This window comes from Pseudomonas sp. PAMC 25886, assembly GCF_000242655.1.
In the GTDB taxonomy this organism is placed as follows: domain Bacteria; phylum Pseudomonadota; class Gammaproteobacteria; order Pseudomonadales; family Pseudomonadaceae; genus Aquipseudomonas.
In genome coordinates this window covers 1-57,671 of record NZ_AHHC01000084.1, presented here as the reverse complement: position 1 = coordinate 57,671, position 57,671 = coordinate 1, and the positions used below count along the sequence as shown (strand labels likewise).

The window sequence follows — 57,671 nt, the reverse complement described above, 5'->3', positions numbered from 1 at the left end:
CTGAAGCGCTTGTTGCCGATGCGGCTGATGGCGCGGGTGACAGGCCGCAGGATGCGCTGGACGATGCGCGTGCGCTGGATCAGGTTCAGCAGCCAGGATTGCGGCGCCGCGCCTTGGGAGGCGGTGGTTTCCATGCGGAACTTGTCGGCCCAGGCCACCAACGGGCGGAACAGGAACTGGTCATACATCAGGATGACCACGATCATCGCCAGGATCACGTAACCCACGGCGTGCAGGTCTTTCTGGGCAATCGCCAGGGCCAGGTACGAACCCACGCCCGGCAAGGTGATGGTCTTGTCGCCGACGGTAATGGCCTCGGAGGCGACCACGAAAAACCAGCCGCCGGACATGCTCATCATCATGTTCCACACCAGCCCCGGCATGGCGAAGGGCACGTCGAGCTTCCAGAACTTCTGCCAGCCGGACAGCCGCAGGTTGGTCGACACTTCCACCAGGTCATGGGGCAGCATGCGCAGCGACTGGTAGAAGCTGAACGTCATGTTCCAGGCCTGGCTGGTGAAAATCGCAAAGATGGCCGCGAACTCCGCGCCGAGCACGCGCCCGGGGAACAGCAGCAGGAAGAACGTCACGGTAAACGAGATGTAACCCAGCACCGGCACCGATTGCAGGATGTCGAGCACCGGCACCAGCAGTTTCTCGGCGCGCCGGCTTTTGGCGGCCAGGGTGCCGTACAACAGGGTGAACACCAGTGCTGCCACCATCGCCGCGAGCATGCGCATGGTGGTGCGCATCGCGTATTCCGGCAGGTTGGCCGGGTCAAGGGAGATGACTTCACTTTGCAAGGTGGCGATGGGCGCCCAGGTTTCCCGGGCAGTGATGGAGAAAAACAATAAAAAGCCGATCACCAGGGGCAGGGCGACCAGGTCCCAGCGGTTGGGCAACAAGCGCAATGTGGACGCAGGGATGTAGTGACGGAGCACTCTTTTCATAGGCAGTCATTCCTGCAGCGTTCAGGTTCAGGGCGTGATGGGAGTGAGCTTAGCTGCTGCACGAATGACCCACCGGGAACGAAGGGCGCTGTTTTCGCGAGTCAGGGGCAACGAGGCGTTGCAGGCGGGATTGTACGTTTCTGAATGTTACAAGCACATAAATTTGCTGTCAGTTTCCTGTACGAACTGCAGCTAGGGCGTTGGTGCCCCAGCCGTCGCTCGAGCGCTATTCAAACCGCAGGATCACCCGGCGGTTGTGTTTGCTCTTCTTCTCGATCTTTTCGCAGAACACCCGGCCGATTTCCTCGGTATTGGTCACATGGGTGCCGCCACAAGGCTGGATGTCGATTCCGGCAATTTCGATCACCCGTACCGAACCCTGGATCACCGGTGGTGCCACCGCCTGGGTGCGGGTGATCTGCAGCAGGGTGGAATACTCCGAGGCCGGCATGGACAGGGTTTTCACCGCGTGGGCCTGTTCGATCAAGGCATTGAGGTCGCGGGTGATGGTCTCTTTGTCGAGGGTCATTTCCGGCAGGTCGAAATCCAGGCGGCCCTTATCAAAGCCGATGCTGCAGCCGGTTACCGGCGCGTCGATGATCGAACACAGCAGGTGCAGGCAGGTGTGCATTTTCATGTGCTGGTAGCGGCGCTCCCAATCCAGGCTGGCGTCCACCTGCATCCCGGCGGCCAGTTGTTCAGGGCAGTGTTCCACCTGGTGCCAGATGATCGAGCGCAGCACCGGGTCGCGCACGGTGCCGGTGATGTCGACGCGGCTGCCATCGGGCAGGATGAAGTGGCCGGTGTCCCCCGGCTGCCCGCCGCCGGTGGGGTAGAACAGCGTGTGTTCCAGGGCGATTCCTTGTTCACTGACGGCAATCACCCGCGCACTGAAGGCATTCTGGTAAGGCGCGCTGTCGAACAGCGCGAGGGTTTCCATGGTGTGCACGGACATGTTCAACCTCCGACGATCAGTGGGCTGGCTTGCAGCAGGCGACGAACCATCGCGCTCAAGCCAGGGGGAGAGAGCAGGGTGATTTCAAATTCGGGCCCGGTCACTTTCAGGTTCAGTGGCAGGCGTGGCGGGTAGGCCGTTGTCTCGATATGGCGCAGGCGGAACTGCAGGTGGTGGCGTTCCTTGACCGTCGGCTCCAGCAGCAGGCCGGGCAGGGGATGAAAGTCGGCGTCCAGCACCGTGACCTTGTGGCTGGCGTTGACCTCGCCGACCACGTGCAGCCGCTCGTCGAGGGCAAACGCGCCGAGGTAGTTGCTGTGGTCCGACTCGTCGTTTTTCTGCAACTGGATCTGGTTGACCACCTTGACCTTGGTGCCGGCCGGCACGTCCTGGGTGATCACGCAGGAAGGGCTGATAAACACGTTGTCGCCGATCAGCACATAACCGAGCACCCGCGCGCCGGAACCGACTTCCACGTTGTTGCCCAGGCGCGGATGGCGCTTGCCGTCGGGGTTGTTGGCGATGCCCCGGGCGCCCAGGGTCACGCCACAGAGGATGTAGCAGTCGTTGCCGATCTCGCAGGTTTCACCGATGACCGTGCCGTAGCCGTGGTCCAGCACAAAGCGCCGGCCGATCCGCGCGGCGGGATGAATTTCGGCGCCTGACAAAATCTTGCCCTGGTTGCTCAGCTTCAGGGCGATGGCGCAAAACACGCCGTTGTTCTTGTCCGGGAAATTCCACACCAGGTGCGCCAGCCGGTAGTACAGCACCGCCTTGAACGAGGCGTAGGACTCCAGGATCAGCTCCCCGCGCCCGCGGGACGCCGGGTCGCGCCAGGCATAGGCGATCAGGTCTTCGGCCACCGCCTGGGCCGCCGCCTGGACCAGCGTGCCAAGGTGCTCTTCCAGTTGCTTCAACTGCGTTGGCGTCAGCGTGGTGATGAGGTGGGTGAGCAACTCATCGTGCAGTTGTTGCATGTCGATAAAGCCCCCCATGGAGGCACCCCCGCAATAGTTGTTATTCAAAACAGGGCAAATAACCGTCGGCACTGTCGTAGACCATGGTCAGCACAACGGTGTCGGTAGGCAGCTCCGGCGCCAGCTTGGCGATGGCCACCATGTTGGCGGCCGAGGACAACCCGAGGCTGATGGCGTCGGTGCGCATGATGCGTTTGATCATGTCGATGCATTCCTGGCGCGACACCTTGAGCATCCCGTCAATGATCGCGACGTTGAGAATGCTCGGGATCAGGCCAATGGAGAGGCCCTGGATATGGTGGGGGGCGTGGCGGTCGCTGAGCAGGTCGCACTCCTCCGGCTCCACGCCCATCACGCGGATCGCCGGCCAGGTGGCCTTGAGGGTTTCGCCGATGCCGGTGATATGGCCGCCGGTGCCGATGCCGCTGACGAAGTAGTCCACCCGCTGCTCGCCGAAGGCTCGGATGATTTCCCGGGCGGTGGTGTCGCGGTGGGTTTGCGGGTTGGCGCCGTTGCGCTGCTGGTTGAGCATCACGTAGCTGGGGTTTTCCAGCTGCAGTTCCATGCACTTTTCACCGTGGGAATTGTTGCCCAGGCGGCTGTCCGACAGCACCACCCGGGCGCCATAGAGGCGCAGCAGTTTCTGCTTCTCGGGGCTGTAGTTGTCGGGGATCACCAGCACCACTTTGTAGCCCAGCACGTTGCCGGCCATCACCAGGCCGATGCCGGTGTTGCCACCGCTGGGCTCGATAATGGTTTGCCCTGAGCCACGGATCAGAATGCCCCGGCGCTCGGCGTCGAGGATCATGCCCAGGGCGATGCGCGCCTTGTGGCTGCCGCCGGGGTTGAGGGACTCCAGCTTCGCGTAGACCTCAATGCCGAGGTCTTCGGAAAACTGTTCCAGGCGCACGATGGGCGTTTGGCCAATCGCGTCGAGTATCGAGTTATGCAACATCAAGTAAGAACCCATGGCCGCTGATCAGTACAAAGGCATGTCGGGTTCGACGTCGCGAACCCAGTGTTTCATGCCACCTTGCAGTACTTTGGTGTTGGCGAATCCGGCTGCCAGCAGGGTAGTGGCGGCTTGTTCCGCGCGCGTTCCGGCGTAGCAGATCAGGTAGTGCGTGTTGTCACGGCTGAGGGTGGCGAGTTGCCCGTCGAGTTCGGCCAGCGGGATGTGCACCACGCCTGGCAACTTGCACACTTCCAGTTCGCTGGCATCGCGCACGTCCAGCAACACGTCGGCCTTGCTGTGTTGTTCGAGCAGTTGCTTGAGCACCCGTGGCTTGATGTAGCGCTCTTCGGCCAACGACGGCTGGCTCGGCACGGCATCCGCACACACGGCAGGTGCGACGGATTGGCTGTGGCGCAGTTCCGAGCAGCAAGGGCAGTCGGCGCGGCGCTTGAAGCGGATCTCGCTGAATTTCATCGCCAGTGCATCAAAACGCATCAGCCGGCCCGACAACGGTTCGCCAATGCCGATCAACAGCTTGATCGCCTCGGTGGCCTGGATCATCCCGACTACGCCGGGCAATACGCCGATGACGCCGCCGGCGCTGCAATTGGGTGCCAGTTCCGCCGGCGGGGCCTGGGGAAACAGGCAGCGGTAGCACGGCCCGCCTTTATAGTTGAGCACGCTGATCTGCCCGTCGAAACGGTAGATGGCGCCGTACACCAACGGTTTGCCCAGTTGCACGCAGGCATCGTTGACGAGATAGCGGGTTTCGAAATTGTCGGTGCCGTCGATCACCAGGTCATAGGCGCCCACCAGTTCCAGGGCGTTGTCGGTGTTGAAGGCGGTGTCGTAGGTGTTGATCTGGATGTGGCTGTTCAGGTCCTGCAAGCGCCGCCTGGCGGACTCGACCTTGGGCAGGCCCAGGGTGCTGTTGCCGTGGACGATCTGGCGTTGCAGGTTGCTGCTTTCCACCACGTCGAAATCCACCAGCCCCAGGGTGCCGATGCCGGCGGCCGCCAGGTACAGGCTGATGGGCGAACCGAGGCCGCCGGTGCCGATGATCAGCACGCGGGCTTTCTTCAGGTTCAGTTGGCCTTCGCGGCCGACGCCGGGCAGGGTGATGTGGCGCACGTAGCGCTGCACTTCTTCGTTGCTCAGTGAGTCGACGTCCATGCCGCCGGACGTGGCCAGCAGCACTTCGATTTTCGCTTTCTCGGGCAACGTGTCGTTGGCGTCGATCAGCGCTTCCTCGGCGGTGAACAGGAAGTGTTCCTTGAGCTGGTTGTTCTCGTAGAGCAGGTGCGCCCGTAACTGCGGGTGCTCGGTGCACAGGTTTTCAATGACTTCGCGCAATGTCGATCCGGCACCCTCAAGGGTCGATGCTGGCAGCTTGGCCACGCGGACCAGGATGTCGGGGAAAGAGACAGCGTTCATGCACAACTCCGTTTGCAGGTCGTTGAAGGGGTTTTGGGCGAAGCGCTTGCCATCCCAGGCAAACAGCTTGGAACCTTGGGTCTTGCCCTGGCGAACATCCACCACCAGGTAGCTCACGGGGTAGATCGGCTCGCCCATGAAGAGGGCCTTGTCCTGGTCTTCGTCGCTGAAATACGCGCCGACGTCAGGGTGGGAGTGGTAGATCACCACCACCGGGTTATCACTGCGAAACGCCTTGTTCATCATCAGCGTGTCGGCCACCGAAAAGGTGTAGCCGTTGGCAGCGCTGCGTGAATACATCTCGGGGTTCTTGCGGTGCAGTTCGTTCTGGATATTGCTGCCCAGGTACACGCTGCCATCGGCGAAAACGAAACCGCAGCATTCCTCGGGGTAGCTGCGGTCGGCGTGGGCGTAAATCTGCTCCAGGGCGCTCGGGCTCAGGACCTTCATCTCAGTTTTTCTTCGCCAGGAGCTTTTCGATGGGCAGCTTGGTAATTGCAAAACCGGCCAGCAGGATCGCCGAATACATCATCAGGTCCCTGGAAATCTGCACGCCTTCGTACCAGGCACCGATGATCACCGCGAACACCGGGAAGATGATGAACACGAAGGACAAAATGATCGGGCTCAGGCGCTTGAGCAGCATGAAATACACGATAAAACCGCCCACCGAGGCCACCAGGCCGAGGTAGAACAGCGCACTCCAGGAGCGCAGGGTGATGTCTTCGAAGGTCGGGGTTTCAAACCACAGGCCGGCGACAAACAGCATCATCCCGGCGATGCCGATGGGCAGGGTGTTGTAGGTAATCACGCTGATGGCGCTGCCTTGTTTCTTGGTAATCACGTAGCACAGGGCATGCATGATCGCGGCGGTCAGAATCGCCAGCACCCCGAAGAACTCGGCATGGTCCAGGTGCAGGCCCTGGCTCTTGATGATCATGTACAGGCTGCCGAAACCGATGGCGATACCGACCACCTGGGAAAAGTAGATGCGTTCACGCAGGAACAGCGCAGAGAAAATCAGGATAAACACCGGCATGCAGCTGAACAGCAGGGCGGTGAGGCCGGACGAGACATGCATCTCGCCGTAGTTGAGCAGGTAATACGGCACGCTGAAGTAGGACAGCGTCACAAATACGAAGAACCAGCGGCTTTCCCGGGGAAACAGGATCGGCTCGCGGCGCACCCAGGCAAAACACAGGAACAGCGGAAAGGCGATCAGAAAGCGCAGCCCGGCGGAGGTCAGCGGCGGCACGCTTTCCACGGCGATCTTGATGCCCAGCCAGGTGGTGCCCCAGCTCAGGCACACGATCAGGAACATCACACTGGTAATCAGCCCAGCCAACCACTGCTTGTGAGTTTTTGTTTTTTCAGCGTTTTCGAGAACGGCGGACATTGGCATCGTGACATTGCTTCCATGAGACCGAATTGACCTCTATATTGAGTGCCTTGATTCGGTGATTGAACCCGTAAAAGCACACTATTAGGGCGAATGATGGCTGTCAAAACAAATATTGACATGGTGTCAATTATGCGAGAAGGACTCTCCAGCGGGCAGGGCGTGAAGTACAAACGCCTGTCCGATGTCATGGAGCGGGGCATTCTTGAAGGCTTGATTGAACCGGGAAGAAAACTGCCGCCTCATCGGGTGCTTTCCGACAATCTGGGGGTGACCATTGGCACCATCAGTCGCGCCTACGGTGAGCTGGAACGGCTGGGGTTAGTGGTGGCGCGGGTGGGTGACGGCACCTTCGTGCGCAAGCGTGGGATGGAGCGCCAAAGGGATGAAGGCTTTCGCAACTTCAGCGACGAGCCGCGGCAGTATTTTGATATGAGCCGCAACATGCATATCCCCGGGCAGGAGACCACGTTCCTGGCCCAAAGCTTCCAGACACTGGCCACCAACGCCAAGTTTTTGCAGGACATCAGCGCCTACACCCCGGACGCCGGGTTGCCGCGCTACCGTGCGGCGGGCGCGCAGTGGCTGGTGCAGCGGGATTTCCATCCGATTCCCGAGCAGGTGATTTGCGTGAACGGCGGCCAGCACGGGCTGCTGTGCGCATTGATGGCGCTGTTGCGGGCCGGCGACACGGTGGTCACCGAACAGTTGACCTACCCGGGGCTGATCACCGCCGCGCGCATGCTGGGGATACGCCTGATCGGCCTGGAAATGGACGAAGAAGGGCTGTTGCCGGGGGCGCTGGATGAGGTGTGCCGCAATCACCGGGTTTCAGCGTTGTACTGCACGCCGACCATCCAGAATCCTACGACGGCGGTGCTGTCGGTCGCGCGCCGTGAGGCGCTGGTCAAGGTCTGCCGTGAACACAACCTGCTGATTCTCGAGGACGAGGCCCACGGCGTGTTGGTGGAAGATCGTCCGCCGCCCCTGAGCCATTTCGCGCCGGAACGTACAATTCTGATCAGCAGCCTGAGCAAGGCAGTGTCGGCGGGGTTGCGTGTGGGGTACGTGCATGCGCCACCGGCGCTGGTCAGCCGGATTTCCGCGGCGCTGCGCTCAACCTGCTGGATGGCCACGCCGGTGACCCTGGAACTGGCCACCCAATGGATCGAAAACGGCACGGCGGAGCACCTGCTGCACCAGCAAATCCAGGAAATCAGCCGACGCAAGGCGTTGGTGGAAGGGCTGCTGATCGGCCTGGAATATCGCACCCATCTCAATAGCCCGCACTTCTGGATCGAAGTCCCGGAGCCTTGGCGCGCGTCGGAAATCGAGGCAGAGCTGAAGCAGAATAATTACCTGATTGCCACAGCCGAAGCGTTTGCGGTGGGCCAGACGGCGGTGCCGCAGTTTATCCGGGCGAGTATCTGCAACACGTCGGGGGATGATCAGTTGTTGCTGGCAGGGTTTGATGCGCTGGCGACGGCGCTGGGGCAGGGCGGGGGGAGATTCCACTTGTGAAAATAGACCCTTGTGGCGAGGGGGCTTGTCCCCCGTTGGGCGGCGCAGCAGCCCCAAACCTGCCGACGCCGTTCTGTCTGAGAGACTGCGGTGGCATTACTGGGGCCGCTTCGCAGCCCAACGGGGGACAAGCCCCCTCGCCACAGGGGATCAGTGGTGTCTGAACAACCGGTTACTTGAACCGCCGCTCCACCCCTTTCTCCACCAGAATCTTCGCCGAAATCTCTTCCACCGAAAAATGCGTGGAATTGATGTGCGCAATATTCTCCCGGCGGAACAGATTTTCTACTTCCCGCACTTCAAATTCGCACTGCGCATAGCTGGAGTATCGGCTATTGGGCTTGCGTTCATTACGAATCGCTGTCAGCCGGTCCGGGTCAATGGTCAGCCCGAACAGCTTGTGCTGGTGCGCGCGCAGGGCGGCAGGCAGTGTCAGGTGCTCCATGTCGTCTTCGGTCAGCGGGTAGTTGGCCGCGCGAATCCCGAATTGCATGGCCATATAAAGGCAGGTCGGCGTCTTGCCGCAGCGGGACACGCCCACCAGGATCAAATCAGCCTTGTCGTAGTAGTGGGTGCGGGCGCCGTCGTCGTTGTCGAGGGCAAAGTTCACCGCCTCGATCCGCTCCATATAGTTGGAGTTGTGGCCAATGGAGTGAGATTTTCCGACAGAGTATGACGAATGTTCACTTAACTCTTGTTCCAGCGGCGCCAGGAAGGTAGAGAAGATGTCGATCATGAAACCATTGGAGGTCGCGAGGATCTCACGAATGTCCTGATTGACGATGGTGTCGAAAATGATCGGACGAAATCCGTCTTTTTCGGCCGCCAGATTGATTTGTTGTACCATGGCTCGCGCTTTATCCACGCTATCGATATAGGGTCGCGTGAATTTGCTGAAGGTAATGTTTTCGAACTGCGCCAACAGGCTTTGACCCAGGGTTTCGGCTGTGATGCCGGTGCCGTCGGAGATAAAGAAAGCAGATCGTTTCATTTGAGCCTTGGGCCTTAAGCTGATGACGAATCTTGGATATGATAGGCGCGATTTTGCCGTCCCGCAGTGGGCCGCATTCTCACTTATTTTCCAGGTCCAGGCCACAAACGCCGGTAACCGCTCCTACTGAGCCGCCGGCGTCCTGAGCTTTTCCAATACAGAAAGTGGAGAGATCACCTTGGTAGAGTACGTAGTTTCCCTCGATAAGCTCGGCGTCCATGATGTAGAGCACGTAGGGGGCAAGAACGCATCCCTGGGCGAGATGATCAGTAATCTTGCGGGCGCCGGTGTATCGGTTCCAGGTGGTTTTGCCACCACCGCCCAGGCTTACCGTGATTTCCTCGAGTTGAGCGGCCTCAACGATCAGATCCATGCCGCCCTCGATGCGCTGGACGTCGATGACGTCAACGCCCTGGCCAAGACCGGCGCCCAGATCCGTCAATGGATCATGGAAGCCGAGTTCCCCGAGAAGCTCAACGCCGAGATCCGCACCGCGTTTGCCACGCTGTCGGCCGGTAACCCGGACATGGCCGTCGCCGTGCGCTCCTCGGCCACCGCCGAAGACCTGCCAGACGCCTCCTTCGCCGGTCAGCAAGAAACCTTCCTGAACATCCGCGGCGTGGAAAACGTGATCCGCGCGGCCAAGGAAGTGTTCGCCTCGCTGTTCAACGACCGCGCCATTTCCTACCGTGTACACCAGGGTTTCGACCACAAGCTGGTGGCCCTGTCTGCCGGTGTGCAGCGCATGGTGCGTTCGGAAACCGGCACGGCCGGCGTGATGTTCACCCTGGACACCGAGTCGGGCTTTCGCGACGTGGTCTTCATCACCGGCGCCTACGGCCTCGGCGAAACCGTCGTACAAGGTGCGGTGAACCCGGACGAATTCTACGTCCACAAACACACCCTTGAAGCCGGCCGTCCGGCCATCCTGCGCCGCAACCTGGGCAGCAAGGCGATCAAGATGATCTACGGCGACGAGGCCAAGGCCGGTCGCTCGGTAAAAACCGTTGATGTCGACAAGGCCGAACGTGCGCGTTTCTGCCTCACCGACGCCGAAGTCAGCGAATTGGCCAAACAAGCGATGATCATCGAAAAGCACTACAAGTGCCCGATGGACATCGAATGGGCCAAGGACGGTGACGACGGCAAGCTGTACATCGTTCAGGCCCGGCCTGAGACCGTGAAGAGCCGCACCTCGGCCAACGTCATGGAACGCTACCTGTTGAAAGAAACCGGCACCGTGCTGGTGGAAGGCCGTGCCATCGGCCAGCGCATCGGCGCCGGCAAGGTGCGGATCATCAAGGACGTGTCCGAGATGGACAAAGTCCAGCCAGGCGACGTGCTGGTCTCCGACATGACCGACCCGGACTGGGAACCGGTGATGAAACGCGCCAGCGCCATCGTCACCAACCGTGGCGGGCGTACCTGCCACGCGGCGATCATCGCCCGTGAGCTGGGGATCCCGGCAGTGGTCGGTTGCGGCAACGCCACCCAACTGTTGAAAGACGGCCAGGGCGTGACTGTGTCCTGCGCCGAAGGCGACACCGGCTTCATCTTCGAAGGTGAACTGGGCTTCGACATCAAGCAAAACTCCATCGACGCCATGCCCGACCTGCCGTTCAAGATCATGATGAACGTCGGCAACCCGGACCGCGCCTTCGACTTCGCGCAGTTGCCGAACGCCGGTGTGGGCCTGGCCCGCCTGGAGTTCATCATCAACCGCATGATCGGCGTGCACCCCAAGGCACTGTTGAACTACGACGGCCTGCCGCCGGACATCAAGGAAAGCGTCGACAAGCGCATCGCCGGCTACAACGACCCGGTGGGCTTCTACGTCGAGAAGCTGGTGGAAGGCATCAGCACCCTGGCGGCGGCGTTCTACCCGAAAAAGGTCATCGTGCGGCTGTCGGACTTCAAGTCCAACGAATACGCGAACCTGATCGGCGGCAAGCTCTACGAGCCGGAAGAAGAAAACCCGATGCTGGGCTTCCGGGGCGCCTCGCGTTACATCAGCGAAGCCTTCCGCGACTGCTTCGAGCTGGAATGCCGCGCCCTCAAGCGCGTGCGCAACGAGATGGGCCTGACCAACGTCGAAATCATGGTGCCATTCGTGCGCACCCTGGGCGAGGCGAGCCAGGTGGTGGACCTGCTGGCTGAAAACGGCCTGTCCCGTGGCGAGAACGGCCTGCGCGTCATCATGATGTGCGAGCTGCCGTCCAACGCCATCCTGGCTGAAGAGTTCCTGGAATTCTTCGACGGCTTCTCCATCGGCTCCAACGACCTGACCCAATTGACCCTGGGCCTGGACCGCGACTCGGGGATCATCGCCCACCTGTTCGACGAGCGTAACCCTGCGGTCAAGAAGCTGCTGGCCAACGCCATCCAGGCGTGCAACAAGGCTGGCAAGTACATCGGGATCTGCGGCCAAGGCCCTTCCGATCACCCCGACCTGGCCAAATGGCTGATGGAACAGGGCATCGAAAGCGTCTCGCTGAACCCCGATTCGGTACTGGAAACCTGGTTCTTCCTGGCTGAAGGTCAAGCTCAGGCGTAAGACGCAACCTCAAAAAGTGCTGGTCAATCGTTAGGGTTGGCCGGCATTTCTCATTCTGTACAGGGCGGAACTCCTTCCGGACGCCGCCCTTTTTTGTGCAAGAGCATTATGCAAAGCAGCAGCAACCTGTTTCCTGTCGCCTTGATCAGCGCTGAGCGTCGTGGCGACCTGAGTGAAGATGTGTATCGCCTCAAGCCCGGCAACAGCCCTGACGGCACCGTCGAGCTGGCCGTGACCCGCCTGGGCCTGGCCGATGTCCCGGAAAACCGGGGCGTGCCGGTGGTTTTGTTGCATGGCAGTTTCTCCAACCGACGCTTTTGGTATTCGCCCAAGGGGATCGGCCTGGGCGCTTACCTGGCGCGCGAGGGGTTCGACGTCTGGATCCCGGAAATGCGCGGCCACGGGCTGTCCCGACGTAACCACGACTACGCCAAAAACCGCGTTGCCGACTATGCTCGCTACGACTTGCCGGCCATTGCTGCCTTTGTGCGCGAGCAAAGTGGGCAGATTCCCCACTGGATCGGGCATTCCCTGGGTGGCACAACCCTGGCTGCGGCCCTGGGTGGGCAGCACCTTGGCGCGCCGGCAGTGGCCTCGGTGGCGCTGTTTGGCTGCCAGGTCAGCCGTACCCATTGGCCGTTGAAACTGCCACCGTTGGAATGGACCGGTCGCCTGCTCTTGAAGCGCTTTGGCCAATTGTCCGGTGCTCGGTGGAAACGCGGCCCGGAGGACGAACCGGCAGGTGTGCTGATTGAAGCCATGCGCTGGAATGGCCTGTTCGGCCGCTTTGGCGAAGGGAAGCAGGATTGGTGGAAAGGCCTGGCAGCGGTCGACGTGCCGCTATTGGCGGTGAGCGCTGCCGGCGATCACCAGGACCCGGACTGGGCCTGTCGCAAACTCTTCGAGCAAGTCGGCTCCGAGCATCGCCAGTACCTGTGCCTGGGGCGCCGGCAAGGGTTCAGCGGGGATTTCGGGCACGTCGAGATGCTCGTCAGCAAGGCTGCCCAGGCTGAAGTGTGGCCGTTGGTGAGGCGTTGGCTGAAAGATCCGCTTACACCTTTGGCGGGGGCGCAGTCGCAGGAACTTGCTGTGGTTTGAGCGCAAGGCTCTATCAGGGGCGTTTCGCTTGTTTGCCGTAGCGGCTAAGATATGACGCGTTGGGTGGTTCTGGTCATATTCAGTCGCGCAGTGGGTCTTGCGTTGCTGTCGGATGGGCCTGACTATTCGGCCCGGATTAAAGAACCTTCATGGCAAAGCGTTTCCAGATGTAAGTAAACAGTGGGATGTTTGACACCTTCTTTCACCTACAGGAGTTTCTCGATGAACCATTACCTTACCCCCGACCTGTGTGACGCCTACCCGGAGCTGGTGCAGGTGGTTGAGCCGATGTTCAGCAATTTCGGCGGCCGAGACTCCTTTGGTGGCGAGATCGTGACCATCAAGTGCTTTGAAGACAATTCCCTGGTCAAGGAACAAGCCGAACTCAATGGCGCCGGCAAGGTGCTGGTGGTCGACGGTGGTGGTTCCCTGCGCCGTGCGTTGCTGGGCGACATGATTGCCGAGAAAGCCGCGAAAAACGGCTGGGAAGGGCTGGTGATCTACGGCTGCATCCGCGATGTGGACGTGATTGCCCAGACCGATTTGGGTGTACAGGCCCTGGCCAGCCACCCGATGAAGACAGAAAAGCGCGGTATCGGCGATTTGAACGTGGCGGTGACCTTCGCTGGCGTGACCTTCCGCCCGGGTGAGTACGTGTACGCCGACAATAACGGTGTGATCGTCTCCCCCAGCCCGCTGAAAATGCCTGAATAAATAGCAGTAGCCGACAGGGGTGAGGATGTTCGAGGAAGAAAACGCGCAGTGGGGGCTGGTGCATGCCCTGGTGCTGGACGGTAAGGGTGGTGCGCGTTCGATTGCCCGGACAGAGCTTGATGAGCTGCAACTGCAGCCTCAGGAAAGCCTGTGGCTGCATTGGGACCGTAGCCATCCCCAGACCCAGACCTGGTTGCGCAAATCCAGCGGCTTGAGCGAGTTCGCGTGTGACCTGCTGCTGGAGGAAAACACCCGCCCACGCCTGTTGCCGCTGCCGGACGCCGAACTGCTGCTGTTTTTACGCGGTGTCAACCTGAACCCCGGCGCCGAACCGGAAGACATGGTCTCGGTGCGTATCTTTGCCTCGGCCGCGCGGGTGATTTCCCTGCGCTTGCGCCCGTTACGTGCAACGGATGAGCTGCTGGTGCAGTTGGCGGATGGCAAGGGGCCGAAAACGTCGTCGGAACTGGTCCTTTATATGGCGCAGTACCTGACCAACAAGGTCCAGGATCTGGTCAGTGATCTGTCTGAAATCGTCGATATCGAAGAAGAAAAACTGGATGCCGACGAACGGTATACCCCGGAGCATGGCAGCGTTTTGCAGATCCGTCGGCGCGCCGCCGGGCTGAAACGTTTCCTGTCGCCGCAGCGGGATATTTTCGCGCAGTTGACCCGGATCAAACTGCCCTGGTTCTGCGACGACGATGCTGACTACTGGAACGAATTGAACAACAGCCTGACCCGTTACCTGGAAGAGCTCGAATTGGCCCGGGAGCGCGTGGGGCTTGTGCTTGAGACCGAAGACCGGCGTTTGAGCCTGCGCATGAACCGCACCATGTACCGCTTCGGGATCATCACCGGGATCTTCCTGCCGATGAGTTTCCTGACCGGTTTGCTGGGGATCAATGTGGGGGGAATTCCGTTCTCTTCCAGCCCTTACGGGTTCCTGATTGCCTGCCTGATGATGGTCACGGTGGCGGTCGGGCAGTGGTGGTTGTTTCGACGTTTACGTTGGGTCTGACCTGAATGTGACCTGAACGTGGAAAGAGGTCATGTGACCCGAAGAATTTTACCCTCGTCTTTTAAATCACTTGCGAGAGGTTTTTATGCACGATCCGTTCGAACAGTCTTTGCGTGACATGCTGAATGCTTCGCCGTCCAACCGGGACGACGATGCTTGCCTGGGTCGCGTTTTGAAAACCGCCAACCGCCAGGTCGGGGCGGGGGACCTGTTCGGTCTGCTCGGCCGCTGGTTGCCGGCATTGATGATGGCCCTGAACAACGGTTCGGCCCATGTTTCACCGGTTTCCCGTCGTAAACCTCTTGCTCGCACTGCTGATAAGGCTGAATGAATATGGAACTCGATCTCTGGACCCAGAGTCTGGTAACTGCAATGACTGCGCTGTGGACCAAGGTGGCGAATTTCATTCCCAACCTGTTTGGTGCCCTGGTGGTGGTACTGCTGGGTTTTGTCGTGGCCAAGCTGCTCGACACCCTGCTCTCCAAATTGCTGGCTAAACTGGGTCTCGATCGACTGATGGGCGGTACCGGCCTGACCAAGATTCTGGGACGTGCCGGGCTGCAAGTGCCGATCTCGACATTGATCGGCAAGATCGTTTATTGGTTTGTTTTGCTGATTTTTCTGGTTTCTGCGGCTGAATCCCTTGGACTTGAGCGAGTTTCAGCTACGCTCGACATGCTGGCGTTGTATTTGCCGAAGGTATTCGGTGGCGCGCTGGTGCTGCTCGTAGGGGTTTTGCTGGCGCAACTGGCCAATGGCCTGGTGCGCGGCGCGGCTGAAGGGGTAGGGCTGGATTACGCCAGCGGCCTGGGGCGAATCGCTCAGGGCCTGGTGATTATCATCAGTATTTCGGTCGCGATCAGCCAGTTGGAGGTCAAGACTGACCTGCTGAACCATGTGATTGTGATTGTTTTGATTACCGTTGGTCTGGCCGTTGCGCTGGCCATGGGACTGGGAAGCCGGGAAATTGCCGGGCAGATTCTTGCGGGAATCTATGTGCGTGAGCTGTATCAGGTTGGGCAACAAGTGCGTGTGGGCGAGGTCGAAGGGCAGATCGAGGAGATCGGCACGGTTAAGACAACAGTGCTGACCGACGATGGCGAACTGGTGTCGCTTTCGAATCGGATCCTGCTGGAACAGCATGTGACTAGCCGCTAACCCGGCAAACCCTGCTAATGTACGCCGCCGCAAACCTGGGTATCCAGGCTGAGGCGGACATTGACCTGACTGTCGGCACGACTTGTTTTGAATAAAGCCCAAACGCTGTCCACGCGCTATGACCCCCGTGAGCTCTCTGATGAGGAGTTGGTCGCGCGCTCGCACACGGAGCTGTTTCACGTAACACGCGCGTACGAAGAATTGATGCGCAGGTATCAACGCACTCTGTTCAACGTTTGTTCAAGGTATTTAGGGAACGATAGAGATGCGGATGATGTCTGTCAGGAAGTGATGCTCAAGGTGCTATACGGCCTGAAGAACTTCGAGGGCAAATCGAAGTTCAAGACATGGCTTTATAGCATCACGTACAACGAGTGCATCACGCAGTATCGGAAGGAACGGCGAAAGCGTCGCTTGATGGACGCTTTGAGTCTGGACCCCCTTGAGGAAGCGTCTGAAGAGAAGGCGCCAACCCCGGAAGAAAAGGGCGGACTCGATCGCTGGTTGGTGCATGTGAACCCGATTGACCGGGAAATTCTGGTGCTACGATTTGTCGCAGAGCTGGAATTTCAGGAAATCGCTGACATCATGCATATGGGTTTGAGTGCTACAAAAATGCGTTACAAACGTGCTCTTGATAAATTACGTGAGAAATTTGCGGGCAGTACTGAAACTTAGTGCGTGGCAAATATCTCTTACGTGTAGGCAAGTTCTGTTAGACTTGTCGCCGAGTTGTCCCCCGGTATGTGGGACTGCTTTACAATCACCAGATGGGGATTTAACGGATGAAACTGAAAAACACCTTGGGCTTGGCCATTGGTACTCTTATTGCTGCTACTTCCTTCGGCGCTCTGGCACAAGGTCAAGGCGCAGTTGAAGGCCAGCTGTTCTACAAAAAGCAGTTCAACGATAGCGTCAAGCATATCGAAGACGGCTACAATCCTGGCGCAAGCATCGGTTACTTCCTGACCGACGACGTGTCGATCAACCTGAACTACGACACTACCAACCACACCCGTTCGAACGACGGTACCGGTAGCCAGAAGATCAAGGGTGATACCGGCAGCGTTACTGCCCAGTACCACTTCGGTCAAGCTGGTGTCGACTCCCTGCGTCCATACGTAGAGGGCGGTTTCGGCCACCAGAGCCGTACCAACGTAGAAGCTGATGGTCACAAAGGTCGCGATCAATCGACCCTGGCTATCGCTGGCGCTGGTGTGAAGTACTACTTCACCGACAACCTGTTCGCACGTGCTGGTGTTGAAGCTGACTACGCACTGGACAACGGCAAGTGGGACTACTCCGCACTGGTTGGTCTGGGCGTAAACTTCGGCGGCAACGCTGGTAAAACTGCTCCAGCTCCTACCCCGGCACCAGCTCCAGAGCCAGTTCCAGAGCCAGAAGCTCCGGTTGCTCAGGTTGTTCGTGTTGAGCTGGACGTGAAGTTCGACTTCGACAAGTCGGTTGTTAAGCCTAACAGCTACGGCGACGTGAAAAACCTCGCTGACTTCATGAAACAGTACCCACAAACCACCACCGTTGTTGAAGGTCACACTGACTCCGTCGGTCCTGACGCTTACAACCAGAAGCTGTCCCAGCGTCGTGCTGACGCTGTTAAGCAAGTCCTGGTCAAAGACGGTATTGCTCCTAACCGTGTAAGCTCGGTTGGTTATGGCAAATCCCGCCCAGTTGCTGACAACGCAACTGAAGCTGGCCGTGCTATCAACCGTCGCGTAGAAGCCTCGGTAGAAGCACAAGCAGCTCAGTAATTACTGAGTTGTAGAAAAAAGCCCGGCTTAGGCCGGGCTTTTTTTCGCCTGAAATTTGCCTCAGGCAGTCGCGCTGGCCAGAGCCTCAACCGCCTGTGCCGGCTGGACAACCTGGCCAATCACCAGGATTGCCGGGCTCTTGAGCGAAAATTCGTGCGCATCGTCCTGCATCCGGGCAAGGCTGCTGCGGCACTCACGCTGCTGTGGCAACGAGGCGTTTTCGATCATCGCCACCGGCATGTCATCGCTCATGCCACCCTCCAGTAACTGCTGTCGAATCTCCCCCAGCTTCGCCACGCCCATATAGATCACCAGCGTCGTGCCGCCCTCGGCCAGTGCTCGCCAATTGAGGCTGCTGTCGTCTTGCGTGTGGGCCGTGACCAGCGTGACGCCACGGCTGACTCCGCGCAACGTGAGCGGAATATCACAGTGAGTGGCCCCGGCCAGTCCCGCCGTAATGCCGTTGACCAACTCCACCTCCACCCCTTGTTGCCGGAGCCATGCCGCCTCTTCGCCGCCACGACCAAATATGCACGGGTCGCCACCCTTGAGCCGCACCACGCATTTGCCTTGGCGGGCATAGCGCAACATCAGGCGGTGGATAAATGCCTGGGGTGTGGAACGGCAGCCGCCGCGTTTACCCACGGTGATCAGCCGTGCAGCGGGGCAATGCTCCAGCAGCGCCGGGTTGACCAGATCATCGATCAGCACCACATCGGCTTCCCGCAGGGCTCTCACCGCCTTGAGTGTCAGCAGCTCCGGATCGCCGGGGCCTGCGCCCACCAGCCAGACTTTTGCGCTCATATGCTTTCCTCACACCGTGATTGCGATTGGCTGCGTGCCACTCGCCAACAGCCGTTTTATTTCCGGCACACAGGAGCCGCATTGCGTGCCGCAACCCAGCTCCTGTTTCAGCCCATTCAGGTCCAGGCCCCGGGCAATCCCGGCGCAGACCGCGCTTTCGCTGACGTTCTTGCAGTTGCACACCGTCTTGTGACGGGTCGAACCGCCCCCGGGTGGCGCACTCAATGGCGCCAGCAGCCAGCGGCGTAACGGGTCATCGGTGCGACCTTCCAGCCACAGGCTTTGCAACCAGTGGCGAGCCAGGGTTTCGCCGGCGAGGCGCATCGCGGTGATGCGGCCCTTTTCGATTTTTACCCGCTTGCCAATGGAGCGCCGCGGGTCGTCGTAGGCCATGACCGGGCCGTCATTGAGGCCCAGCAATTGGTCGATCTGCTTAAGCAGTTCAAGGGCGGGCGCCTCGTGATGTGCTGCACGAATCAGCAGGGCGGGCCGCTCACGGCCAGTCAGGCTCAGGCTGACGTAGGCAAAGCCCTCACACAGCGGGCGCAATGCTTCGAAGTGTCGCTGCACATCGCCTTCAATCAGCGCAAACAAATGCCAGGGCAGTTGCACCGCCTCCAGGCGTACGCCGCTGTGTTTGAGTTCCGGCTGTTTGGACAGCGGGTCGAACGCCGGCTGGGTGAGCGCATTCACACCGCCTTTGAGAAAGCGATCGCCCCAGTGCATTGGCAGAAACGCCTGGCCGGGACGTACGCTGTCATCGCTGTCGACGGCCACAATTACGCTGCCGCGCCGGCTTTTCAGGCTGATCAGGTCGCCTTCCTTCAAGCGATACCGGCGCAGTTCATCCGGGTGCAGGCTGACCAGCGCTTCACTGACATGCCCGAACAGCTGCGCAGCGGTGCCGGTGCGGCTCATGCCATGCCATTGGTCCCGCAGGCGTCCGGTGATCAGGGTCAGCGGGAAGCGCGCGTCACGCTGCTCTTTGGCGGCGCGATAAGGGTCGGCCACAAAGTGCGCGCGACCCGTCTCGGTTGGAAAAACACCGTCGGTATATAGCCGTGGGGTGCCGCTCACCGCGTTGGCTGGAAATGGCCATTGCTGCGGGCCGATCCGGTCGAGCAGGGCGTGACTGATGCCCGACAGGTCCAGGTCGCGTCCACGGGTCAGCAGTTTGAATTCATCAAAGATCTGCGCCGGCTGCTCAAAGGCAAAAAGACCCGGTTTTCCGGGACAAAGACGTCGCTCCAGGCGCTGGGCAAAATCCACTGTGATTGCCCAGTCCGGCCGAGCTTCCCCGGGTGGGGTAATGGCCCGTCGAACGTGGGAAATACGCCGCTCGGAGTTGGTGACCGTGCCTTCTTTCTCGCCCCAGCTCGCCGCCGGTAACAACAGGTCGGCGAAACGCGCCGTCTCGGTTGTACGAAAAGCTTCCTGCAGCACCACGAACGGACACGCCTCCAGGGCCTGGCGCACGCTGTTCTGGTCGGGCAGGGATTGGGCAGGGTTGGTGCAGGCAATCCACAGGGCCTTGATCTTGCCGACCTGTATCTGTTCAAACAGCTCGATGGCGGTCAGCCCGGTGCTGGCTGGCAGTTGCTCTACACCCCAATACGCGGCCACTTCTGCCCGATGTTCCGGGTTGGACGCCTCGCGATGGCCGGGCAGTAAATTCGACAAGCTGCCGGTTTCCCGCCCACCCATGGCATTCGGCTGACCGGTCAGGGAGAAGGGACCGCAGCCGGCGCGGCCAATGGTGCCGGTTGCCAGGTGCAGGTTAATCAAGGCGCTGTTCTTCGCGCTGCCCGCCGTGGACTGGTTAAGCCCCATGCACCACAACGACAGAAAACTCGCCGAGGTGCCGACCCACTCCGCGCACAGGCGCAGTTGCTCGACACTGATGCCGCACAGCTGCGTGACCATGTGTGGCGTGTAGTCGTGAACCAGGCGTTTGAGCTCGACCAGGCCGTCGGTGTGGGCCTGGATAAAGTCGCGGTCGATCCAGTCCTCCCACAGCAACAAGTGCAAGATCCCATGGAACAACGCGACATCCGTACCCGGCAAAATCGCCAGGTGCAGGTCCGCCAAGTCGCAGGTGTCGGTGCGCCGGGGATCAATCACCAGCACTTTCATCTGTGGCCGACGGGCTTTTGCTTCTTCCAGGCGTCGGAACAAAACCGGATGCGCGTAGGCCATGTTACTGCCGACGATCATCACGCAGTCGCTCGACTCCAGGTCCTCATAGCTGCACGGCGGCGCATCGGCGCCCAGGCTGCGCTTGTAGCCGACCACCGCTGAAGACATGCACAGCCGCGAGTTGCTATCGATGTTGTTGGTGCCCACCAGCGCCCGCGCCAGTTTGTTGAAGCTGTAGTAGTCCTCGGTCAGCAACTGCCCGGAGATATAGAACGCCACGCTGTCCGGCCCGTGTTCAGCGATAGTCTCGGCGAACACATTCGCCGCGTGTTCCAGGGCGGTGTCCCAATCGGTGCGGCTGCGCGCCAGGCCTTTGCCCAGCCGCAGTTCCGGGTACAACGCGCGGGCCGCGAGGTCGCCGGTCAGGTGCAAGCTCGACCCCTTGCTGCACAGCTTGCCAAAGTTGGCCGGGTGGCTCGGATCACCGCTGACGCCGAGGATCTGCGAGCCGTCATGTTCGATCAGCACGCCGCAGCCGACCCCGCAGTAGCAACAGGTCGAAGCGGTGGTCTGGCGGTTCATCAACCGGCGTCCCGCAGCGCCAACATCACCCGACCGTTTTCCACGCGGGCCGGATGATGATGGGCGCAACCAATGTCCGGTGCCTGGGCCTCACCGGACGCCAGGTCGATCTGCCAGTTATGCAGCGGGCAGGCCACGCGTTTGCCGTAGATCAGCCCTTGGGACAGTGGCCCGCCCTTGTGCGGGCAGCGGTCGTCGAGGGCGAACACTTCGTCGTCACTGGTACGAAAAATCGCGATGTCGCCTTTTGGCCCGGTGATGATGCGCGAGCCCAGGGCGTTGATTTCTTCGAGGGCGCAGATATCCAGCCAGTTCATGCCGGCACCTCCAGCAGTTTGACGGGGATGGTGTCGAATTCCTTTTTCAGCAGCGGCTGTTCCAGGCGTTCTTTCCACGGGTCCTGTTCGAACGACAGGGAGAATTGCAGGCGTTCATTGAGCGCCTGGCGCCGCGCCGGGTCTTCCAGCACGGCCTTCTTGATGTGCTCCATGCCCACCCTTTGCAGGTAGTGCACCGTGCGCTCCAGGTAGAAGGCTTCTTCCCGGTAAAGCTGTAGGAAAGCGCCGTTGTATTCGCGCACTTCTTCGGCGGTTTTCAACTTGACGAAGAACTCGGCGACCTCGGTCTTGATCCCGCCGTTACCGCCGATGTACATCTCCCAGCCCGAGTCGACGCCGATAATTCCCACGTCCTTGATCCCGGCTTCCGAGCAGTTGCGCGGGCAACCGGACACCGCCAGTTTGACCTTGTGGGGCGACCACATATTGAACAGGTCGTGCTCCAGCTCGATCCCCAGTTGCGTGGAGTTTTGCGTACCAAAGCGGCAGAACTCACTGCCCACGCAGGTCTTCACGGTGCGGATGGATTTGCCGTAGGCATGGCCGGACGGCATATCGAGGTCTTTCCACACACCGGGCAAATCCTGCTTCTTGATGCCCAGCAAGTCGATGCGCTGCCCGCCGGTGACCTTGACCATCGGCACGTTGTACTTGTCTGCCACATCGGCAATGCGCCGCAGCTCCGAGGGATTGGTCACACCGCCCCACATCCTCGGGACGACCGAGTAGGTGCCGTCTTTCTGAATATTGGCGTGGGCCCGTTCGTTGATCAGGCGCGATTGCGGGTCGTCTTTTGCCTCGCCGGGCCAGGTGGAAATCAGGTAATAGTTGAGTGCCGGGCGGCAAGTGGCACAGCCGTTCGGGGTGCGCCAGTTCAGGTAGCTCATGGTGCCGGCGATAGTCAGCAGGTGCTGGTCGCGGATGGCCTGGCGAATCTGCCCGTGGTTGAGGTCGCTGCAGCCGCAGATGGCTTTTTCGCTTTTTGGTTTGACGTCTGCCGCGCCGCCTACGGTGTTGATCAGGATCTGTTCCACCAACCCGGCGCAGGAGCCGCAGGAACTGGCGGCCTTGGTGTGCTTCTTCACGTCGTCGACGCTGAACAGCCCGTGTTCCTGAATCGCCTTGACGATGGTGCCCTTGCACACGCCGTTGCAGCCGCAGACTTCGGCGCTGTCGGCCATGCTCATGGCTTTGTCCTGGCCTTGATGGCCTACATCGCCGATGGCGTTTTCGCCAAACATCAGGTGATCGCGGATCTCGCCAATAGCGTGGTTCTCACGGATCTGTCGGAAATACCAGCCACCGTCAGCGGTGTCGCCGTACAGGCAGGCACCGACGAGGATGTCGTCCTTGATCACCAGCTTCTTGTAGACGCCGCCAATCGGATCGGAAAGGGTGATGGTCTCGGTGCCTTCGCCGCCCATGAAGTCGCCGGCGGAGAACAGGTCGATGCCGGTGACTTTCAGTTTGGTCGAGGTCACCGAGCCCTGGTAGCGTGCGAAGCCCAACTGCGCCAGGTGATTGGCGCAGACCTTGGCCTGCTCGAACAGGGGTGCCACCAGGCCGTAGGCGATACCGCGATGGCTGGCGCATTCGCCGATGGCATAGATGCGCGGATCGTAGGTTTGCAGGGTGTCGTTGACCAGAATCCCACGGTTGCACGGGATGCCGGATTTTTCTGCGAGTTCGGTGTTGGGGCGGATGCCGGCGGCCATTACCACCAGGTCCGCCGGTATCACGTCGCCATTTTTGAATTGCACCGAGCCGACGCGACCGTTGCCAGCGTCATGCAGCGCCTGGGTTTGTTCCTGCAGGCGGAACACCAGGCCACGGCTCTCCAGTTCGGTTTGCAGCAGTTGGCCGCTGGTCTTGTCCAGTTGCCGTTCCAACAGCCACTCGCCGATATGCACCACGGTCACGTGCATGCCGCGCAGCATCAGGCCGTTGGCGGCCTCCAGGCCCAGCAGGCCGCCGCCGATCACGACGGCGTGCTTGTGGGTCTTGGCGGTGTCGATCATGGCCTGGGTGTCGGCGATGTCGCGGTAGCCGATCACACCCTGCAACGTATTGCCGGGGATCGGCAGGATAAACGGCGTGGAGCCGGTGGCGATCAGCAGGCGATCGTACTCGGCCTCGCTGCCGTCTTCGGCGATGACTTTGCGTTTGACCCGGTCGATCTGCACCACTTTGCGGTTGAGCAGCAGCTTGATGTTGTTATCGAGGTACCAGCTCAAATCATTGAGCACGATCTCTTCGAAGGTCTGCTCACCGGCCAGCACCGGCGACAGCAGGATGCGGTTGTAATTGGTGTGGGGTTCAGCGCCGAAGACGGTGATGTCGTACAGGTCGCTGCTCAGCTTGAGCAATTCTTCAAGGGTGCGAACCCCGGCCATGCCGTTGCCGATCATCACCAGTTTGAGTTTCTTCATGTCGTTCTCCGCAGTGGCTCGACAAATCGTGCGCAACAAAAAAAGGCGTCCCCGCTACGCAAGTAGCGAGGACGCCTTTGTCCTGGTCCCGTTCTCTCGGGAAGCTCGACCTTCGACGTTGAAGGCGCGGCTATATGTGTGTTGATGGGAAAGCTAATGCAGTGGTTGTGCCAAGTGGCGGTTTGGCCTGATTTGTTGAGCCTGGCGTCCAAATATCGAGAAATTTCGCCTCTTAGTGGTGCAACAGCCAGTACAACAGCACCAGATTGATCAGCAACGACAGCACGGCCAAGGTTTGCCAGACCTTGAGCGGCTCGCGCTCCAGCAGCGGTTTTGGCCGCATGCTCAACTCGCGTCGGTCTGCCTGCTCCAGCACCCGCAACCACTCCTCGGCGGTTTCATAACGTTGTTCAGGCTGGGCGGCGACTGCGCGTTCCAGGCTCTGTTGCAACCAGTCGGGCAGGTCGGGGCGGTAACGGCTGGCGCTGACCGGCGTGGTGAACCTGGGGCGTTGGAATGCTTCGATTTCGCCGTAGGGATAATGCCCGGTCAGCAGGTAATACAAAGTCACGCCGACGCTATACAGATCCTGCTGCGGCGTAGGGCGTTCGCCATTGAAGGCTTCCGGCGCGATAAAGCTCGGCGTGCCCGGCAACAGGTGCGCGCGATCCTCGGAGAGCCCGGGGCAGTAGGCCAGGCCGAAGTCCAGCACGCGCAATTCGCCATCGTCACCCAGCAGCAGGTTTTCCGGCTTGATGTCGCGGTGCAGGATCTGCCTGCGGTGCAGCAGCCCGACCGCGCGCAACAGGCGCTCGGCCAGGGATTGCCACTGCGCCAGGGGTAATGGGCCCTGGTGTTTGAAGAGTTCGGCCAGGGTTTGCCCGGCGTATTCACGCATCACGTAGTACAAATGCTGACGGCCGCTGGCCTGATGGACTTCAGGAAATGCGCGGCCAGCGACCCGGCGCAGGAACCATTCCTCCGACAACAGGGCCTGGGCGGCGAACACGTCGTCGTCATGGCTGACCGGCAAGGTCTTCAGCAACCAGGCCTGTTGCTGGGCGTCGCGTACCCGATAGAGCAGGGACTGACGACTTTGCCCCAGCAGCGCTTCCACCTGCCAGCCTTCGAAGTGTTGCCCGATTTTGAGGGGCGGCGGCAGTGGCCATTGCTGCAACTGCACCAGTGCATCCCCGAGGGTGGCGGCGCCGAGCTGGTCAACCCGCACCAGCAAAGCGCTGGCATTGTCCTGGCTGCCCGCCAGGTGCGCGGCGCTGACCAGGGTGTTCACGGCCAGGTCCAGATTTGACTGCTCCCGCAGGATCGCGCCAATGGCGTGATCCCCCAGGGTCGCCCACACGCCGTCGCTGAGCAGCAGAAAACATTCGCCCGCCCGCAACTCGCCGTCGAGGAAATCCAGCACCAGGTGTTGATCCAGGCCCATGGCGCGCTTGAGCACATGCTGCATGCCCGGTTGTTCCCACACATGCTCTTCGCTGAGGCGTTGCAACTCGCCATCGAGCCAGCGATACACCCGGCAATCACCCACATGGGCCAGGGTGAAACGCTGCCCGCGAAACACCAGGGCACTGAGGGTGGTGAGCAGTGGCAGGCCGCCACCGTTGGCCTGCAACCAGCGATTCTGCGCCACCAGCAAGCGCTCCAGCGCCTGGGCCACGCCCCAGGTTTGCGGCGTGGCGTAATAGTCCAGGGCCAGGGCCTGCAAGGTCGAGCGCGCGGCCAGTCCGCCATCGGCACATTGGCTGACACCGTCGGCGATGGCACACAGATAACCTTTGCTGGCGGCCAACTCAGCGGCGGGAGTGACCAGGCGCACGGCGTCCTGGTTTTCCTGCCGTGGGCCGGTGGCGCTGGCCTGGGCGAAGCTCAGTTGCAGGGTCATCAGACGCGTGCAGCCGTCACCGCTGCCGAGCCCCAAGTGGTTCTCCAGCGACGTTTAACGCCATACAGGCCGAACCAGGCCAGCACGCCCAGGCTGGCGAACAACCACAGGGCCAACTGATAGCTGCCGGTGCTTTGCTTGATCGCGCCCATGCCCGCGGCCAGGGCGAAACCGCCGATACCGCCGGCCATGCCGATCAGGCCGGTCATTACGCCGATCTCCCGGTGAAAACGCTGGGGCACCAGCTGGAAGACTGCACCGTTACCGGCACCCAAACCGAGCATGGTGCACACGAAAAGCGCCAGTGCTGCGTAGGAGCTTGGCAGGTTGAACCCCACCGCCGCGATGCAGATCGCTGCCACGCCGTACATGCCCAGCAGGGTGCGAATCCCGCCAAAACGGTCAGCCAGCGCGCCGCCTAATGGCCGCATCAGGCTGCCACCAAACACACAGGCGGCGGTGTAGTACCCGGCAGTCACCGGGCTCAGCCCGTATTGGTCGTTGAAGTAACCGGGCAGCGCACTGGCCAGGCCGATAAAACCGCCGAAGGTCACGCTGTAGAAGAACATGAACCACCAGCTGTCGCGGTCGCCCAGGGCTTTGAAGTAGTCAGCCATGGATTTGGCCTTGGGCCGTTGCGGGGCATTGCGGGCGAGCCAGGCGAAGACGATCAGGGTCAGGACCAGCGGGATCAGCGCGAAGCCAAACACATTGCTCCAGCCAAACGCGGCGGCGAGCACCGGAGCCAGCAAGGCCGCAAACACCGTTCCGGAGTTGCCGGCGCCGGCGATGCCCATGGCCTTGCCTTGGTGCTCGGCGGGGTACCACTGGGACGCCAGGGGCAAGGCAACGGCGAACGAGGCACCCGCCATGCCGAGGAACATGCCCAGCAGCAGGGCTTGTTCGTAGCTGTGGATCCCCAGTTTCCAGGCGCCGAAGAGGGCGCAGATGACAATCACCTGGCCAATCAGGCCGGCGGTCTTGGGCGAGAGTTTGTCGGCCAGCATGCCCATCAGGAAGCGCAGCACGGCGCCGGCCAAAATGGGCGTGGCCACCACCAGGCCGCGTTGTTGGGTGGTGAGATGCAGGTCAGCGGCGATTTGCACCGCCAGGGGGCCCAGCAGGTACCAGACCATGAAGCTCAGGTCGAAATACAGGAACGCGGCAAACAGGGTCGGGGTATGACCGGATTTCCAGAAGCTTGATTTCATCACGCACCTCAGCGGTAAAGGGGTCTTATGAGAAGGCCTGGTGATGGAACGGCTGTGGCCGCCCCACCGGCCCCGGGCTATGGGGCCAAAACGAAAAAACGCCGCCACCGGGTTCGCGTGGGCAAACCGGATGTGCGACGTCTTTGTCGTGGATGGGGCAACCGCCGTTGGCTACCTGTGGGGATTCTTTAGCAAGAGGTGGGCCAACAGGGGTTGGGTTTTTTGGTTGTGTACATATCCGTTGCTGCGGTAACGGCGGCTTATGGTTCCGCTCCACCGTACCTGCTTGCGGCCATCGTGGTTAACGGGGCCCGGAGATCAAGATCAAAAGCAGATCAACAGCACGGCGGCCTGAAAGCCGACCTGAGTGTTAAAAGCCAGATCAAAAGCCAAGGCAAGTGCAGAGCTGCTTTTCTGTGGGAGCTGGCTTGCCTGCGATGCAGACAACTCGATACATCAGATACACCGAGGCGATGCCATCGCAGCGATGCGGCGACCCGATAAGCCAGCTCCCACATTTGGACCGTGCCCGCTGTAGATTTTGATCTTGATGTTGCCTTTGCTTCACACCACTCAAGCCGGCCTGTAGGCCGCTGTGTTCTTGATCTGCTTTTGATCTTGATCTTAGGCGCCCCGTTAAACCACGCTGGCCGAACGCAGGTGGTACGGAGCGGGTAAACCGGCAGGACGCCGGTTTAGCCGCGACGGGGCAGGGACGCCCCGTCGCGGCGGCCCGCGGAGTAGTACCGGCGTGAGGGCACACCGAGCCTGAGCGAGGTGCCGAGTGGTGGGGCAAGAGCGTTTTGCTTACTTTTGCGCTTTTCAAAAGTGAGCCGCTGTAAGAGCGGAACCAATAGTGGCCGTTACCTAAATAACGGATATACACCCCTCACCCCAGCAACTCACTCATCGCAATAATCTGCTCCGCCACCTGAATCAGCTTCTGCTGCCGACTCATCGCCTGACGCCGCATCAGCGTGTAGGCCTCTTCCTCATTACACCCCTTCATTTTCATCAACAGCCCCTTGGCCGTTTCGATCCGCTTACGCTCCGCCAACTGCTGATCCCTGGCCTGCAATTGCGCGCGCATCGCCTGGTCACTCTCAAACCGCGCCATCGCCACATCCAGGATCGGCTGCAACCGTTGCGCCTGAATCCCCTCGACAATATAGGCACTGACCCCGGCCTTGATCGCCTGTCGCATCACCCCCGGATCATGCTCGTCGGTAAACATCACAATCGGCCGCGGCTGATCCCGGCTCACCAGCACCACCTGCTCCATCACATCGCGCCCCGGCGACTCGGTATCGATCAAAATCACATCCGGGCGCACCGCTTCCACTCGCGCCGGCAGGTCGATCGTCAGCCCCGACTCATCGATTACTTCAAACCCGGCCTCGGTCAACGCGGCCTTGAGCCGCCCCACCTTGCGCGGCGTATCGTTGATCAACAGGATTCGCAACATAGGGTCCTCCTGTCAGCGCAAGGCTTGGCGGCTGACAACATCTGTCATGGCATGCAGGCGAAAGCTGCGGGCATACCCGGCCGGGTCCGAACCGTCCCAAACCTTTCCGTCGATCAACTGGCTGCTGCGCATGGCCTCGCCACCGGCCGGCACACCCACGGCGCTGGCCGCCTGGCGATAGATATCCAGTTGCTGCACGCGCCGGGCGACGCCGAGGTAATCCGGGTCTTCGCGTAGCAGGCCCCAGCGACGGAATTGGGTCATGAACCACATGCCATCCGACAGGTAGGGCAGGTTGACCGCGCCGTCGTCATAAAACCGCAGCGCATGGGGATCCTGCCAGTGGTTGCCGAGGCCGTCGTCATAGTTGCCCAGCAAGCGCGGTTCGATGCAGTCGAGCGGTGCGTCGAGGTAGTGCGGGGCGCTCAGCAATTGCGCGGTGGAGCGGCGGTTTTCTGTGCTTTCTTCGATAAACCGGCTGGCCTGCAGGATCGCCATCACCAGCACCCGGGCGGTATTGGGGTACTGCTCGACAAATGCCTGGGTGCAGCCGAGGACTTTTTCCGGGTGATCCGGCCAGATCGCCTGGGTGGTGGCCAGGGTGAAGCCCTGGTTTTGCTTCACCGCACTGGCGCACCAGGGCTCGCCCACACAAAAACCGTCGATACGTCCGGCCTGCAGGTGAGCCACCATTTGCGGCGGCGGCACCACCACGCTGTCGACATCCTGCAACGGATGGATGCCCTGGCTGGCCAGCCAGTAATACAACCACATGGCGTGGGTGCCTGTGGGAAAGGTCTGGGCGAAGGTGAGTTTTGTTCGGCTTTGGTGCACGTGGCGGTCCAGTGCCTCAGGACTGGTCACCCCCAACTGTTGCAGGCCACGGGACAGGTTGATGCTCTGGCCATTCTGGTTCAGGCCCATCAGCACCGCCATGTCGGTGGGCGCTACGCCGCCGATGCCCAGGTGCACGGCGTAGATCAGGCCATACAGGCTGTGGGCCGCGTCCAGTTCGCCGCTGACCAGGTTGTCCCGCAGGCTGGCCCATGACGACTGGCGTTTGAGGTTCAGCGTCAGGCCATAGGGCTGGGCGAAGCCCTGGGTGGCGGCGACTACCACCGAGGCGCAATCGCTCAGGGCCATGAAGCCCAGGTTGAGGCTGCTCTTTTCCGGGGCATCACTGCCGTTGACCCAAGCCAGGGGATCATTCATCTGTATGTACCTTTCATAAAAAAACGCCGCTCCGTCGGGCCACGCTCGGAGGAGGCCCGGGGTAACGACGTCTTTGTCCTGAACCCGTTCCGCCGTTGGCGCGGGCTGCGATAGGCAAGGCAAAGCAAGGCACATGCCACGCACCGGGTAAGCCCGGCAGGCCGTCAGCTTCCCGTCAGGATTGAAACCGGCCTGGCTCCCAGTATGGCCGCTCCTTGATCCCGGGCTTTGCAGGCATGTTCATCAACCGCCATTGTATTGCGAGTGTGTTTTTCTGGCTGTTGGTGCTGGGCAGTCCCCGGGTGCTCGGGGAGCCTTACGAGGCCCGCGACGAGAGCCTGCACACGTTTTTTACGGCGTTGTCCTTGCCGTTGGGGCAGCCGATCGTGGTCAGTCAGGCGGCGGCCCGCAAGCGCATCAGCGGGACGTTCGATTTCGATTCGGCCCAACCGCTCCTGGCATCGGTTGCCCGGCAGCACGGTTTGATCTGGTACAGCGACGGCCAGGTGCTTTACCTGTATGACGCCGACGAGGCGAAAAGCTCGGTGGTAACCCTGCGGCATATTTCGGTCGATATGTTGCGCGGGTTCATGCGCCGCTCCGGGCTCGACGAGGCGCGCTATCCGCTGCGTGCGAGTGCGGCGCGGGTGTTCTACGTGTCCGGGCCGCCGAACTACGTCGACCATGTGCTGCGCCTGGCACAGCTGATGGACCGCCAGCGTGCGGAGCTGCGCATGGGGCCGCAGCGGATCGGAGTGGTGCAGGTGCTCAACACCCACGTTGCCGACCGCGAGTACGACATGGGGGACAAAACCGTCACGGTGCCGGGCATGGCTTCCATGATCGAAAAACTGCTGGCCGTCGAGCAGAAGAGCGCATCCCCACGGCAACCCGGATCACTCGCCGACAAGACTATTTCGGTGTTGGCGTACCCGGACACCAACAGCTTGTTGATCAAGGGCAAGCCTGCGCAGGTGAGCTTTATCGAAAACCTGGTGGCGGAACTGGACGTGCCAAAGCGTGCGGTTGAGGTTTCATTGTGGCTGGTGGATGTGGACCGCGACGAGCTCAAGAAGGTGGGCGATGCCCTGCACAATGGGCCCGACAAGCCTCCGGCAACCCGCGTAATGGCACCCGTCGAGGACGATGCGTTCATGAAACGGATCACGGCACTGGAGCAGCGTCGACGAGCGAAGGTCACGGCGTTGCCGGTGATTCTGACCCAGGAGAATGTGCCGGCGGTTTTCAACGATAACCAGACGTTCTACCTGCCCCGGCCGGGTGAGAACAGTGATGAGTGGCAACCGGTGGTCTACGGCACACAGGTCAGTGTGCTGCCGCGCTTCGCCGAGGCGAATGAAATCGAGATGCAGCTCATCCTCGAAGATGGCCGCCAGATGGGCAAGGCCGGCAGTCGCGACAAACGCTCGGCGGCGGTGGAACGCATGGGGATCAGCACCGTAGTGCGTGTGGCTCCGGGCCGGCGGTTGCTGGTGGGGGATTTTCAGCGTGAAACCGGCGCGGCCTTGTCCGGGCGCTACTACGGGCCTATGGCCAATAGCGTGCGGCTGTTTGTCATCCAGGTTGCGCCGGTGGGTGGTGCCTCGCACACAGGTGGCGGACCGGGGCAGGCACCGCCGTTGACACCCTCCCAGCATGAGCGCGTGAAGCGGGCATTTACCCGCGTATCCGAGGGATAAACCATTGACCGTCCAATCAGGACTGGCGGTCTCGAAAAGTCTTACATAGCCCGTCTGAAAAATACCGTGCCTGTGGGCCTTTGCCTCTCCTACACGACGGGTGAGCTTTTTATAGTCGCGACCTTGCAGGAGGGCCCGTGTCGGAAATGGGGGGAGTCAGGTGCAGAGGTGTGAATGGCAGGGGTGATGGAGGGGGGAATGGCGGCGCCTATGGTCTTTGATCGGTGGACGTTGCACAGCGACGGCAGGCTGACCGGCGAAGACTCGGATATTCAACTGCCGCCCAAGGAGGGGCATGTGTTGCGCCTGTTGTTGGCGTCGGCCGGTGTGCTCGTGACCAAGGACCAGTTGCTGGAACGGGCATGGCCCCATAACGATGCCACCGAGGAGTCCCTGACCCGTTGCATCTGTTCACTGCGCAAGTATTTGAAGGAGGGCAGGGGGTTGATCAAGACGGTGTATGGCAAGGGGTATCGCGTGACCTGTTCGGTCAACGCGGCGAGCCAGGTCTGTTCCTCCTGCGGTCGGGGCCAGGCATGAAAGGCGTCTGGCGCAAGGGGCTGTTGCTGCTCACGGTCTGCTTTGGCCATGAAGCCCGGGCGTATTGCTGGGCAGAGGCCGCCAACCGATATGGCATCGAGCCGGAGCTGCTGCAGGCCATCGCTGCGGTGGAGTCGGGTTATCGCGCCGAGGCCATGAACCACGCCAACAACAACGGCACCCGTGATATCGGGTTGATGCAGATCAACAGCATTCACCTGCCGCGCCTGCTCAAGGAAGGCATTACCGAGCAACGCTTGCTGGATGAGCCTTGTTTATCGGTGGAGGTGGGTGCCTCGATCCTGGCCGAGTTTATCAAGCAGTTCGGTTACAACTGGACGGCGATCGGTTCCTACAATGTGGGGGGCGGCCCCGGGCCCCGGCGTGAAGAGCTGCGTCTTCGCTATGCGCAAAAGATTTGGGTTCGCTACGAGCAACTGATGGCGCACCGCAACTGACGATTGGACGGCACGCCTCGCATGCAGCCCGTCACCCCGGCTATAATCCCCGCCACCTTTCGCCGCCATCCGAGTCAATCCCGCCCATGTATACCCTGGCCCGCCAGCTGTTGTTCAAACTCTCTCCGGAAACCTCCCACGATCTGTCCCTGGATTTGATCGGGGCCGGTGGCCGCCTGGGGCTCAATGGGCTGGTGTGCAAGGCCCCGGCGAAAATGCCGGTGTCGGTGATGGGGCTCGATTTCCCCAACCCGGTGGGCCTGGCGGCGGGCCTGGACAAGAACGGTGCAGCCATCGACGGTTTTGCGCAGTTGGGTTTTGGCTTTGTCGAAATCGGCACGGTGACCCCACGGCCGCAACCGGGCAATCCCAAGCCGCGGATCTTCCGCCTGCCGGAAGCCGAGGCGATCATCAATCGCATGGGCTTCAACAACCTGGGTGTGGATAACCTGCTGTCGCGGGTCCAGGCGGCGAAGTACAAGGGCATCCTGGGGATCAACATCGGCAAGAACTTCGACACGCCGGTAGAACGTGCCGTGGATGACTACCTGATTTGCCTGGACAAGGTCTACGCCCACGCCAGCTACGTCACAGTCAACGTCAGCTCCCCGAACACCCCGGGCCTGCGCAGCCTGCAGTTTGGCGACTCCCTCAAGCAATTGCTCGAAGCCTTGCGCCTGCGCCAGGAAGACCTGGCTGTGCGCCACGGCAAGCGCGTGCCGTTGGCGATCAAGATTGCCCCGGACATGAGCGATGAAGAAACCGTGCTGGTGGCCCAGGCCCTGGTGGACTCGGGCATGGATGCGGTGATCGCCACCAACACCACCCTGAGCCGCGTCGGTGTCGAAGGCCTGGCCTTTGGTGACGAGGCGGGCGGCCTGTCCGGTGCGCCGGTACGCGACCAGAGCACCCACATCGTCAAGGTGCTGGCGGCCGAGCTGGGTGGGCGCTTGCCGATCATTGCGGTGGGTGGCATCACCGAGGGCAAGCACGCGGCCGAGAAAATCGCCGCGGGTGCCAGCCTGGTGCAGTTGTATTCCGGCTTTATCTACAAGGGCCCGGCGTTGATTCGCCAGTCTGTGGATGCAATCGCCGCACTGCCAAGAGGTTAATCGCCGCCCATTAAAAAGGGCTCCTTGAAGGAGCCCCTGGGCCGAAGCCCGCCGCCCGGATAGGGCGTGCGTGGTTAAGGTGTTGCGTATTCGTGGTGGTGTCGGAATTAAATGCCCTTGATTAGCCGACGGCGTGAAGTTCGTTGAGTCTGTGGATTCCCGCAGTGCCAGTCATACCGTCCCAGTTGTCGCCGCGTCCTTCTCGCCAGCCGTTGATCCAGGCTTGGCGTACCGACGGTAGAGTAAATGGGCAAAGCTCACGGGATTTGCCATGAACGCCATATTGATATCCGCGTAAAAATGCTCTTTCCAACGGATCACGCTTAAGTCTTCTCATAGGGTGTTTCCCTCACTTGTTGACTGTCTTGATATCCTTCGGCCTCGTCCGAGGCCGGGCAGAGTTTTTCTGCCGTTGGTGGGCTCGCTGCCGGCGTGGCGAGCCTATGTGTCGGCGTCGTTACGGCGCCAACCTGTGTTGAGTTCTAACCAATAGGTCACATGGATTCAATGATCGTTTTGTCATAAGCACGTAACGATAATGATGCTATAGCCATAAGCTGGGATGGCTTTTCGCCCCTTTTATTGGGCAAACCCAGCTATGATGTGCCCTTCAAAGAGGATGGGTTTAATCCTTTGGTGAGAATGCCCGTCTGTTGCAGTCGGTTATTATTCGACGAAGGGTCAGAATATTTCTTTTTGTTGCACCCAATACATGAACTGCCCCGTCAATAAAGGCCCATAAGGCCTGTAGCCGGGGTGGAACGGCACATTCGTGCCACACGAGCGCTCTTCAAGAAAAGCGCTTGATTGAAAACCGAACGCGCGATGCGTCGCCCGTTCACTTATTGCTGAAAAGCCTGGAATGCCCCATGTCGGACCGTTTTGAACTCTTCCTCACTTGCCCCAAGGGCCTCGAAGGCCTGCTGATCGAGGAAGCCGTCGGGCTTGGCCTTGAGGAAGCCCGCGAGCACACCTCGGCCGTGCGCGGCATGGCCGACATGGAGACCGCCTACCGCCTGTGCCTCTGGTCGCGCCTGGCCAACCGCGTGTTGCTGGTGCTCAAGCGCTTCCCGATGAAGGACGCCGAAGACCTCTACCACGGCGTGCTGGACATCGAGTGGGAAGACCACATGCTCGCCGACGGCACCCTGGCCGTTGAATTCAGCGGCCATGGCTCGGGCATCGACAACACCCACTTCGGCGCGCTGAAGGTCAAGGATGCGATTGTCGACAAGCTGCGCACCCCGACCGGCGAACGTCCGTCCATCGACAAGATCAACCCGGACCTGCGCATTCATCTGCGCCTGGACCGTGGCGAAGCGATCCTGTCCCTCGACCTGTCCGGCCACAGCCTGCACCAGCGCGGTTATCGCCTGCAGCAGGGCGCTGCGCCGTTGAAGGAAAACCTGGCGGCGGCGATCCTGATTCGTTCCGGCTGGCCGCGCATTGCTGCCGAAGGCGGCGCGCTGAGCGACCCGATGTGCGGCGTCGGTACCTTCCTGGTGGAAGGCGCGATGATCGCCGCCGACATGGCGCCCAACCTGAACCGCGAGCTGTGGGGCTTCACCGCCTGGCTCGGCCACGTTCCGGCGCTGTGGAAGAAACTGCATACAGAGGCCAGCGAACGCGCCGCTATCGGCATGGCCAAGCCACCGCTGTGGATCCGTGGTTACGAAGCGGACCCACGCCTGATCCAGCCGGCCCGTAACAACATCGAACGCGCAGGCCTCAGCCACTGGATCAAGATCTACCAGGGCGAAGTCGGCACCTTCGAGCCGCGCCCGGACCAGAACCAGAAAGGCCTGGTGATCTGCAACCCGCCGTACGGCGAGCGTCTGGGTGATGAAGCCAGCCTGTTGTACCTCTACCAGAACCTCGGCGAGCGTCTGCGCCAGGCGTGCCTGGGCTGGGAAGCGGCGGTGTTCACCGGCGCCCCGGACCTGGGCAAGCGCATGGGCATCCGCAGCCACAAACAGTATTCGTTCTGGAACGGCGCCTTGCCGTGCAAATTGCTGCTGATCAAGGTCACCCCGGACCAGTTCGTCACCGGCGAGCGTCGCACTCCGGAGCAGCGCCAGGCCGAACGCGAGCAGGCCGCCTACGATCAGGCGCCGACCGAGCCGCAAGAGCGTCAGTACAACAAGAACGGTAACCCGATCAAACCCGCCCCGGCCCCTGTGGTCGAGCAGGCGCGCTTGAGCGAAGGCGGGCAGATGTTTGCCAACCGCCTGCAAAAGAACCTGAAGCTGCTGGGCAAGTGGGCCAAGCGCGAAGGCGTCGATTGCTACCGTGTGTACGATGCCGACATGCCGGAATACTCCATGGCCATCGACCTGTACCACGATTGGGTTCACGTCCAGGAATACGTGGCGCCGAAGTCCATCGACCCGGAAAAAGCCTCGGCCCGCATGTTCGATGCCCTGGCGGCCATTCCCCAGGCGCTGGGCATCGACAAGAACCGTGTGGTGGTCAAGCGTCGTGAGCGTCAGAGCGGCACCAAGCAGTACGAGCGCCAGAGCGCCCAGGGCAAGTTCACCGAGGTCAGCGAAGGCGGCGTCAAGTTGCTGGTCAACCTGACCGATTACCTGGACACGGGCCTGTTCCTCGACCATCGCCCAATGCGCATGCGCATCCAGAAAGAGGCGGCCGGCAAGCGCTTCCTCAACCTGTATTGCTACACCGCCACTGCCAGTGTGCACGCCGCCAAGGGTGGCGCGCGCAGCACCACCAGCGTCGACCTGTCGAAAACCTACCTGGACTGGGCACGCCGCAACTTCTCCCTCAACGGTTTCTCCGACAAGAACCGTCTGGAGCAGGGCGACGTCATGGCCTGGCTGGAAGCCAGCCGCGATGAGTTCGACATGATCTTCATCGACCCGCCGACCTTCTCCAACTCCAAGCGCATGGAAGGCATCTTCGACGTGCAACGTGACCACGTGCAGTTGCTGGACCTGGCCATGGCGCGCCTGGCGCCGGGCGGCGTGTTGTACTTCTCGAACAACTTCCGCAAGTTCCAGCTGGAAGACAACCTCGTCGAGCGATATGCCGTCGAGGAGATCAGTGACAAGACCATCGACCCGGATTTTGCGCGCAACGCCAAGATCCATCGGGCGTGGAAAATCACCGCTCGCTGATCGCTGCCTGCCTGAAGCCGCAAGCTCGGATTATTCCGGCCTTGCGGCTTTTTTGCGCTGGTCAAACGCCAGTCCTGTGGCTATAACTTAAGGCCTGGCCAAAGTGACGCACCTGCACGCTGGCGTTTCGAGTCTTGTCTATGCCGCTGCACGCCGTCCGCCCGAAAATCCTAGGCTTTATCAGTGAGCAGGTGTCGGCGTGGCTGGTGGCGGTGGTGGTGTTTCTGACAGGAATCGCACTGACGGTCATCGTCGCCTGGACCGCCTCCGATCTCTATCAGCAGCAGCTGCGCCAGCGCTTCCAGTTGCTGGTCAACGAGCGTTACAGCCGCCTCCAGGAACGTTTCGAGGACCAGGAGCAACGCCTGGGCAGCCTGCGGCGGTTCTTCGTCAATTCCAATACGGTCTCCCGCACAGAGTTCGACGGTTTCGCGCAGCCTTTGCTGCTGCGTACCCGCGCCTATGCCTGGGCGCCCCGGGTGTTGCGTGACCAACGCAGTGCGTTTGAGCAAGAGGTGACGGCTGAGCGCCGCGCGAGCTTCTCCATTCGCGAATTGAACACGGCCGGTGAACTGACCCCGGCCAGCCAGCGCGATGAGTATGTGCCGGTGCTGTACAGCCAGACCCAGAGCCTGCTTGGCTCGCCGTTGGGGTTTGACCTGCTGGCCCAGCCATTGCGGCGCTCGGCGGTGGAGCGTGCGCAACAGTCAGGGAAAATGGCCGTGTCCCAGCCCATGCAACTGGTGGGTGTGGAGCCGGCCTACGCCATGGGCGTGCTGCTGGTGGCGCCGGTCAGCCGGGCACCGACGACACAAGTGCCCGTCAGCGAACCTTACGGTTACGTGATGGCGGTGATCAGCATGCGCCAACTGGTGGCCGATGGTTTGCCCAAGGCTGACCGGGACAACCTGGTGATACAAATCGTCGACACCTCCGACGCAGAAAAACGAGTGCTGTACGAATCCAGCAATGCCCTGGCAGACAGCGACCTGGTAGCCGCACGCCGGCTGACCCTGGGTGACCACATCTACGCCTTGAGCCTGCGCCCCAGCCAGGTGTTCCAGCAGGGCTATCATTCTTCGTTGATCAGTATCCTGGTCACGGGCAGCCTGCTGAGCCTGTTGCTCAGTGCGTTGCTCTATGTGTTGGTCAGTCAGCGCCAGCGCGCCTTGAAACTGGTGGAGCAGCGCACGGCCCAGTTGCGTCAACGTGAACAGGAGCTGCGGGGCACCCATGGCCAGTTGCGCAGCGTGCTCAATGCGGCGACCCAAGTGGCGATCATTGCCACTGACCTGCGCGGCGTGATCACTACTTTCAACGCCGGCGCCGAGCAGATGCTGGGCTTTGAGGCGGACGAGGTACTGGGCCACCTGACCCTCGAAAGCCTGCACCTGGCGCCCGAGCTGGAAGCCCGCGCTGTGCAGTTGAGCGCAGCGCTGGGCAAGCGCATTCCGCCCGGCCAGGCGATGCTGGTGGACAGCGCCGATACCGTTCACGAAGCCCGCGAGTGGACGCTGGTGCGCAAGGGGGGCAGCCAACTGACGGTGAACATGCTCGCCACTGTGTTGCTGGATGAGCACGGCCTGTGGGTCGGGCACCTGGCGATCTGCCTGGATGTCACCGAGCAGAAGCGCGCCTATGAGGCACTGGCCGCGCGGGATCGGTTGCTGAAGAAACTCAGTGCCCATGTGCCCGGCGGCATTTTCCAGTTCATTCTGGAGCCGAACGATGTCTCTCGTTTCATTTATGCCAGCGACGGCATTCGCGATATCTACGAAATCGAGCCGGCGCTGTTGCAGCAGGATGCGAGCAAGGTGTTCGAGCGAATTCATCCTCAGGACGTTGAACGGGTACGCGAGTCCATTCGGCTGTCTACCTTGCAACTGAGCCATTGGCGTGAAGAGTACCGGGTGCTGCTGCCCCAGCGCGGGCTGCGCTGGATTCGCGGTGAAGCGACCCCGGAAGAATTGCCCGGCGGTGGTACGTTATGGCATGGCTATGTATCGGACATTTCCGACCTCAAGCGGGTCGAGGAAGAGCTGCGGGCGTTGTCGATTACCGACTCGTTGACGGGGATTCACAACCGGCGTTATTTCCAGGACCGATTGAAGGCCGAGATGACCCGGGTCAAGCGCGCCTCGGGGGCATTGTCGGTGATCATGCTCGACATCGACCACTTCAAGCGCATCAACGACCAGCACGGCCACGCGGCGGGCGATGAGGTGCTCAAGCAATTGTGCCGGCGCATCAGCCAGCGGTTGCGACGCACGGATGTGTTTTGCCGGCTGGGGGGCGAGGAGTTTGTGGTGTTGTGCCCCAATACCGATGGCAGCCAGGCCTTCAGTGTTGCCCTGGAGTTGTGGCAAGCGTTGCGCAGCACGCCGATGGACGGTGTGGGGACGGTGACGGCGAGCTTCGGGGTGGCCAGTTGGCGCGTCGAGGAGGGCGTTGACGGCTTGTTGCTGCGGGCGGATTCGGGGGTGTATGCGGCGAAGCAGGCGGGCAGGGATAGGGTGGAGGCAGAACGGTTGCCGGCTTGAACGTTGTGGTGAGGGGACAAGCCCCCTCACCACAGTGAACGGCATTGAAAGCGCTAGAGGACCGGCGCAGCCGTCGCCAGCTTCGGCTGGCGGTACAGGTCCAGCAGCACCTGGTCCAGCACCGAAGACGCGCCCCACGGTTTCGGATCGTTGAGAATCGCCACCACCGCCCAGGTATTGCCATTGTTGTCGCGACTGAACCCGGCGATCGCCCGCACGGTGTTCAGGGTACCGGTCTTGACGTGGGCTTCACCGCGCATGGCGGTGGTCTTCAGGCGTTTGCGCATGGTGCCGTCGGTGCCGGCAATCGGCAGCGAGCTGATGTATTCCGCCGCGTACGGGCTTCTCCACGCCGCTTGCAGCATGGTCGCCATCTCACGGGCGCTGACTCGCTCGGCACGGGACAGGCCGGAGCCGTTCTCCATCACCAGGTGCGGCGCGGTGATGCCTTTTTTCGCCAGCCACTGTCGCACCACGCGTTGGGCTGCCTTGGCGTCGTCGCCGTCGGCATCGGTGCGGAACTGCGCGCCCAGGCTCAGGAACAGCTGCTGGGCCATGGTGTTGTTACTGTATTTGTTGATGTCGCGGATGATCTCTGCCAGGTCCGGCGAGAACGCCCGGGCCAGCACTTTGGCGTTCTTTGGTACCGGCGCCTGGATATCGCGGCCCTGGATGCTGCCGCCCAGTTCCTTCCAGATCGCCCGAACAGCACCGGCGGTGTAGGTGGCGTGGTCCAGCAACGACAGATAGGTCTGCGAGCTGCAGCCATCCGCCAACTGGCCGCTGACGGTCACGGTGACGCTGCCATCGGCGGCGGTCATCGGGCTGTAGCGCACATCGCCCGTGCATTGTTTGGCGTTGGAAACCTTGACCTGGTTGTCGATGCGGATGCTCGCAATCGGCGGCTCCACCGAGACCAGCACTTTGCCCGAGTCATTACGGGTGACGAAGCGCAGGGCCTTGAGGTTGACCATCAGGGCATCGGGCTTGACCAGGAACGGCTTGTTCTCGTCGTTGCCGTCGTCATTGAACTCCGGCAGTTGCGGCGGGATGAAGAAGCCGCGGTCCAGTACCAGGTCGCCGGTCACTTGCTGCACGCCATTGGCCCGCAGGTCGCGCATCAGCAGCCAGAGTTTTTCCATATTCAGCTTGGGGTCGCCGCCGCCCTTGAGGTACAGGTTGCCGTTGAGGATGCCGCCGCTCAGGGTACCGTCGGTGTAGAACTCGGTTTTCCACTGATGGTTGGGGCCGAGCATTTCCAGGGCCGCGTAGGTGGTGACCAGCTTCATGGTCGAGGCCGGGTTGACCGATACATCGGCATTGAACACGGTAGGCGTGCCCGGGCCATTGAGGGGAATCATCACCAGGGACAAGGCGTTGTTTTGCAACTTGGCTTTCTGGAGGGCTTCCTGGACCTTGGGCGGCAGGGAAGTGTTGATCGGTGCGGCGGTAACGGAAAAGGCCAGGGGGAGCAGAAAACCGGCCAGCAACAATGGACGCAAAGATTTGATCATAAGAATTAAAACCCTACTGCTGAGGGGTAAAAAGGCGAGGGGTATGTACGAAAAATCCCTCAATGGTCATGAAAGTGTCGGCATTATGCCCCAAGGCAGTTGCACTTGTGGCTGAACGATAGCTGCTATTCGCGGTTTTTTTTACGGGCACTCTGCCGCCCGTCCCAGAGAATCGGGCAAAGGCCGGCTTAAACTGCTAAAGTGCCGCCCGTTATTACTTAAGAGGATTGTTCCAATGGCGACTAACCGTTCCCGGCGTCTGCGCAAAAAACTGTGCGTTGATGAATTTCAAGAGCTGGGTTTCGAACTGAACCTGGACTTCAAAGAAGGTTTGGACGATGAAGCGGTTGACGCTTTCCTCGAAGCATTCCTGACCGAAGCGATGGACGGCAACGGCCTGGACTACGTCGGCGGTGATGACTTCGGTCTGGTTTGCAAAGCCACCCGTGGTTCGGTCAACGAAGAGCAGCGTGCCGCTGTTGAAGCGTGGCTGAAGGCTCGTCCAGAGCTGACCCGCGTTGAAGTCAGCGCCCTGTTGGACGCTTGGCATCCAGAAAAGCCGATCAACCCGGCAGTCTGATGTCATGAAAAAGCGACCCGCCCGGGTCGCTTTTTCGTTTCCGGGTCGTAAAAAGTCAGGCCTTGCGCCAGTTCAGAATCACCAGTGTCAACACCCCCGCCACAATCCCCCAGAACGCCGAACCGATGGAAAACAACGTCAGCCCTGACGCTGTGACCATAAAGGTGATCAGCGCGGCTTCCCGCTCCTTCGGCTCATTCATGGCGATGCTCAGGCCATTGATGATCGAGCCAAACAGCGCCAGTGCCGCAATCGACAGCACCAGTTCCTTGGGCAGGGCGGCGAACAGCGCGGCCAGCGTTGCGCCAAACACCCCGGCAACCCCGTAGAAAATCCCGCACCAGACCGCAGCGGTATAGCGCTTGTTACGGTCTTCATGGGCGTGGGGCCCGGTGCAGATCGCCGCGCTGATGGCCGCGAGGTTGATGCCATGGGAGCCAAACGGCGCAAGCACCAGCGAGGCCAGGCCGGTGGTGGTGATCAGGGGCGAGGCGGGCACGTTATAGCCATCGGCCCGCAGCACCGCGACCCCCGGCATGTTTTGCGAGGTCATGGCCACCACGAACAGCGGGATGCCGATGCTGATGGTTGCCGCCAGTGAGAAGTGTGGCGTGGTCCACACCGGCGTCGCCACTTCCAGGTGGAAACCGCTGAAGTCCAGCAACCCCATCAGCCCGGACAACGCCGTGCCGATCAGCAACGCGGCGAGCACGGCATAACGCGGCGACAGACGCTTGATGACCAGGTAAGTGAAGAACATCCCCAGTACCAGCCCGGTACGGTGCTGCGCGGCGACGAAAATCTCGCTGCCGATCTTGAACAGAATCCCCGCCAGCAAGGCCGCCGCCAGTGAAGCCGGGATGCGCTTGACGAGCTTTTCGAAGCTGCCGGTGAGCCCGCAGATCGTCACCAGCACCGCGCAGGTGATGTAGGCGCCGATGGCTTCGCTGTAACTCACGCCGCCCAGGCTCGTGATCAACAGCGCCGCGCCCGGGGTCGACCAGGCAATGGTGATCGGCGTGCGGTAGCGCAAGGACAGGCCGATGCTGCACACCGCCATGCCGATGGAGATCGCCCAGATCCACGAGGAAATCTGCGCCGTGGTCAGGCCGGCGGCTTGTCCGGCTTGAAACATCAGCACCAGGGAGCTGGTGTAGCCGGTCATCATGGCAATGAAACCGGCGACGATGGCCGAAGGCGAAGTGTCGGCCAGTGGGCGTAATCGCGCTTGGGGGACGTCTGACATGGGGCGGTGTTCCTTATGCCTGGGGCTTTTTGTAGGAGCGAATGCAGAATCAAGCCTAAACTCAAACGTAACGATTCATTGCAATACAGCCGGCGCCGCAAACAGCCGTACAGTGTGTTGGCGCAATGGGTTGTGTACAATGTGCGCTGATTTTACGCGATACTTGCCAGCGACCCTCTGTGCCGTATTACAGTCAACGTCAATTCGCCGCCGTTCTCCCGACCCGAGTGCCCATGAACGAACAGTTGCAGCCCCTCAAGAAACAACCGCGAGCCGGTAAGGCCGGTCGCAGTGGAACCCAGGACGATATCGTCTACGCGCATATCTTCGAGGCGATCCTCGAACAACGCCTGGCGCCCGGTACCAAATTGAGTGAAGAAGCGCTGGGCGAAATCTTTGGCGTGAGCCGCACCATCATTCGCCGCGCGCTGTCGCGCCTGGCCCATGAAGGCGTGGTACTGCTGCGGCCCAATCGCGGCGCGGTAGTGGCCAGCCCGAGTGTCGAGGAAGCCCGCCAGGTGTTCCTCGCCCGTCGCCTGGTGGAGCGTGCGATCACTGAGTTGGCGGTGCAGCATGCCACGGCCGAGCAACTGGCCGAGTTGCGGCAGATGGTCAACGACGAGCGCGACAGCTTTTCCCGTGGCGATCGCGGCGCGGGTATCCGGCTTTCCGGCGAGTTCCACCTGAAACTGGCCGAAGCGGCGAAGAACGCGCCCCTGATCAGCTTCCAGCGCAGCCTGGTGTCCCAGACTTCGTTGATCATCGCCCAGTACGAAAGCGGCAACCGCTCGCACTGCTCCTACGATGAGCACACCCAGTTGATCGACGCGATCGAAGCGCGGGATGCGGATCTGGCCGTGAACCTGATGATGCACCACATGGATCACATCGACAGCAAACTCAACCTCGACGAGGAAAGTGCGTCGGATGACCTGCATGCGGTGTTCTCGCATTTGTTGCAGACCAAGAAGCCGGGGCGCTCGTCTGTAAAGTTGTAAACCCGATCAAAAATGTGGGAGCTGGCTTGCCTGCGATAGCATCACCTCGGTATCACTGATACACCGAGGTGTCTGCATCGCAGGCAAGCCAGCTCCCACATTTGTTTTGGGGTGTTTGCTGAATCAGCGTTGGTGCACCAATTGTCCCGCCGCATACGTCTGCAACACTGCCCGGTCATCCCCCAGCGTCATCAACACAAACAGCGTCTCGGCGATGTTATTGGCCTGCTTCAGGCGATAGCTGAGCAGTGGCGTGGCGTTGTAATCCAGCACCAAAAAGTCTGCGTCAGTGCCCGGTTGCAGTGTGCCGATCTTGTCTTCCAGCCGCAGCGCCCGCGCACCGCCCAAGGTGGCCAGGTACAGCGACTTGAACGGGCTCAACCGCGCGCCTTGCAACTGCATCACCTTGTACGCTTCGTTCAGGGTTTGCAGCAGCGAGAAGCTGGTGCCGCCACCGACATCCGTACCCAGGCCGACATTCAGCTTGTGCTTCTCGGCCATCGGCAGGTTGAACAACCCGCTGCCCAGGAAGAAGTTCGACGTCGGGCAGAACGCGACTGCCGAACCCGCTTCCGCCAGCCGTGCGCATTCGTCGTCACACAGGTGCACGCCGTGGGCGAACACCGAGCGCTCGCCCAGCAGTTTGTAATGGTCGTACACGTCCAGGTAGCCGCTGCGCTCCGGGAACAGTTCCTTCACCCATTCCACTTCCTGCAGGTTTTCACTGATGTGGGTCTGCATGTACAGGTCCGGGTATTCCCCCAGCAACTGCCCGGCCAGGGTCAGTTGTTCGGGCGTACTGGTCGGTGCGAAACGTGGCGTCACCGCGTAGTGCAAACGGCCCTTGCCATGCCAGCGCTCGATCAGTGCCTTGCTTTCTGCGTAGCCGGATTCCGCGGTGTCAGTCAGATAGTCCGGCGCGTTGCGGTCCATCATCACTTTGCCGGCGATCATCCGCAGGTCGAGCTTCTCGGCGGCTTCAAAAAACGAGTTCACGGACTGCGGGTGCACACTGCCGAATACCAGCGCGGTGGTGGTGCCGTTGCGCAGCAGTTCCTTGATGAAAATACCCGCGACTTCCTCGGCGTGGGCCTTGTCGGCGAACTGGCTTTCACACGGGAAGGTGTAGGTGTTGAGCCAGTCCAGCAACTGCTCGCCATAGGCGCCGACCATGCCGGTTTGCGGCAGGTGAATGTGGGTGTCGATCAGGCCGGGGGTGATCAGCGCGTCCTGATAATGGGTGACCTCGATGTCGGCGGGCAGGCTGGCGAGCAATTCGCTGGCGTGGCCCAGGGCGCTGATCTGGCCGTTGTCGATCACCAGCAGGCCGTCTTCGAAATACTCGTAGGAGGCTTCGATTCCTACCTCGGCAGGGTCGGCGATGCTGTGCAAGATGGCGGCACGGTAGGCTTTTCGTGTCAAAGGCATGGTCGTCTCAGTTAGTCGCTTGGCTGCGGCGCGAAACCGGCAGCAGTTTGGCAATGGGTTCGGCGCTCGCAGTGTGCTGGCCGAAGTTGGCGTTATAGGTGGCGATGATTTCGCCGGCGATGGAGATGGCGATTTCCACAGGCAATTTGCCTTTGACCTCAGTCAGCCCCATCGGGCAATGCATGCGTTGCAGTTGCGCGGTGTCGAAACCGCGGTCCCGCAGGCGATGTTCAAACTTGACGCGCTTGGTCTTCGAACCGATCAGGCCGAAGTAGGTGAAGTCATTGCGTTTGAGCAGGGCGGCGGTCAGTTCCAGGTCCAGGGCGTGGTTGTGGGTCATGACGATGCAGTAACTGCCCACAGGCAAGTTGTCGATTTCATCCACCGGCTCTTCGCTGACGATTTTACGCACGCCCTGAGGGATGTGTTCCGGGAATTCCTGTTCCCTGGAATCGATCCAGCGCACCCGGCACGGCAGGCTGGCCAGCAACGGCACCAGCGCGCGGCCCACGTGGCCGGCGCCGAACACCGCAATCTGCGCCTGCACCTGGCCCATCGGTTCGAACAGCAGCACCGTCACGCCGCCGCAGCACTGGCCGAGGCTGGCGCCGAGGCTGAAGCGCTCCAGATGGGTGTTCTGCTGGCCGCGCACGAGCATGTCCCGGGCGACCTGCATGGCCTTGTATTCCAGGTGCCCGCCACCGATGGTGTCGAACGTGTGGGCGGCACTGATGACCATCTTCGAGCCGGCATTGCGCGGCGTGGAGCCGAGCTCTTCGATGATGGTCACCAGCACGCAGGGTTCACCCTGGTTCTGCAGGTCGGCGAGGGCGCTGATCCAGTTGTTCATGTTTACCTCAGCATCTCTGTTGTCAGTTCGACCGCTATCGCAGGCAAGCCAGCTCCCACATTTGATCGGGTTCACACATCAAAATGTGGGAGCCGGGCTTGCTCGCGATGGCAGCGCCTCGGTCTAGAGCGAAGCCAGCTCGGTTTCGGTTTCCACAGCTTTTGCGGCAGTCAGTTGGCGCATCTGCTCACAGCCCCACAACACCCGCTCCGGAGTCGCCGGTGCATCAATCTTCGGCTGATGGCGATAGTCACCCAGGCTCGCCACGGCATCCTTGATTGCACACCACGAGGCGATGCCGAGCATGAACGGCGGCTCACCCACGGCCTTGGAGTGGAACACCGTGTCTTCCGGGTTCTTGCGGTTTTCCACCAGCTTCACCCGCAGGTCCAGCGGCATGTCGGCCACGGCCGGGATCTTGTAGCTGGCCGGGCCGTTGGTCATCAGCTTGCCTTTGTTATTCCAGACCAGCTCTTCCATGGTCAGCCAGCCCATGCCCTGGATGAAGCCGCCTTCGACCTGGCCGATGTCGATGGCCGGGTTCAGCGAGGCACCCACATCGTGCAGGATGTCGGTGCGCAGCATTTTGTATTCGCCGGTCAGCGTGTCGACGATCACCTCACAACAGGCCGCGCCGAACGCGAAGTAGTAGAACGGCCGACCGCGTGCCTGGCTACGGTCGTAGAAGATTTTCGGAGTCTTGTAGAAACCGGTGCTCGACAGCGACACCTGGGCGAAATACGCCTGCTGGATCAGCGCCTCAAACGTCAGGATATGATCGCGAACCCGCACATGCCCGTTGTGGAATTCAACGTCGGCCTCGCTGACTTCATACTTGCGCGCGGCAAATTCCACCAGGCGTTGCTTGATGGTTTCGGCAGCATTCTGCGCGGCCTTGCCGTTCAAGTCGGCACCGCTGGAAGCGGCCGTCGGCGAGGTGTTGGGCACCTTGTCGGTGTTGGTGGCGGTGATCTGCACGCGGTCGATTTCCACCTGGAATATCTCTGCCACCACTTGCGCGACCTTGATGTTCAAGCCCTGGCCCATCTCGGTGCCGCCGTGGTTCAGGTGGATGCTGCCGTCGGTGTAGATGTGGATCAGCGCACCGGCCTGGTTGAGGAAGCTGGCGGTGAACGAAATCCCGAATTTCACCGGGGTCAGCGCCAGGCCTTTTTTCAGGATCGGGCTGTTGGCGTTGTAGCGACGGATCGCTTCGCGGCGCTCGGCATACTGGCTGCTGTGTTCGAGTTCGGCGGTCATCTCTTCGAGCATGTTGTGCTCGACGGTCTGGTAGTAGTGGGTGACGTTGCGCTCGGTCTTGCCGTAGTAGTTGGCCTTGCGCACGGCCAGCGGATCGAGCGCAAGGTGGCGCGCAATGGCGTCCATCACTTCCTCGATGGCGACCATGCCCTGGGGCCCGCCGAAGCCACGGTAAGCCGTATTGGACGCGGTGTTGGTCTTGCAGCGGTGACCGTTGACCGTGGCATCGCCCAGGTAATACGAGTTGTCGGAGTGGAACATGGCACGGTCGACAATCGAGTTCGACAGGTCCGGTGAGCAGCCACAGTTGCCCGCCAGGTCCAGATTGATACCGTGCAGGCGTCCGGTGTCGTCGAAGCCCACGTCGTACTCGATGTAGAACGGGTGGCGCTTGCCGGTCATCAGCATGTCTTCGACCCGCGGCAAGCGCATTTTGGTCGGCTGGCCGGTGAGGCGTGCGACCACCGCGCACAGGCACGCCGGGCTGGCCGCCTGGGTTTCCTTGCCGCCAAAACCACCGCCCATGCGGCGCATGTCGACGACGATTTTGTTCATGGACACGTCGAGGACTTCGGCCACCAGCTTCTGCACTTCGGTGGGGTTTTGCGTAGAGCAGTAGACGATCATGCCGCCGTCCTCGGTCGGCATCACCGAAGAGATTTGGGTTTCCAGGTAGAAGTGTTCCTGGCCACCGATGTGCAGGGTGCCCTGGATACGATTTTTTGCGGTCGCCAGCGCGCCGGCGGAATCACCGCGTTGGTGCGTATGGCTATCCAGCACGAAATGTTTTTTGCGAAACGCCTCGACCACGTCCAGCACCGGCTCCAGGTCTTCGTATTCGATCACGGCGGCCATGGCAGCTTTGCGCGCGGTTTCCAGGTCGCGGGCGGCAACCGCCAGCACCACCTGGCCGACAAACTGCACGGTGTCGATGGCCAGCAGCGGGTCGCCGGGCATCAGCGGGCCGATGTCTTTCAGGCCCGGCACGTCTTCGTGGGTGATGACGATGCGCACGCCGTCGAAGGCGTAGCAGGGCGCGGTGTCGATGCTGATGATCTTCGCGTGGGCGCGGTCCGACATGCGTGCATACAGGTGCAACTGGTTGGGGAATTCCAGGCGGTCATCGATGTACTGCGCCTCGCCCGAAACGTGCTTGGCAGCGCTGTCGTGCTTGACGCTGCGACCGACTCCGCTGGTCAGGTCCTTGGCAAACAGTTCGGCGAGTTCGGCCTGGGATTTTTCCACGGCATGATGGTTAGACATAAGCGGTCACCCGAGTCTCGATGTGCGGCGTTTGCAGTTCGATGAAGTATTTGCGCAGCAGGTTCTGTGCGCTGAGCAGGCGGTATTCCTTGCTCGCACGGAAGTCCGACAGCGGGGTGAAATCTTCGGCCAGCGCAGCGCAGGCCTTTTCCACGGTGGCGGAATTCCAGGTGGCACCCCTCAGCACCGCTTCGCAATTCTTCGCACGTTTCGGGGTGGCGGCCATGCCACCGAACGCAACCCGGGCGTCGCTGATAACGCCGTTATCGATTTTCAGGTTAAAGGCGGCGCAGACTGCGGAAATGTCATCGTCCAGGCGCTTGGACACCTTGTAGGCACGGAACAGCGGCACACCTTTGGGCACGATGATTTTTTCGATGAATTCGCTGTCCTGACGCGCGGTGACACGGTAGTCGATGAAGTAGTCTTCCAGGGCCAGGGTGCGGCGGGTGTTGCCCTTGCACAGCACGATCTGCGCACCGAGGGCGATCAGCAGCGGCGGCGAGTCACCGATGGGCGAGGCGTTGCCGATATTGCCGCCCAGGGTGCCCTGGTTGCGGATCTGCAGCGAGGCGAAGCGGTGGAGCAGTTCGCCGAAGTCCGGGTATTCGTTATTGAGGGCCGTGTAGCAATCGGACAGCGACGTGGCCGCGCCGATCTCCAGGCGGTCGTCGAAGCTTTCGATGCGCTTCATTTCTTCGATATTGCCGACGTAGATCATCACCGGCAGCGTGCGGTGGAACTGGGTGACTTCCAGCGCCAGGTCGGTGCCGCCCGCCAACAGCCGGGCTTGTGGGTACGCGTCGTAAAGGTCGGCCAGGTCGGCGACGGTCAACGGCACCAGGCAACGTTTGTCGCCGCTGTTCAGTTCACCGGTTTGCGTCGGGGCGATGGCTTTCAGGCGGGCGATCGTCTCGGCCTGGCGGCTGTCGAACTGGTCTTGGGGTTTGTTGCAGCAGGCCTGTTCGGCAGCCGCGAGAATCGGGCGATAGCCGGTGCAGCGGCAGAGGTTGCCGGCCAGGGCTTCGTGGGCTTTCTGGCTGTCGGGTGCATCACTGTTCTTCTGCAGGGCGAACAGTGACATCACAAAGCCCGGGGTGCAGAAGCCGCATTGCGAGCCGTGGCACTCCACCATGGCCTGTTGCACGCTGTGGAGTTGGCCCTGGTGCTTGAGGTCTTCGACGCTGATCAGTTGTTTGCCGTGCAGGGACGAGACAAAGGTCAGGCACGAGTTGAGGCTGCGATAGCGAATCTGCTCCGCGCCCTGATCGTCGGTGTGCAACTCGCCGACCACCACGGTGCAGGCGCCACAGTCGCCGCTGGCGCAGCCTTCCTTGGTGCCGGATTTGCCCAGGTGCTCACGCAAATAGTTGAGCACGGTCAGGTTCGGGTCCAGGGCGTGCTCGCTACGGAGCTCCTGGTTTAGTAAAAACTGGATCACGGAAGGCCTCGCAGACTCATTATTGTTGTTAACCGCTTTGCGCCGAATCTAGTCATGTCTGACTTTTCGGTCAACGATTTTCTGACCGAAAGGTCAAGAAAATGCGATCTCAACATCTTTAATTATGGTCCAGTTCTCTGGAACCGCCGTTTTTGGGGGCTTCTGGACTTTAACGGCTGCTTATTTCATGCCAAATTCTGGTTTGTGGGCCCAGCGCCATCAGCGGGCATTTGCGCTACACTGCCGCGCTTGTACCGATAGACGATTTTGAAGGGAAAACATGACGTTCAAGGCGCCGGATAGTCTTGCCGAGCAAATCGCTCACCACCTCGCCGAACGTATCATTCGCGGCGACCTCAAGCCTGGGGAGCGGATCCAGGAGCAGAAGGTCACACTGGCGCTCAATGTCAGCCGTGGCTCCGTGCGCGAAGCCTTGCTGATCCTCGAGCGCCGGCACTTGATCGCGATCCTGCCGCGCCGTGGCGCCCATGTCACCGAGCTGACTGCCCACAAGGTGCAGAGCCTGTGCACGCTGATGGGCGAGCTGTACATCCTGCTGGGCAACGCCGTCGCCGCCGGCTGGCAGACCCAGGCCGACATGGCGCCGTTCGTGCAGATCCAGCAGCGCCTGATCGCCAGCTTCGAACGCCAGGACATCCGCGCCTTCGTCGAAGAAAGCTTCAACGTGATGCGCGCCGCCTATCCGTTCGCCAACAATCCGTATTTGCAGGAAACCGTCGAGAACCTGCAGCCGGCGATGAACCGCGCCTATTACCTGGCGCTGGATCAACGCAAGGCGTCCATGAGCGAGTACCTGGTGCTGTTTGAGCAATTGCTCGCCGCCGTGCTGGCCCGTGACCTGCCGCAGATTCGCCAGGTGCTCTCGGCTTACGGCGAGCGCAGCTGCTCGCTGGTCATCGCTGCGTTGGCGGACGCCTAAGCGTGCGGCTCAAGTGCATCAAACTGGCGGGGTTCAAATCCTTCGTCGACCCGACCACGGTGAACTTCCCCAGTAACATGGCGGCAGTGGTGGGGCCCAATGGCTGCGGCAAGTCGAACATCATCGACGCCGTACGCTGGGTGATGGGCGAGAGCTCCGCGAAAAACCTGCGTGGCGAGTCGATGACCGACGTCATCTTCAACGGCTCCACCAGCCGCAAGCCGGTGAGCCAGGCCAGCATCGAACTGGTATTTGATAACTCCGACGGTACCCTGGTGGGCGAGTACGCGGCCTATGCGGAAATCTCCATTCGCCGCAAAGTGACCCGCGACAGCCAGAACAGCTACTTCCTCAACGGCACCAAGTGCCGCCGCCGGGATATCACCGACATTTTCCTCGGCACCGGCCTGGGCCCGCGCAGCTACTCGATCATCGAGCAGGGCATGATCTCCAAGCTGATCGAAGCCAAGCCCGAGGACCTGCGTAACTTTATCGAAGAAGCGGCCGGTATCTCCAAGTACAAGGAGCGCCGCCGCGAGACTGAAAACCGCATCCGCCGTACCCATGAAAACCTCGCCCGCCTGACCGACCTGCGTGAAGAGCTGGAGCGCCAGTTGGAGCGCCTGCACCGCCAGGCCCAGGCCGCCGAGAAGTATCAGGAATACAAGGGCGAAGAGCGCCAGCTCAAGGCGCAGCTGTCGGCCCTGCGCTGGCAGGCACTGAACGATCAAGTGGGCCAGCGCGAAGCGATCATCGGCACCCAGGAAATCAGTTTTGAAGCCCTGGTGGCCGAGCAACGCAATGCCGACGCCAGTATCGAGCGCCTGCGGGACGGTCACCATGACCTGTCCGAGCGCTTCAATCTGGTGCAGGGGCGCTTCTATTCGGTGGGCGGCGATATCGCTCGGGTCGAGCAGAGTATCCAGCACGGTCAACAACGTTTGCGCCAATTGCAGGATGACCTCAAAGAAGCCGAACGTGCGCGCCTGGAAACCGAATCCCACCTGGGCCACGACCGCACCCTGCTGCTGACCCTTGGGGAAGAACTGGACATGCTCACCCCCGAGCAGGAAGTCACCAGCGCTGCCGCTGAAGAAGCCGCTGCGGCCCTGGAAGAATCCGAAACCACCATGCACGGCTGGCAGGAGCAGTGGGACACTTTCAACCTGCAATCCGCCGAGCCCCGCCGCCAGGCTGAGGTGCAGCAGTCGCGCATCCAGCAACTGGAAACCAGCATGGAGCGCCTGGCCGAGCGTCAGCGGCGTTTGGTGGAAGAGCGTGTGCTGCTCGCCGCCGACCCGGAAGACGCGGCGATCCTGGAGTTGAGCGAGAAGCTGGCCGAAAGCGAAATGACGCTGGAAGAGCTGGAAGCCAGCGAAGAACAACAAGTGGAGCGCCTGGAGCAATTGCGTCAGCAACTGCAGCAGGCGACCCAGGCACAGCAGCAGGCCCAGGGCGATTTGCAGCGGCTCAACGGCCGGCTGGCCTCCCTGGAAGCCTTGCAGCAAGCGGCGCTCGACCCGGGCACCGGCACGGCGGAATGGCTGCGCGATCAACACCTGGCCGAGCGCCCGCGCCTGGCCGAAGGCTTGAAGGTTGAAGCCGGTTGGGAGCTGGCGGTGGAAACCGTGCTCGGCGCCGACCTGCAAGCGGTGCTGGTGGATGATTTTGGCGGCTTTGACCTGGCGGGGTTTGCCCAGGGCGATCTGCGCTTGCTCAGCCCGGCGGCGGACGGCACCCGTGTGCCGGGCAGCCTGCTGGACAAGGTCGAGGCGGCGATTGATCTGTCGCCCTGGCTGGGCCAGGTCAAACCGGTGGACAGCCTTGAGCAGGCCCTGGCCCAGCGCGGCCAATTGGCGGCGGGGCAAAGCCTGATCAGCCGTGACGGCTTTTGGGTTGGCCGGCACTTCCTGCGGGTGCGCCGCGCCAGCGAAGCGGAAAGCGGTGTTCTGGCCCGTGGCCAGGAAATCGTCAACCTGACCGCCGAGCGCGAAGAGCGCGAAGCGACGCTTGAGTCCCTGGAAAACCAGCTGCAAACCCTGCGCGCCACCCAGCGCCAGCAAGAGACCGGCCGTGAACACCTGCGTCGGCTTTTGCAGGACGAAGCGCGCCAGCAAGGCGAATTGAAAGCCCAGCTCTCGGCGAGCAAGGCCAAGGTCGAGCAACTGACCCTGCGCCGTACCCGTCTCGACGAAGAAGTGGCCGAGATGGGCGAGCAGCGCGCCCTTGAACACGAACAGGTCGGCGAAGCGCGCCTGCAATTGCAGGAAGCCCTCGACTGCATGGCCCTGGACACCGAGCAGCGCGAGTTGCTGTTGGCCCAGCGCGACAGCCTGCGCGAGCGCCTCGACCGGGTGCGCCAGGAAGCCCGCCAGCACAAGGACCACGCCCATCAATTGGCCGTGCGCCTCGGTTCCCTGCGTGCGCAACACGACTCCACGCGCCAGGCCCTTGAGCGTCTCGAGATGCAGTCCGAACGCCTGACCGAAAAGCGCGAGCAACTGAGCCTCAACCTGGAGGAGGGCGAAGCCCCGCTGGAAGAGCTGCGCCTGAAGCTCGAAGAGTTGCTCGACAAGCGCATGACCGTCGACGAAGAACTCAAGACTGCACAAATCGCCCTGGAAGACGCCGACCGCGAACTGCGCGACGCCGAAAAACGCCGGACCCAGGCCGAGCAGCAATCGCAACTGATCCGTGGCCAGCTCGAACAGCAACGCATGGAATGGCAAGCCCTGACGGTGCGCCGCAAAACCCTGCAAGACCAGTTGCTGGAAGACGGCTACGACCTGCACGGCGTGCTCAATACGCTGACCGCCGAGGCCAACGAGAAAGAAGCCGAAGAAGAACTTGAACGGATTGCCGCGCGCATTCAACGCCTCGGTGCAATCAACCTCGCCGCCATCGACGAGTACCAGCAGCAGTCCGAACGCAAACGTTATCTGGATGCGCAGAACGCCGACCTTGTCGAAGCCCTGGACACCCTGGAAAACGTGATCCGCAAGATCGACAAGGAAACCCGTAATCGCTTCAAAGATACCTTTGATCAGATTAATGGCGGTTTACAGGCGTTATTCCCGAAAGTTTTCGGTGGTGGCAGCGCTTACTTGGAACTGACGGGCGAAGATCTACTCGATACAGGGGTAACGATCATGGCGCGGCCTCCGGGCAAGAAGAACAGCACCATCCATTTGTTGTCCGGTGGCGAGAAGGCACTGACGGCATTGGCCCTGGTATTTGCGATCTTCAAGTTGAACCCGGCGCCGTTCTGCATGCTCGACGAAGTTGACGCCCCGCTGGATGACGCTAACGTTGGACGGTATGCCCGACTGGTTAAAGAGATGTCCCAGACGGTGCAGTTCATCTATATCACCCACAACAAGATCGCCATGGAAATGGCCGATCAGTTGATGGGCGTGACGATGCACGAGCCGGGCTGTTCGCGGTTGGTGGCGGTGGATGTCGAAGAGGCGATGGCGCTGGTGGAATCCTGAGTCGCACTCGAAGGAGGATTTTGAGCAGGACGTAAGGTGATTTACCGGTCTGGGAAAAGTGGCAAATGGACATATTTGTTCAAGGCATTTTGACAGACGGTGTAAAGTTATCTTTGGTCGTGCTAGTTTAATGTCAAATTTTCGTATGCGTGGGCAAAACGTCATTCAGAACATAGAGTTGGCGCCACGTTTTAAAGCGGTTTGCACGGTGCTAAACCCCTTATTTTTCAGCATTTTTTATTAGAGGCACGGGATTACATGGAAATCGGTCTGCGCGAGTGGCTGATCGTCATCGGCATTATTGTCATTGCCGGTATTCTTTTTGATGGCTGGCGCCGGATGCGCGGCGGCAAGGGCAAGTTGAAATTCCGCCTGGACCGCAACCTGTCCAATTTGCCGGACGACGACGGCAGCGCCGAGCTGCTGGGGCCACCGCGTGTCCTGGATAACCATAAAGAGCCGCAACTGGACGAGCACGACCTGCCGTCGATGAGCGCACCGGTGCGTGAAGCCCGCGAGCCCAAGCGCGGCAAGCGTGCTGCGGCCAGCGAACCCGCTCAGGGCGACCTGAACCTGGACCTGGACGAAGGCCCGAGCTTCAGCAGCCGTGACGATGACTTCCCGGATGAAGCACCGACCAAGAGCGCCCATAAAGAATCCGTCAAGGACCAACCGGCTGCCGAAGAGGTGCTGGTGATCAGCGTGATCTGCCGTGACGCCGCCGGCTTCAAGGGCCCGGCCTTGCTGCAGAATATTCTGGAAAGCGGCCTGCGTTTTGGCGAGATGGATATTTTCCACCGCCACGAAAGCATGGCCGGCAACGGTGAAGTCCTGTTCTCCATGGCCAACGCGGTCAAGCCGGGCATCTTCGATCTGGACGACATCGACCATTTCAGCACCCCGGCGGTGAGCTTCTTCCTCGGTCTGCCAGGCCCGCGTCACCCGAAACAAGCGTTCGACGTGATGGTGGCTGCCGCCCGCAAGCTGTCCCAGGAACTCAACGGCGAACTCAAGGACGATCAACGCAGCGTCCTGACCGCCCAGACCATCGAGCATTACCGTCAGCGCATCGTCGAGTTCGAGCGTCGCGCCCTGACACAGAAGCGCTGAGGTTCAAGCTTAAGCGTTGCCTGTAGAATCCATGCACTAACATATTGAGCAGCTTCGGCTGCTCTTTTGCTTTATGAGAGAACACCCATGACCGCCGCCCAAACCCGCATCCTCGAACTGCGCGCTGAACTGGATCAGCACAACTACCGTTACCACGTCCTCGACGAACCGAGCATCCCGGACGCCGAGTACGACCGGTTGTTCCACGAGCTCAAGGCCCTGGAAGCCGAGCACCCGGACCTGGTCACACGTGATTCACCGACGCAGCGGGTCGGCAGTGCGGCATTGTCTGCATTCACTCAGGTGCGTCACGAAATCCCGATGCTCAGCCTGGGCAACGCCTTCGACGAAAGCACCATGCTGGAGTTCGATCGCCGGGTGACCGAAGGCCTGGACCTGCCGGCAGGCGACCTGTTTGGCGGTGGCGCGGCAGTGGAATACAGCTGCGAGCCGAAGCTCGATGGCCTGGCGGTCAGCCTGCTGTATCAGGACGGTGAACTGGTGCGTGGCGCCACGCGCGGCGATGGCACCACCGGTGAAGACATCAGCGTCAACGTGCGCACCGTGCGCAATATTCCCCTCAAGCTGCAGGGCAGCGGCTGGCCGGCGACCCTGGAAGTGCGCGGCGAAGTGTTCATGTCCAAGGCCGGTTTCGAACGGCTGAACGCCACGCAACTGGAAGTCGGCGGCAAGACCTTCGCCAACCCGCGCAATGCGGCGGCGGGCAGCCTGCGCCAGCTGGATTCGAAGATCACCGCCAGCCGTCCGCTGGAATTCTGCTGCTACGGCGTGACCACGGATATCAGCGACACCCACATCGGCAATCTGCAACAGCTGAAGCAGTGGGGCATGCCCATCAGCCATGAGCTGAAGCTGGCCAAGGGGATTCAGGATTGCCTCGACTACTACCGCGATATCGGTGAGCGCCGGAATGCCTTGCCGTATGAAATCGACGGTGTGGTGTTCAAGGTCAACAGCATTGCCTACCAACGGGAACTGGGCTTCCGTGCCCGCGAACCGCGCTGGGCAATCGCTCACAAATTCCCGGCCATGGAAGAGCTGACCGAACTGCTGGACGTTGAATTCCAGGTCGGCCGCACCGGCGCGGTAACGCCGGTGGCGCGCTTGAAACCGGTCAAGGTCGCCGGTGTGACCGTGTCCAACGCAACCCTGCACAACATGGACGAAGTGGCGCGCCTGGGCTTGATGATCGGCGACACCGTGATCATCCGCCGTGCCGGTGATGTGATCCCCCAGGTGGTGTCGGTGGTCACCGAGCGTCGCCCGGAAAACGCCCGCGCGGTGCAGATCCCCGAGAGCTGCCCGGTGTGCGGTTCCCACGTGGAGCGCACGCAGTTGGTCAAGCGTAGCAAGGGCAAGGAAACCGTCAGCGAAGGCGCGGTGTATCGCTGCGTCGGGCGCCTGGCCTGCGGTGCGCAACTCAAGCAGGCGATCATCCATTTCGTGTCGCGCCGCGCCATGGACATTGATGGCCTGGGCGACAAGACCATCGAGCAACTGGTGGACGAGAAACTGATCGGCTCGCCGGCAGACCTGTACAAGCTCAAGTACGAGCAGATCATCGACCTGGAAGGCTTTGCCGACGTTTCCAGCAAGAAGCTGATCACCGCCATCGAAAACAGCAAGACGCCGACCCTCGCACGGTTTATCTACGCCCTCGGCATTCCCGATGTAGGCGAGGAGACCGCCAAGGTGCTGGCGCGCTCGCTGGCGTCCCTGGAGCGGGTGCAGCAGGCCTTGCCGGAAGTGCTGACGTACTTGCCGGACGTCGGCCTGGAAGTGGCCCACGAGATTCACAGCTTCTTTGAAGACAGCCATAACCAGGAAGTGATCGGTGCCTTGATCTCCAGGGAGGAGTGCGGCCTGGAATTGCAGGAGCAGGGCGAGCTCAGCGCTGAATTCGCGGCCAGCACCACGCTGGGTGGCTTGCTCGACAAGCTGCACGTGCCGTCCGTAGGCCCGGGTGCGGCGCAGAAGCTGGCAGACAAGTTTGGCTCCCTGGAAGGCGTGATCAAGGCCGATTGGCTCGACATGCGCCAGGCGTTGCCGGAGAAGCAGGCCAAGGCCGTACGGGATTTCTTCGACATCGAAGAAAACGCTAATCGTGCGCTGGCCATCGAGCAGCAGCTCAAGGACTTCGGCATGCACTGGCAGAGCGAGAAGAAGGTCGTCGAAGGCTTGCCCGAGGCCGGTCACACCTGGGTGCTCACCGGCTCCCTGGAGCTGATGAGCCGTGATGTCGCCAAGGAAAAACTCGAAAGCCTCGGCGCCAAGGTGGCGGGCTCGGTGTCGGCGAAAACCCATTGCGTGGTGGCCGGGCCGGGCGCCGGCTCGAAGCTGGCCAAGGCCAGTGAGTTGGGTTTGAAAGTGCTGGATGAAGAGGCGTTCGTGGCGTTCCTCACCCAGCACGGCATAACCGTTGCCTGATGCCCATCCTGTAGGAGCCGGCTTGCCGGCGATGGCGTTTTC

General features: G+C 61.2%; 43 protein-coding genes (1 of these 43 running past the window's edge). 21 read left to right on the top strand and 22 right to left on the bottom strand.

Going from position 1 to position 57,671, the window contains the following annotated elements; all coding sequences use genetic code 11:
- From MUM_RS0128470 to MUM_RS0128445, 6 genes are all read right to left on the bottom strand, one after another.
- On the bottom strand, positions 1–950 hold the 5' portion of the coding sequence (locus tag MUM_RS0128470) for an ABC transporter permease (protein WP_010176431.1). The gene continues 796 nt to the left of window position 1, outside the view; 950 of the gene's 1,746 nt are visible here — the first part of the coding sequence; it begins with the start codon at positions 948–950; its stop codon lies off the left edge, out of view.
- Between the two features lie 226 nt (positions 951–1,176).
- The gene (locus MUM_RS0128465; protein ID WP_010176430.1) at positions 1,177–1,905 is read right to left on the bottom strand and encodes an alanyl-tRNA editing protein; all 729 of its coding nucleotides are present in this window, start codon (positions 1,903–1,905) and stop codon (positions 1,177–1,179) included.
- 2 nt (positions 1,906–1,907) lie between these two features.
- The gene (locus tag MUM_RS0128460) at positions 1,908–2,900 is read right to left on the bottom strand and encodes a serine O-acetyltransferase (protein WP_010176429.1); all 993 of its coding nucleotides are present in this window, start codon (positions 2,898–2,900) and stop codon (positions 1,908–1,910) included.
- A gap of 22 nt (positions 2,901–2,922) precedes the next feature.
- Positions 2,923–3,837, bottom strand: coding sequence for a PLP-dependent cysteine synthase family protein (locus MUM_RS0128455; protein WP_029616140.1), 915 nt, complete (start codon positions 3,835–3,837; stop codon positions 2,923–2,925).
- 24 nt (positions 3,838–3,861) lie between these two features.
- Positions 3,862–5,721: a molybdopterin-synthase adenylyltransferase MoeB gene (gene moeB / locus MUM_RS0128450; protein WP_010176427.1), complete on the bottom strand. Its 1,860-nt coding sequence runs from the start codon at positions 5,719–5,721 to the stop codon at positions 3,862–3,864.
- Between the two features lies 1 nt (position 5,722).
- Complete coding sequence (locus MUM_RS0128445) at positions 5,723–6,616, bottom strand: DMT family transporter (protein ID WP_169389303.1); 894 nt, start codon at positions 6,614–6,616, stop codon at positions 5,723–5,725.
- A gap of 150 nt (positions 6,617–6,766) precedes the next feature.
- On the opposite strand from MUM_RS0128445, the gene MUM_RS0128440 reads away from it, so the two are divergent.
- Positions 6,767–8,191, top strand: a complete 1,425-nt coding sequence (locus MUM_RS0128440) for an aminotransferase-like domain-containing protein (RefSeq protein ID WP_029616139.1) — start codon at positions 6,767–6,769, stop codon at positions 8,189–8,191.
- A 172-nt stretch (positions 8,192–8,363) separates the two neighbouring features.
- On the opposite strand, the gene ppsR is transcribed toward MUM_RS0128440, so the two are convergent.
- The gene (gene ppsR / locus MUM_RS0128435) at positions 8,364–9,182 is read right to left on the bottom strand and encodes a posphoenolpyruvate synthetase regulatory kinase/phosphorylase PpsR (protein WP_010176424.1); all 819 of its coding nucleotides are present in this window, start codon (positions 9,180–9,182) and stop codon (positions 8,364–8,366) included.
- Positions 9,183–9,360: 178 nt separating this feature from the next.
- On the opposite strand from ppsR, the gene ppsA reads away from it, so the two are divergent.
- The 8 genes from ppsA to MUM_RS0128395 all read left to right on the top strand — a co-directional run bounded on the left by ppsA (position 9,361) and on the right by MUM_RS0128395 (position 17,496).
- Positions 9,361–11,736 carry a phosphoenolpyruvate synthase gene (gene ppsA / locus MUM_RS0128430; RefSeq protein ID WP_003215003.1) on the top strand — a complete coding sequence of 792 codons (2,376 nt, stop codon included), beginning with the start codon at positions 9,361–9,363 and terminating at the stop codon, positions 11,734–11,736.
- A 108-nt stretch (positions 11,737–11,844) separates the two neighbouring features.
- On the top strand, positions 11,845–12,834 hold the full coding sequence (locus MUM_RS0128425; protein ID WP_010176423.1) for an alpha/beta fold hydrolase: 990 nt from the start codon (positions 11,845–11,847) through the stop codon (positions 12,832–12,834).
- A 222-nt stretch (positions 12,835–13,056) separates the two neighbouring features.
- The gene (gene rraA, locus MUM_RS0128420; RefSeq protein ID WP_010176422.1) at positions 13,057–13,548 is read left to right on the top strand and encodes a ribonuclease E activity regulator RraA; all 492 of its coding nucleotides are present in this window, start codon (positions 13,057–13,059) and stop codon (positions 13,546–13,548) included.
- Positions 13,549–13,573: 25 nt separating this feature from the next.
- Positions 13,574–14,569 (top strand): zinc transporter ZntB, encoded by a 996-nt coding sequence (locus MUM_RS0128415; RefSeq protein ID WP_003215009.1) that lies wholly within the window; start codon positions 13,574–13,576, stop codon positions 14,567–14,569.
- 85 nt (positions 14,570–14,654) lie between these two features.
- Positions 14,655–14,900, top strand: a complete 246-nt coding sequence (locus MUM_RS0128410; protein ID WP_003215011.1) for a hypothetical protein — start codon at positions 14,655–14,657, stop codon at positions 14,898–14,900.
- Between the two features lie 2 nt (positions 14,901–14,902).
- A complete protein-coding gene (locus MUM_RS0128405; RefSeq protein WP_008432650.1) occupies positions 14,903–15,727 on the top strand; it encodes a mechanosensitive ion channel family protein in 825 nt (274 codons plus the stop codon).
- 87 nt (positions 15,728–15,814) lie between these two features.
- Positions 15,815–16,405 (top strand): RNA polymerase sigma factor SigX, encoded by a 591-nt coding sequence (sigX, locus tag MUM_RS0128400; RefSeq protein ID WP_003215014.1) that lies wholly within the window; start codon positions 15,815–15,817, stop codon positions 16,403–16,405.
- Positions 16,406–16,512: 107 nt separating this feature from the next.
- Positions 16,513–17,496, top strand: a complete 984-nt coding sequence (locus tag MUM_RS0128395) for an OmpA family protein (protein WP_010176421.1) — start codon at positions 16,513–16,515, stop codon at positions 17,494–17,496.
- 60 nt (positions 17,497–17,556) lie between these two features.
- Here MUM_RS0128395 and cobA read toward each other — a convergent pair whose 3' ends face one another.
- The 8 genes from cobA to MUM_RS0128355 all read right to left on the bottom strand — a co-directional run bounded on the left by cobA (position 17,557) and on the right by MUM_RS0128355 (position 29,576).
- A complete protein-coding gene (cobA, locus tag MUM_RS0128390; protein ID WP_010176420.1) occupies positions 17,557–18,300 on the bottom strand; it encodes a uroporphyrinogen-III C-methyltransferase in 744 nt (247 codons plus the stop codon).
- A gap of 9 nt (positions 18,301–18,309) precedes the next feature.
- Positions 18,310–21,018 (bottom strand): nitrate reductase, encoded by a 2,709-nt coding sequence (locus MUM_RS0128385; protein WP_010176419.1) that lies wholly within the window; start codon positions 21,016–21,018, stop codon positions 18,310–18,312.
- On the bottom strand, positions 21,018–21,335 hold the full coding sequence (nirD, locus tag MUM_RS0128380; RefSeq protein WP_010176418.1) for a nitrite reductase small subunit NirD: 318 nt from the start codon (positions 21,333–21,335) through the stop codon (positions 21,018–21,020). Before nirD ends, MUM_RS0128385 begins: the two co-directional genes overlap by 1 nt.
- Positions 21,332–23,785, bottom strand: coding sequence for a nitrite reductase large subunit NirB (gene nirB / locus MUM_RS0128375; protein ID WP_010176417.1), 2,454 nt, complete (start codon positions 23,783–23,785; stop codon positions 21,332–21,334). The genes nirD and nirB overlap by 4 nt, the downstream gene beginning before the upstream one ends.
- A 232-nt stretch (positions 23,786–24,017) precedes the next feature.
- Positions 24,018–25,688: a bifunctional protein-serine/threonine kinase/phosphatase gene (locus tag MUM_RS0128370; protein ID WP_010176416.1), complete on the bottom strand. Its 1,671-nt coding sequence runs from the start codon at positions 25,686–25,688 to the stop codon at positions 24,018–24,020.
- Positions 25,688–26,899: a nitrate/nitrite transporter gene (locus tag MUM_RS0128365; RefSeq protein ID WP_010176415.1), complete on the bottom strand. Its 1,212-nt coding sequence runs from the start codon at positions 26,897–26,899 to the stop codon at positions 25,688–25,690. Before MUM_RS0128365 ends, MUM_RS0128370 begins: the two co-directional genes overlap by 1 nt.
- A gap of 889 nt (positions 26,900–27,788) precedes the next feature.
- Positions 27,789–28,364: an ANTAR domain-containing response regulator gene (locus MUM_RS0128360; protein ID WP_010176414.1), complete on the bottom strand. Its 576-nt coding sequence runs from the start codon at positions 28,362–28,364 to the stop codon at positions 27,789–27,791.
- A gap of 12 nt (positions 28,365–28,376) precedes the next feature.
- Positions 28,377–29,576 (bottom strand): CmpA/NrtA family ABC transporter substrate-binding protein, encoded by a 1,200-nt coding sequence (locus tag MUM_RS0128355; RefSeq protein ID WP_010176413.1) that lies wholly within the window; start codon positions 29,574–29,576, stop codon positions 28,377–28,379.
- A 236-nt stretch (positions 29,577–29,812) separates the two neighbouring features.
- Between MUM_RS0128355 and sctC the strand changes: the two genes are divergently transcribed.
- The 4 genes from sctC (at position 29,813) to MUM_RS0128335 (ending at position 33,386) form a co-directional block, all read left to right on the top strand.
- The gene (gene sctC, locus MUM_RS0128350; protein WP_010176412.1) at positions 29,813–31,276 is read left to right on the top strand and encodes a type III secretion system outer membrane ring subunit SctC; all 1,464 of its coding nucleotides are present in this window, start codon (positions 29,813–29,815) and stop codon (positions 31,274–31,276) included.
- Positions 31,277–31,450: 174 nt separating this feature from the next.
- Entirely contained in the window at positions 31,451–31,816 is a 366-nt protein-coding gene (locus MUM_RS0128345) for a winged helix-turn-helix domain-containing protein (RefSeq protein WP_029616138.1), read from the top strand.
- Positions 31,813–32,274, top strand: coding sequence for a transglycosylase SLT domain-containing protein (locus tag MUM_RS0128340; RefSeq protein ID WP_010176410.1), 462 nt, complete (start codon positions 31,813–31,815; stop codon positions 32,272–32,274). Before MUM_RS0128345 ends, MUM_RS0128340 begins: the two co-directional genes overlap by 4 nt.
- Before the next feature lie 86 nt (positions 32,275–32,360).
- Entirely contained in the window at positions 32,361–33,386 is a 1,026-nt protein-coding gene (locus MUM_RS0128335; RefSeq protein ID WP_010176409.1) for a quinone-dependent dihydroorotate dehydrogenase, read from the top strand.
- A gap of 121 nt (positions 33,387–33,507) precedes the next feature.
- On the opposite strand, the gene rmf is transcribed toward MUM_RS0128335, so the two are convergent.
- The gene (gene rmf / locus MUM_RS1000000133665; RefSeq protein ID WP_002553055.1) at positions 33,508–33,723 is read right to left on the bottom strand and encodes a ribosome modulation factor; all 216 of its coding nucleotides are present in this window, start codon (positions 33,721–33,723) and stop codon (positions 33,508–33,510) included.
- Between the two features lie 532 nt (positions 33,724–34,255).
- Here rmf and rlmKL point away from each other — a divergent pair.
- Entirely contained in the window at positions 34,256–36,520 is a 2,265-nt protein-coding gene (rlmKL, locus tag MUM_RS0128330; RefSeq protein WP_010176408.1) for a bifunctional 23S rRNA (guanine(2069)-N(7))-methyltransferase RlmK/23S rRNA (guanine(2445)-N(2))-methyltransferase RlmL, read from the top strand.
- A 140-nt stretch (positions 36,521–36,660) separates the two neighbouring features.
- Complete coding sequence (locus MUM_RS0128325) at positions 36,661–39,060, top strand: sensor domain-containing diguanylate cyclase (protein WP_010176407.1); 2,400 nt, start codon at positions 36,661–36,663, stop codon at positions 39,058–39,060.
- Between the two features lie 53 nt (positions 39,061–39,113).
- On the opposite strand, the gene dacB is transcribed toward MUM_RS0128325, so the two are convergent.
- On the bottom strand, positions 39,114–40,574 hold the full coding sequence (gene dacB, locus MUM_RS0128320) for a D-alanyl-D-alanine carboxypeptidase/D-alanyl-D-alanine endopeptidase (protein ID WP_010176406.1): 1,461 nt from the start codon (positions 40,572–40,574) through the stop codon (positions 39,114–39,116).
- Positions 40,575–40,809: 235 nt separating this feature from the next.
- Between dacB and MUM_RS0128315 the strand changes: the two genes are divergently transcribed.
- Positions 40,810–41,154 (top strand): YggL family protein, encoded by a 345-nt coding sequence (locus MUM_RS0128315; protein WP_003219101.1) that lies wholly within the window; start codon positions 40,810–40,812, stop codon positions 41,152–41,154.
- Positions 41,155–41,209: 55 nt separating this feature from the next.
- On the opposite strand, the gene MUM_RS0128310 is transcribed toward MUM_RS0128315, so the two are convergent.
- Positions 41,210–42,400: a benzoate/H(+) symporter BenE family transporter gene (locus MUM_RS0128310; protein WP_010176405.1), complete on the bottom strand. Its 1,191-nt coding sequence runs from the start codon at positions 42,398–42,400 to the stop codon at positions 41,210–41,212.
- Positions 42,401–42,633: 233 nt separating this feature from the next.
- On the opposite strand from MUM_RS0128310, the gene MUM_RS0128305 reads away from it, so the two are divergent.
- Positions 42,634–43,398 carry a GntR family transcriptional regulator gene (locus tag MUM_RS0128305; protein ID WP_003219095.1) on the top strand — a complete coding sequence of 255 codons (765 nt, stop codon included), beginning with the start codon at positions 42,634–42,636 and terminating at the stop codon, positions 43,396–43,398.
- A gap of 123 nt (positions 43,399–43,521) precedes the next feature.
- On the opposite strand, the gene guaD is transcribed toward MUM_RS0128305, so the two are convergent.
- The 4 genes from guaD to xdhA form a co-directional block, all read right to left on the bottom strand.
- On the bottom strand, positions 43,522–44,826 hold the full coding sequence (gene guaD / locus MUM_RS0128300; RefSeq protein WP_010176404.1) for a guanine deaminase: 1,305 nt from the start codon (positions 44,824–44,826) through the stop codon (positions 43,522–43,524).
- A gap of 7 nt (positions 44,827–44,833) precedes the next feature.
- The gene (gene xdhC, locus MUM_RS0128295; RefSeq protein WP_010176403.1) at positions 44,834–45,676 is read right to left on the bottom strand and encodes a xanthine dehydrogenase accessory protein XdhC; all 843 of its coding nucleotides are present in this window, start codon (positions 45,674–45,676) and stop codon (positions 44,834–44,836) included.
- Between the two features lie 123 nt (positions 45,677–45,799).
- A complete protein-coding gene (gene xdhB, locus MUM_RS0128290) occupies positions 45,800–48,199 on the bottom strand; it encodes a xanthine dehydrogenase molybdopterin binding subunit (protein ID WP_010176402.1) in 2,400 nt (799 codons plus the stop codon).
- Positions 48,192–49,640, bottom strand: a complete 1,449-nt coding sequence (xdhA, locus tag MUM_RS0128285; RefSeq protein ID WP_010176401.1) for a xanthine dehydrogenase small subunit — start codon at positions 49,638–49,640, stop codon at positions 48,192–48,194. Before xdhA ends, xdhB begins: the two co-directional genes overlap by 8 nt.
- 280 nt (positions 49,641–49,920) lie before the next feature.
- Between xdhA and MUM_RS0128280 the strand changes: the two genes are divergently transcribed.
- The 4 genes from MUM_RS0128280 (at position 49,921) to ligA (ending at position 57,629) form a co-directional block, all read left to right on the top strand.
- Entirely contained in the window at positions 49,921–50,580 is a 660-nt protein-coding gene (locus MUM_RS0128280; RefSeq protein ID WP_010176400.1) for a GntR family transcriptional regulator, read from the top strand.
- 2 nt (positions 50,581–50,582) lie between these two features.
- Positions 50,583–54,071 (top strand): chromosome segregation protein SMC, encoded by a 3,489-nt coding sequence (gene smc / locus MUM_RS0128275; protein WP_010176399.1) that lies wholly within the window; start codon positions 50,583–50,585, stop codon positions 54,069–54,071.
- A gap of 258 nt (positions 54,072–54,329) precedes the next feature.
- On the top strand, positions 54,330–55,181 hold the full coding sequence (gene zipA / locus MUM_RS0128270; protein ID WP_010176398.1) for a cell division protein ZipA: 852 nt from the start codon (positions 54,330–54,332) through the stop codon (positions 55,179–55,181).
- 87 nt (positions 55,182–55,268) lie between these two features.
- Entirely contained in the window at positions 55,269–57,629 is a 2,361-nt protein-coding gene (gene ligA, locus MUM_RS0128265; protein WP_010176397.1) for an NAD-dependent DNA ligase LigA, read from the top strand.
- The last annotated feature ends 42 nt before the right edge of the window (positions 57,630–57,671 follow it).

Excerpts from the sequence above, each read along its gene's own strand:
- MUM_RS0128465 (WP_010176430.1), bottom strand. The coding sequence starts at position 1,905 with ATGTCCGTGCACACCATGGAAACCCTCGCGCTGTTCGACAGCGCGCCT.
- MUM_RS0128460 (WP_010176429.1), bottom strand. The coding sequence starts at position 2,900 with ATGGGGGGCTTTATCGACATGCAACAACTGCACGATGAGTTGCTCACC.
- MUM_RS0128455 (WP_029616140.1), bottom strand. The coding sequence starts at position 3,837 with ATGTTGCATAACTCGATACTCGACGCGATTGGCCAAACGCCCATCGTG.
- moeB (WP_010176427.1), bottom strand. The coding sequence starts at position 5,721 with ATGAAGGTCCTGAGCCCGAGCGCCCTGGAGCAGATTTACGCCCACGCC.
- MUM_RS0128440 (WP_029616139.1), top strand. The coding sequence starts at position 6,767 with ATGGCTGTCAAAACAAATATTGACATGGTGTCAATTATGCGAGAAGGA.
- ppsR (WP_010176424.1), bottom strand. The coding sequence starts at position 9,182 with ATGAAACGATCTGCTTTCTTTATCTCCGACGGCACCGGCATCACAGCC.
- MUM_RS0128425 (WP_010176423.1), top strand. The coding sequence starts at position 11,845 with ATGCAAAGCAGCAGCAACCTGTTTCCTGTCGCCTTGATCAGCGCTGAG.
- rraA (WP_010176422.1), top strand. The coding sequence starts at position 13,057 with ATGAACCATTACCTTACCCCCGACCTGTGTGACGCCTACCCGGAGCTG.
- MUM_RS0128415 (WP_003215009.1), top strand. The coding sequence starts at position 13,574 with ATGTTCGAGGAAGAAAACGCGCAGTGGGGGCTGGTGCATGCCCTGGTG.
- MUM_RS0128410 (WP_003215011.1), top strand. The coding sequence starts at position 14,655 with ATGCACGATCCGTTCGAACAGTCTTTGCGTGACATGCTGAATGCTTCG.
- MUM_RS0128405 (WP_008432650.1), top strand. The coding sequence starts at position 14,903 with ATGGAACTCGATCTCTGGACCCAGAGTCTGGTAACTGCAATGACTGCG.
- MUM_RS0128395 (WP_010176421.1), top strand. The coding sequence starts at position 16,513 with ATGAAACTGAAAAACACCTTGGGCTTGGCCATTGGTACTCTTATTGCT.
- cobA (WP_010176420.1), bottom strand. The coding sequence starts at position 18,300 with ATGAGCGCAAAAGTCTGGCTGGTGGGCGCAGGCCCCGGCGATCCGGAG.
- MUM_RS0128385 (WP_010176419.1), bottom strand. The coding sequence starts at position 21,018 with ATGAACCGCCAGACCACCGCTTCGACCTGTTGCTACTGCGGGGTCGGC.
- nirD (WP_010176418.1), bottom strand. The coding sequence starts at position 21,335 with ATGAACTGGCTGGATATCTGCGCCCTCGAAGAAATCAACGCCCTGGGC.
- nirB (WP_010176417.1), bottom strand. The coding sequence starts at position 23,785 with ATGAAGAAACTCAAACTGGTGATGATCGGCAACGGCATGGCCGGGGTT.
- MUM_RS0128370 (WP_010176416.1), bottom strand. The coding sequence starts at position 25,688 with ATGACCCTGCAACTGAGCTTCGCCCAGGCCAGCGCCACCGGCCCACGG.
- MUM_RS0128365 (WP_010176415.1), bottom strand. The coding sequence starts at position 26,899 with ATGAAATCAAGCTTCTGGAAATCCGGTCATACCCCGACCCTGTTTGCC.
- MUM_RS0128360 (WP_010176414.1), bottom strand. The coding sequence starts at position 28,364 with ATGTTGCGAATCCTGTTGATCAACGATACGCCGCGCAAGGTGGGGCGG.
- MUM_RS0128355 (WP_010176413.1), bottom strand. The coding sequence starts at position 29,576 with ATGAATGATCCCCTGGCTTGGGTCAACGGCAGTGATGCCCCGGAAAAG.
- sctC (WP_010176412.1), top strand. The coding sequence starts at position 29,813 with ATGTTCATCAACCGCCATTGTATTGCGAGTGTGTTTTTCTGGCTGTTG.
- MUM_RS0128345 (WP_029616138.1), top strand. The coding sequence starts at position 31,451 with ATGGCAGGGGTGATGGAGGGGGGAATGGCGGCGCCTATGGTCTTTGAT.
- MUM_RS0128340 (WP_010176410.1), top strand. The coding sequence starts at position 31,813 with ATGAAAGGCGTCTGGCGCAAGGGGCTGTTGCTGCTCACGGTCTGCTTT.
- MUM_RS0128335 (WP_010176409.1), top strand. The coding sequence starts at position 32,361 with ATGTATACCCTGGCCCGCCAGCTGTTGTTCAAACTCTCTCCGGAAACC.
- rmf (WP_002553055.1), bottom strand. The coding sequence starts at position 33,723 with ATGAGAAGACTTAAGCGTGATCCGTTGGAAAGAGCATTTTTACGCGGA.
- rlmKL (WP_010176408.1), top strand. The coding sequence starts at position 34,256 with ATGTCGGACCGTTTTGAACTCTTCCTCACTTGCCCCAAGGGCCTCGAA.
- MUM_RS0128325 (WP_010176407.1), top strand. The coding sequence starts at position 36,661 with ATGCCGCTGCACGCCGTCCGCCCGAAAATCCTAGGCTTTATCAGTGAG.
- dacB (WP_010176406.1), bottom strand. The coding sequence starts at position 40,574 with ATGATCAAATCTTTGCGTCCATTGTTGCTGGCCGGTTTTCTGCTCCCC.
- MUM_RS0128315 (WP_003219101.1), top strand. The coding sequence starts at position 40,810 with ATGGCGACTAACCGTTCCCGGCGTCTGCGCAAAAAACTGTGCGTTGAT.
- MUM_RS0128310 (WP_010176405.1), bottom strand. The coding sequence starts at position 42,400 with ATGTCAGACGTCCCCCAAGCGCGATTACGCCCACTGGCCGACACTTCG.
- MUM_RS0128305 (WP_003219095.1), top strand. The coding sequence starts at position 42,634 with ATGAACGAACAGTTGCAGCCCCTCAAGAAACAACCGCGAGCCGGTAAG.
- guaD (WP_010176404.1), bottom strand. The coding sequence starts at position 44,826 with ATGCCTTTGACACGAAAAGCCTACCGTGCCGCCATCTTGCACAGCATC.
- xdhC (WP_010176403.1), bottom strand. The coding sequence starts at position 45,676 with ATGAACAACTGGATCAGCGCCCTCGCCGACCTGCAGAACCAGGGTGAA.
- xdhB (WP_010176402.1), bottom strand. The coding sequence starts at position 48,199 with ATGTCTAACCATCATGCCGTGGAAAAATCCCAGGCCGAACTCGCCGAA.
- MUM_RS0128280 (WP_010176400.1), top strand. The coding sequence starts at position 49,921 with ATGACGTTCAAGGCGCCGGATAGTCTTGCCGAGCAAATCGCTCACCAC.
- zipA (WP_010176398.1), top strand. The coding sequence starts at position 54,330 with ATGGAAATCGGTCTGCGCGAGTGGCTGATCGTCATCGGCATTATTGTC.
- ligA (WP_010176397.1), top strand. The coding sequence starts at position 55,269 with ATGACCGCCGCCCAAACCCGCATCCTCGAACTGCGCGCTGAACTGGAT.